At 44.4% G+C, this 57671-nt stretch carries 55 protein-coding genes (2 of these 55 only partly in view); 29 read left to right on the top strand and 26 right to left on the bottom strand.

Features of this window, described 5'->3' with window-relative positions; all coding sequences use genetic code 11:
- From VME0621_RS16765 to VME0621_RS16735, 7 genes are all read right to left on the bottom strand, one after another.
- Nucleotides 1–577, bottom strand: the 5' portion of a protein-coding gene (locus VME0621_RS16765; protein ID WP_062463458.1) for a hypothetical protein. It extends 167 nt beyond the left edge of the window; 577 of the gene's 744 nt are visible here — the first part of the coding sequence; it begins with the start codon at nt 575–577; the stop codon falls past the left edge of the window.
- Nucleotides 578–614: 37 nt separating this feature from the next.
- Nucleotides 615–962, bottom strand: coding sequence for a hypothetical protein (locus VME0621_RS16760; RefSeq protein ID WP_143696309.1), 348 nt, complete (start codon nt 960–962; stop codon nt 615–617).
- Nucleotides 963–1062: 100 nt separating this feature from the next.
- Nucleotides 1063–1767, bottom strand: coding sequence for a Crp/Fnr family transcriptional regulator (locus tag VME0621_RS16755; protein ID WP_062463462.1), 705 nt, complete (start codon nt 1765–1767; stop codon nt 1063–1065).
- Between the two features lie 216 nt (nt 1768–1983).
- Complete coding sequence (locus VME0621_RS16750; RefSeq protein WP_062463464.1) at nt 1984–2586, bottom strand: 2OG-Fe(II) oxygenase; 603 nt, start codon at nt 2584–2586, stop codon at nt 1984–1986.
- Between the two features lie 142 nt (nt 2587–2728).
- Entirely contained in the window at nt 2729–4522 is a 1794-nt protein-coding gene (locus VME0621_RS16745; RefSeq protein ID WP_062463466.1) for a choice-of-anchor I family protein, read from the bottom strand.
- A gap of 169 nt (nt 4523–4691) precedes the next feature.
- Entirely contained in the window at nt 4692–5861 is a 1170-nt protein-coding gene (gene dpaL / locus VME0621_RS16740; protein WP_006070087.1) for a diaminopropionate ammonia-lyase, read from the bottom strand.
- A 69-nt stretch (nt 5862–5930) separates the two neighbouring features.
- Complete coding sequence (locus VME0621_RS16735) at nt 5931–6317, bottom strand: RidA family protein (protein ID WP_038230756.1); 387 nt, start codon at nt 6315–6317, stop codon at nt 5931–5933.
- A 390-nt stretch (nt 6318–6707) separates the two neighbouring features.
- Here VME0621_RS16735 and VME0621_RS16730 point away from each other — a divergent pair, with 390 nt between their 5' ends.
- The 4 genes from VME0621_RS16730 to VME0621_RS16715 all read left to right on the top strand — a co-directional run bounded on the left by VME0621_RS16730 (nt 6708) and on the right by VME0621_RS16715 (nt 10635).
- Nucleotides 6708–7874 carry a M24 family metallopeptidase gene (locus tag VME0621_RS16730; protein ID WP_065311707.1) on the top strand — a complete coding sequence of 389 codons (1167 nt, stop codon included), beginning with the start codon at nt 6708–6710 and terminating at the stop codon, nt 7872–7874.
- Nucleotides 7875–7936: 62 nt separating this feature from the next.
- The gene (locus VME0621_RS16725; protein WP_062463906.1) at nt 7937–8707 is read left to right on the top strand and encodes a maleate cis-trans isomerase family protein; all 771 of its coding nucleotides are present in this window, start codon (nt 7937–7939) and stop codon (nt 8705–8707) included.
- Between the two features lie 9 nt (nt 8708–8716).
- A complete protein-coding gene (locus VME0621_RS16720) occupies nt 8717–9676 on the top strand; it encodes a DMT family transporter (protein ID WP_062463904.1) in 960 nt (319 codons plus the stop codon).
- Between the two features lie 2 nt (nt 9677–9678).
- Nucleotides 9679–10635 (top strand): DMT family transporter, encoded by a 957-nt coding sequence (locus VME0621_RS16715; RefSeq protein ID WP_062463902.1) that lies wholly within the window; start codon nt 9679–9681, stop codon nt 10633–10635.
- A gap of 55 nt (nt 10636–10690) precedes the next feature.
- Here VME0621_RS16715 and VME0621_RS16710 read toward each other — a convergent pair whose 3' ends face one another.
- Nucleotides 10691–11368, bottom strand: coding sequence for a helix-turn-helix transcriptional regulator (locus VME0621_RS16710; protein ID WP_006070081.1), 678 nt, complete (start codon nt 11366–11368; stop codon nt 10691–10693).
- Nucleotides 11369–11697: 329 nt separating this feature from the next.
- On the opposite strand from VME0621_RS16710, the gene VME0621_RS16705 reads away from it, so the two are divergent.
- From VME0621_RS16705 to VME0621_RS16695, 3 genes are all read left to right on the top strand, one after another.
- Entirely contained in the window at nt 11698–12864 is a 1167-nt protein-coding gene (locus VME0621_RS16705; RefSeq protein ID WP_006070080.1) for a M24 family metallopeptidase, read from the top strand.
- 75 nt (nt 12865–12939) lie between these two features.
- Complete coding sequence (locus tag VME0621_RS16700) at nt 12940–13917, top strand: DMT family transporter (RefSeq protein ID WP_062458747.1); 978 nt, start codon at nt 12940–12942, stop codon at nt 13915–13917.
- Nucleotides 13918–13982: 65 nt separating this feature from the next.
- The gene (locus VME0621_RS16695; RefSeq protein WP_006070078.1) at nt 13983–15134 is read left to right on the top strand and encodes a M20 aminoacylase family protein; all 1152 of its coding nucleotides are present in this window, start codon (nt 13983–13985) and stop codon (nt 15132–15134) included.
- 62 nt (nt 15135–15196) lie between these two features.
- Here VME0621_RS16695 and VME0621_RS16690 read toward each other — a convergent pair whose 3' ends face one another.
- Complete coding sequence (locus VME0621_RS16690; RefSeq protein ID WP_062458744.1) at nt 15197–17008, bottom strand: trans-sulfuration enzyme family protein; 1812 nt, start codon at nt 17006–17008, stop codon at nt 15197–15199.
- A gap of 132 nt (nt 17009–17140) precedes the next feature.
- Between VME0621_RS16690 and VME0621_RS16685 the strand changes: the two genes are divergently transcribed.
- The gene (locus tag VME0621_RS16685) at nt 17141–17596 is read left to right on the top strand and encodes an Lrp/AsnC family transcriptional regulator (protein WP_062458741.1); all 456 of its coding nucleotides are present in this window, start codon (nt 17141–17143) and stop codon (nt 17594–17596) included.
- Between the two features lie 10 nt (nt 17597–17606).
- Here the strand turns inward: VME0621_RS16685 and VME0621_RS26910 are convergent, their stop codons facing one another.
- The 3 genes from VME0621_RS26910 to VME0621_RS16675 are packed head-to-tail and all read right to left on the bottom strand — an operon-like array spanning nt 17607 to nt 22280.
- Nucleotides 17607–19739, bottom strand: a complete 2133-nt coding sequence (locus VME0621_RS26910) for a response regulator (RefSeq protein WP_231892957.1) — start codon at nt 19737–19739, stop codon at nt 17607–17609.
- A gap of 29 nt (nt 19740–19768) precedes the next feature.
- Nucleotides 19769–21223, bottom strand: a complete 1455-nt coding sequence (locus VME0621_RS26905) for a hypothetical protein (protein ID WP_231892956.1) — start codon at nt 21221–21223, stop codon at nt 19769–19771.
- Between the two features lie 25 nt (nt 21224–21248).
- Nucleotides 21249–22280 carry a response regulator gene (locus VME0621_RS16675; protein WP_006070074.1) on the bottom strand — a complete coding sequence of 344 codons (1032 nt, stop codon included), beginning with the start codon at nt 22278–22280 and terminating at the stop codon, nt 21249–21251.
- 251 nt (nt 22281–22531) lie between these two features.
- On the opposite strand from VME0621_RS16675, the gene VME0621_RS16670 reads away from it, so the two are divergent.
- Genes VME0621_RS16670 through VME0621_RS16660 form a run of 3 tightly spaced genes read left to right on the top strand, consistent with a single transcriptional unit; the run spans nt 22532 to nt 25731 of the window.
- A complete protein-coding gene (locus tag VME0621_RS16670; protein WP_006070073.1) occupies nt 22532–23869 on the top strand; it encodes an aspartate aminotransferase family protein in 1338 nt (445 codons plus the stop codon).
- Nucleotides 23866–24708 carry a beta-keto acid cleavage family enzyme gene (locus VME0621_RS16665; RefSeq protein ID WP_062458739.1) on the top strand — a complete coding sequence of 281 codons (843 nt, stop codon included), beginning with the start codon at nt 23866–23868 and terminating at the stop codon, nt 24706–24708. The genes VME0621_RS16670 and VME0621_RS16665 overlap by 4 nt, the downstream gene beginning before the upstream one ends.
- Before the next feature lie 48 nt (nt 24709–24756).
- Complete coding sequence (locus VME0621_RS16660) at nt 24757–25731, top strand: TAXI family TRAP transporter solute-binding subunit (RefSeq protein WP_062458737.1); 975 nt, start codon at nt 24757–24759, stop codon at nt 25729–25731.
- A gap of 82 nt (nt 25732–25813) precedes the next feature.
- Here VME0621_RS16660 and VME0621_RS16655 read toward each other — a convergent pair whose 3' ends face one another.
- Nucleotides 25814–26707: a LysR substrate-binding domain-containing protein gene (locus tag VME0621_RS16655; protein ID WP_062458734.1), complete on the bottom strand. Its 894-nt coding sequence runs from the start codon at nt 26705–26707 to the stop codon at nt 25814–25816.
- 19 nt (nt 26708–26726) lie between these two features.
- Nucleotides 26727–27698, bottom strand: a complete 972-nt coding sequence (locus VME0621_RS16650; protein WP_062458731.1) for a KpsF/GutQ family sugar-phosphate isomerase — start codon at nt 27696–27698, stop codon at nt 26727–26729.
- A gap of 405 nt (nt 27699–28103) precedes the next feature.
- Here VME0621_RS16650 and srlA (VME0621_RS16645) point away from each other — a divergent pair, with 405 nt between their 5' ends.
- The 9 genes from srlA (VME0621_RS16645) (at nt 28104) to VME0621_RS16605 (ending at nt 34380) form a co-directional block, all read left to right on the top strand.
- The gene (gene srlA / locus VME0621_RS16645; RefSeq protein ID WP_038230885.1) at nt 28104–28655 is read left to right on the top strand and encodes a PTS glucitol/sorbitol transporter subunit IIC; all 552 of its coding nucleotides are present in this window, start codon (nt 28104–28106) and stop codon (nt 28653–28655) included.
- A gap of 12 nt (nt 28656–28667) precedes the next feature.
- Nucleotides 28668–29645 carry a PTS glucitol/sorbitol transporter subunit IIB gene (gene srlE / locus VME0621_RS16640; RefSeq protein ID WP_062458728.1) on the top strand — a complete coding sequence of 326 codons (978 nt, stop codon included), beginning with the start codon at nt 28668–28670 and terminating at the stop codon, nt 29643–29645.
- A 31-nt stretch (nt 29646–29676) separates the two neighbouring features.
- The gene (locus VME0621_RS16635; RefSeq protein ID WP_062458726.1) at nt 29677–30033 is read left to right on the top strand and encodes a PTS glucitol/sorbitol transporter subunit IIA; all 357 of its coding nucleotides are present in this window, start codon (nt 29677–29679) and stop codon (nt 30031–30033) included.
- A gap of 118 nt (nt 30034–30151) precedes the next feature.
- The gene (srlD, locus tag VME0621_RS16630) at nt 30152–30931 is read left to right on the top strand and encodes a sorbitol-6-phosphate dehydrogenase (protein WP_062458724.1); all 780 of its coding nucleotides are present in this window, start codon (nt 30152–30154) and stop codon (nt 30929–30931) included.
- A 100-nt stretch (nt 30932–31031) separates the two neighbouring features.
- Complete coding sequence (locus tag VME0621_RS16625) at nt 31032–31385, top strand: transcriptional regulator GutM (RefSeq protein WP_006075326.1); 354 nt, start codon at nt 31032–31034, stop codon at nt 31383–31385.
- 100 nt (nt 31386–31485) lie between these two features.
- Nucleotides 31486–32265 (top strand): glucitol operon DNA-binding transcriptional repressor SrlR, encoded by a 780-nt coding sequence (srlR, locus tag VME0621_RS16620; protein ID WP_038230883.1) that lies wholly within the window; start codon nt 31486–31488, stop codon nt 32263–32265.
- Between the two features lie 211 nt (nt 32266–32476).
- Nucleotides 32477–33037, top strand: a complete 561-nt coding sequence (gene srlA / locus VME0621_RS16615; RefSeq protein ID WP_306305461.1) for a PTS glucitol/sorbitol transporter subunit IIC — start codon at nt 32477–32479, stop codon at nt 33035–33037.
- Entirely contained in the window at nt 33034–34011 is a 978-nt protein-coding gene (gene srlE / locus VME0621_RS16610) for a PTS glucitol/sorbitol transporter subunit IIB (protein ID WP_038230741.1), read from the top strand. The genes srlA (VME0621_RS16615) and srlE (VME0621_RS16610) overlap by 4 nt, the downstream gene beginning before the upstream one ends.
- 9 nt (nt 34012–34020) lie before the next feature.
- Nucleotides 34021–34380 carry a PTS glucitol/sorbitol transporter subunit IIA gene (locus tag VME0621_RS16605; protein WP_062458721.1) on the top strand — a complete coding sequence of 120 codons (360 nt, stop codon included), beginning with the start codon at nt 34021–34023 and terminating at the stop codon, nt 34378–34380.
- Nucleotides 34381–34401: 21 nt separating this feature from the next.
- Here the strand turns inward: VME0621_RS16605 and VME0621_RS16600 are convergent, their stop codons facing one another.
- Nucleotides 34402–34677 (bottom strand): hypothetical protein, encoded by a 276-nt coding sequence (locus VME0621_RS16600; protein WP_143696308.1) that lies wholly within the window; start codon nt 34675–34677, stop codon nt 34402–34404.
- Between the two features lie 266 nt (nt 34678–34943).
- Between VME0621_RS16600 and VME0621_RS16595 the strand changes: the two genes are divergently transcribed.
- Nucleotides 34944–35345, top strand: a complete 402-nt coding sequence (locus VME0621_RS16595) for a hypothetical protein (RefSeq protein ID WP_062458715.1) — start codon at nt 34944–34946, stop codon at nt 35343–35345.
- Nucleotides 35346–35424: 79 nt separating this feature from the next.
- Here the strand turns inward: VME0621_RS16595 and VME0621_RS16590 are convergent, their stop codons facing one another.
- From VME0621_RS16590 to VME0621_RS16555, 8 genes are all read right to left on the bottom strand, one after another.
- Nucleotides 35425–36756, bottom strand: a complete 1332-nt coding sequence (locus VME0621_RS16590; RefSeq protein ID WP_062458712.1) for an anaerobic C4-dicarboxylate transporter — start codon at nt 36754–36756, stop codon at nt 35425–35427.
- 380 nt (nt 36757–37136) lie between these two features.
- Nucleotides 37137–38192: a YjhT family mutarotase gene (locus VME0621_RS16585; protein WP_062458709.1), complete on the bottom strand. Its 1056-nt coding sequence runs from the start codon at nt 38190–38192 to the stop codon at nt 37137–37139.
- Between the two features lie 13 nt (nt 38193–38205).
- Nucleotides 38206–39357, bottom strand: a complete 1152-nt coding sequence (locus tag VME0621_RS16580) for an N-acetylneuraminate epimerase (RefSeq protein ID WP_062458706.1) — start codon at nt 39355–39357, stop codon at nt 38206–38208.
- A gap of 188 nt (nt 39358–39545) precedes the next feature.
- The gene (locus VME0621_RS16575) at nt 39546–40379 is read right to left on the bottom strand and encodes a MurR/RpiR family transcriptional regulator (protein WP_031493297.1); all 834 of its coding nucleotides are present in this window, start codon (nt 40377–40379) and stop codon (nt 39546–39548) included.
- Between the two features lie 160 nt (nt 40380–40539).
- Nucleotides 40540–41427, bottom strand: a complete 888-nt coding sequence (locus VME0621_RS16570) for a dihydrodipicolinate synthase family protein (protein ID WP_062458701.1) — start codon at nt 41425–41427, stop codon at nt 40540–40542.
- Nucleotides 41428–41482: 55 nt separating this feature from the next.
- Nucleotides 41483–42766 (bottom strand): sialic acid TRAP transporter large permease SiaM, encoded by a 1284-nt coding sequence (siaM, locus tag VME0621_RS16565; RefSeq protein ID WP_062458699.1) that lies wholly within the window; start codon nt 42764–42766, stop codon nt 41483–41485.
- A gap of 9 nt (nt 42767–42775) precedes the next feature.
- Nucleotides 42776–43285, bottom strand: a complete 510-nt coding sequence (locus tag VME0621_RS16560; RefSeq protein WP_062458696.1) for a TRAP transporter small permease — start codon at nt 43283–43285, stop codon at nt 42776–42778.
- Between the two features lie 79 nt (nt 43286–43364).
- The gene (locus VME0621_RS16555; RefSeq protein WP_006075310.1) at nt 43365–44330 is read right to left on the bottom strand and encodes a sialic acid TRAP transporter substrate-binding protein SiaP; all 966 of its coding nucleotides are present in this window, start codon (nt 44328–44330) and stop codon (nt 43365–43367) included.
- A gap of 248 nt (nt 44331–44578) precedes the next feature.
- On the opposite strand from VME0621_RS16555, the gene VME0621_RS16550 reads away from it, so the two are divergent.
- The 3 genes from VME0621_RS16550 (at nt 44579) to nagA (ending at nt 47338) form a co-directional block, all read left to right on the top strand.
- Entirely contained in the window at nt 44579–45295 is a 717-nt protein-coding gene (locus VME0621_RS16550; protein ID WP_062458694.1) for a putative N-acetylmannosamine-6-phosphate 2-epimerase, read from the top strand.
- Complete coding sequence (locus VME0621_RS16545) at nt 45276–46136, top strand: N-acetylmannosamine kinase (protein WP_062458692.1); 861 nt, start codon at nt 45276–45278, stop codon at nt 46134–46136. The genes VME0621_RS16550 and VME0621_RS16545 overlap by 20 nt, the downstream gene beginning before the upstream one ends.
- Nucleotides 46137–46201: 65 nt before the next feature.
- Complete coding sequence (gene nagA / locus VME0621_RS16540; protein WP_062458689.1) at nt 46202–47338, top strand: N-acetylglucosamine-6-phosphate deacetylase; 1137 nt, start codon at nt 46202–46204, stop codon at nt 47336–47338.
- Nucleotides 47339–47353: 15 nt separating this feature from the next.
- On the opposite strand, the gene VME0621_RS16535 is transcribed toward nagA, so the two are convergent.
- Nucleotides 47354–47827: a DM13 domain-containing protein gene (locus tag VME0621_RS16535; protein WP_062458686.1), complete on the bottom strand. Its 474-nt coding sequence runs from the start codon at nt 47825–47827 to the stop codon at nt 47354–47356.
- A 60-nt stretch (nt 47828–47887) separates the two neighbouring features.
- Nucleotides 47888–48733: a LysR family transcriptional regulator gene (locus VME0621_RS16530; protein WP_082795506.1), complete on the bottom strand. Its 846-nt coding sequence runs from the start codon at nt 48731–48733 to the stop codon at nt 47888–47890.
- Nucleotides 48734–49145: 412 nt separating this feature from the next.
- On the opposite strand from VME0621_RS16530, the gene gntH reads away from it, so the two are divergent.
- The 5 genes from gntH (at nt 49146) to VME0621_RS16505 (ending at nt 55045) form a co-directional block, all read left to right on the top strand.
- The gene (gntH, locus tag VME0621_RS16525) at nt 49146–50774 is read left to right on the top strand and encodes a guanitoxin biosynthesis MBL fold metallo-hydrolase GntH (protein ID WP_062458683.1); all 1629 of its coding nucleotides are present in this window, start codon (nt 49146–49148) and stop codon (nt 50772–50774) included.
- 80 nt (nt 50775–50854) lie between these two features.
- On the top strand, nt 50855–51226 hold the full coding sequence (locus VME0621_RS16520; RefSeq protein ID WP_062458680.1) for a hypothetical protein: 372 nt from the start codon (nt 50855–50857) through the stop codon (nt 51224–51226).
- Nucleotides 51223–51651 (top strand): hypothetical protein, encoded by a 429-nt coding sequence (locus tag VME0621_RS16515; protein WP_031494541.1) that lies wholly within the window; start codon nt 51223–51225, stop codon nt 51649–51651. Before VME0621_RS16520 ends, VME0621_RS16515 begins: the two co-directional genes overlap by 4 nt.
- Nucleotides 51652–51825: 174 nt before the next feature.
- On the top strand, nt 51826–54009 hold the full coding sequence (locus VME0621_RS16510; RefSeq protein WP_062458677.1) for a TonB-dependent receptor domain-containing protein: 2184 nt from the start codon (nt 51826–51828) through the stop codon (nt 54007–54009).
- A gap of 151 nt (nt 54010–54160) precedes the next feature.
- Nucleotides 54161–55045: a DMT family transporter gene (locus VME0621_RS16505; protein WP_062458674.1), complete on the top strand. Its 885-nt coding sequence runs from the start codon at nt 54161–54163 to the stop codon at nt 55043–55045.
- 41 nt (nt 55046–55086) lie between these two features.
- Here VME0621_RS16505 and VME0621_RS16500 read toward each other — a convergent pair whose 3' ends face one another.
- Nucleotides 55087–57671: the 3' portion of an efflux RND transporter permease subunit gene (locus VME0621_RS16500; protein ID WP_062458671.1), read on the bottom strand. Its footprint extends 466 nt past the window's final position; only the last 2585 of its 3051 coding nucleotides appear in the window; the start codon falls outside the window, past its right edge; it ends in the stop codon at nt 55087–55089.

Raw genomic sequence — 57671 nt, 5'->3', positions numbered from 1 at the left:
TTATTTGTTTGAAGTCACCGAGTGACGAGATATCAATTGGTGGCGATTGTTGACCTATGTGAACTGCAGTTTTATCTATATGCTTGTGAACATCAAGATCTAGGATAAAAACGGGAACTGTCCCGTCCACGGTTTGAACCTTGGGTTGGTGTAGAGCTAATAGTTGATAGTCATCGGTGTCGGTATTACCTAGACTAAAAACCCAATAGCGAGCTTTATCTACCAGTTTAATTTGAGTGTTAGCTAGCGCCAGTTGTTCATTTTGACTAATAAGCTCAATGTTTAGTAAGTCAACGAAATCAGCAGTATCGCGAAATTGTACGATCTTCGAATAACCGATACGGCGAGAGTACTGGTCTTTCAGTAACTCATGCTTCTCTCCGTTTAGAGACGTGGCTATCACGTCAGTCTCAATGGACTCAATGGGACTAACAATAAAGTCAAATGTACGAACAATCATACTTTGAGGTTGCGTTAGGGTTGCTTCTGGATTAGTTGGACTGCTTCCTCCGCACCCAAGCAACGTGCTGGCGGTTAACAGGAAAGCAAAACATGACAACGAGCGTAGTACATTCATAGAGTTTCTCTTAATTGAAAGTGGAGTTAAAGTTTACTCAGGCGATGAAATCCAGACTCTTGATATACAGAGCCATTTTGGGGCATCGAAAAGGTTGGCTGATATTAATCCAGCTTGGCTTCCTATCTTCTACTGAAACGGAATAGTGTGCTTCCATAAACTGCAGTGTTTCTTCGATAACAGTATTCCAGCGTTGATCCTGTCTAACGATAAGTTGGCTAGACTTTGGGTAAAATTTCCATTTAGTCGTACTTAACTGAGGGCAGATATAAACCTGACCTAAATGGTCAACGATTACTTCACCTTCAAGTTTGTTAGCACGAAACTTCTTATTTACGTCATCCTTGGTATCAGTGTGAATTTTAATGGCATAGATAAACGGCATATATAACCTACAGCTGTGTTTATTCCTCAGGAGAACCTGATAAAGTTGTTTAAGCATGTTCCAACAATGTAGTCACATTATTGGATAGAATTGGTAATGACTAAATATACAGTCTTGGATCGCGGATGCTTAGATCAATGTCGTCCATATAAGCAGCTAGCCTCTGTGGCGAATCGATGCGAACCTTGCCTCTATTTAAAGTAACAAGCTGATTTCTTTCTAGTTCTTTCATTACTTCGTTTACCCGTTGGCGTGCGATACCTGTCATGTCACTTAACTGTTGCTGTGACACTGAAATTTCGACCATCGATTCGTTGGTGTTCATATGAGCCAATATATCAATCAACTGATAAACAATCCGCTCTGTGATATTCGCACTATATATTAACTGGCTTTGTAGCCACTTCTCTTTTGACTCAAACGTTAATGAATAAAACCATTTGTAGATTTCAGCATTCTTTTCACATATTGGACGCAAGCGTTGGTTACTAAAATGAATAATGCTACAAGGTTCTATTTCAATAAATATAAAAGGCAATAAAGAGGCATTAGGGTCAATATAATTTCCGAACCAGCCATCTTGACCCACTAATAGGCAATTTGCAGTTTTTAAATTTGGTGTTTGTATACAAATCGCTAATGTTCCACGTTCTATAAAGTTGATGCCTCTATTTATGAGACTCGGACTTGTCAACGCAGGGTCTTCGATTGAAATTCGCTGAGCCACAGAAACCAGTTCTTGTGACAACTCTGGCGACAACGACGTCGTCCATCTCAATTGTTCAACCGCTATCGTCTTTGTCATAACCGCCTCTTTTAATATCTTCTTATAGATTATAGAGGCTTACGGATATTATGAATGCGTTTCTTGCCGTCGTTGAGGGAGAGTGTATAGGGGAATGCAGAGAAGAAGTATCCGATGGCGGACACTTCTCGCAATTAATTTAATAAAAGTGGTGGACTGTGTTCGAAAACAACGATGGTGTGCTTAATGAAATAGCACCCCTGCAGGGGATGATGGCTACTGAGCTATATCCAATATGTTGTCTTTTACACCATTGGTTCTGAACCAACCTGCGATGCTAAAACGCTCGCGGTGAGTTGGCAGTACTTCGTGAGGGAACTGCTCTGAGAAAAACACAAATAATCGGCCTGATTTTGGTTTGATTCGCGTCAACTCATTGTCATCTAAGTCGTAGACAACTAAATCACCACCATCTTGCTCTGTCCATTCATCGTTCATGTAGAACACTGTCGTCAAACGGCGATTCTCGTTACCGCGGAAGCAATCTAGGTGTTTCTGGTAGAAATCACCCTTTTCATATTTTGCAAAGTGCGCTTCATATTCAAATAGGCCCAAGAAAAAATTCTGGTTTGCGGCTTGGCGAATGATCTCCATCTTACTAAGAAATTGTTGAACTGGTTCACCAAGATCGCTCGATAGCCAGCAGATTTTGTCACTGCGAATTGCGCTTTCACGCATGACTTCGTCGTTGCGACCAATACACGCTTTTTTCCAGTTCTCTGGCAGACACTCTTTGAGCGCATCAACTTGATCGGGAGACAGAAAATCGTCCCAAATGTAATAGCCTTGAGAGAATAAAGAATCGATGAGCTTTTGCATGATAAGCGCCGCCGTGGTTGTAAGAAACAGGAGGCGCTTTATAGATAATTAATTCGTTGTCATCAAATCGGTCTTTTTGTCGTGACGATTAACACTGTTGCATTTTAGGCTCTGACAAAAACGGTCAGAGCCTAAAGCGTGATTAAAGATCGATTCTAAAGACAGATGTCGTCCCACTGACTTCGTTACCGACGGCAATAAAGTGGTTGCCCTGACGAGTGAAGTACTCAATGGATTCAGGTCCAAGATCGCCTGCCTTTGGGTTGTATTGGGCATTATCGCAATCGCCATCATCTACTTGAGTGCAAACTGGCTGGGAGAAGTCACGGTTATTAACGTAGGTGATAAACAGGGCTTGTGCAGGTTCTGTAACATCATAGACCATAATGCCGCCATGACGTTCTAAGCCAATGAACGCGTAGTGACGACCATTAATATGTGCAACTTCAATGGCCTCTGGCTCGACACCTTTATCATCACTGCGGTCATCTGCGGAGCCGTTATTATCATTAGTGCTATTGAAGTACTTCGCTTCCTTCATGAATACAATGTTGGCAAATTCATCGCCACTGTCATAAACCCGTTCACCCGTTTCATTCCAGATAGAGAAGGAGCGAGCGCCAAAGGCTTGCACTTTTTCATCTGCTGCCAATGTTTGGTTTGGCTTGATCACTTTAAGGCGTGCTAATTGTGCGTTGTCTTTTAGAGCGACTGCCAGAGGATGATTCGGATCCACTTTGAGCTTCTTTCCACGAACCTCATCAACGTAAGCGATACAGAAGTCTTGCTTGTTAGCGTAGTCCTCAGCATTTTGCTGTTCGTCACCGTCCCACTTGAAACCTTGTTTATCACATTGTTGTTGTGTGGTGTTGAAACCATACTCACGGCCATCACCTTCATTCGCGGTCACTACATAAGTTTCGCCATTTATGCTATAGCTAGCTATGCTGTCGGGCATATACAGGCCTTCTAACATTGGGTAGCTCTTCAAATTGCCCACAATGTTGTCTTTATTAGAGGCATCAAGTTTCGCTGTTTGCCAAGATTTGCCTCCCAAGCCAACGATACTTTTAACACTCGCTGAAGCAACATCAATCGTCGCCATCGCATTGTTTTCTTGAAGGGCTACATAGAGCGAGCCTTTCTCATCAAACGTTAAATATTCCGGCTCTAAGTCTTGAGCAACAGTCGCGTTAGGATGAGAGATGCGAACTTTAGAACTAAGTTCTGAGTGACGAGATTGGCCCTGATTAAACTCGCGAAAGTCAATCTGAGTCACTACTGCTTTTTGAGGTCCATTGTTTAGGTCGACCAAAGTGACAGATCCTTCTGGGTCGACAGAGTAGTCTGCGTTGGGTTCACCTTCGTTTGCACTAGCAAGGTAACGGCCGTCTTTGGAGAAGCTGACCATGTCTGGCAGTGAGCCTGCTTGGTAGGTGGTAATGAGCGCTAAGGTATCGGAGCGATACAAGGCAATAATGCCTTTGTCTTGCTTATTACTATTCTCGATAGCAACAGCGACCAGTCCTTCATGAGCCGATACACTATTCGCTGCGCCAATTTTAATGCCGGATTGCTGTGCTGCGGATACTAGATCAATCTGACCTGTCGAACTTGGCTTACCTTGTTTATCAAGCGAAAGTACATCGACTTTCTTTGCTTGTGCATTGACCACATATAGCTTGTCGGTGCAGCTATCGTAACTGACAATCTCTGCAGCAGATGTACCAAACGGGGCATCTGCGATGGATGTGCCGACCAAGGTAAGACCGGAAATTGACATTTCTGAAGGTTCAGGGACAACTGATGTTTTACATTGAATATTAAACGTCTCAACGGCATTGAAAGCTGTCTTTGAAGAAGAGTTTGATGCACATCCAGATAGTGCGATGCTTGCTACGATAACCGAAGCAAAAGTGGTTCTAAGCGAGTTCATATTTCCTCCTTGAATGATTAACTCGCCGAGGATAAATATATTTTGTTACGTTTGTGTGTAGCTAAATAAATAATCCATGTGAAGTATTTAAATTTATTTCTCGTAACCGAGTGATAAAAAAGCCGCTGTTAAACAGCGGCATTGGAAAGGGGGATAAAATAAAGTGATACTATTCACTTGTTGAGAAAGCACCTTCCCAAACGATTCGGCGGTAGCGCTCAGGGTTTGTGTCACCTTCCGTACTGAAGAGTAGGACTACCGATTCTTCATTAAGGCCAACATTACCGTCGTGTTTCACAATTTCGTTTAGTGCCCCGAGAGTAATCGCACCAGACTCACCGCTGGTAATCGCTTGATCGCCTGCGAGTGGGTTACCATACATGCGCATTCCCGTTGCTGAGACCTTATCCTCAACGGCGATAAAATAGCGGCTGCAATCTCTTAAAATAGGCCATGTAACAGGATTTGGTTCACCACAAGCTAAACCTGCCATGATAGAGCTAAGATCGCCAGTAACATTAACCATATTACCTGCTTCGCTTGTACCAGAGCGATAGATACAATCTGCGGCTTTTGGCTCTGCAATGATAGTGTCAAACTTAGTTGGGTCCAATCTATCTGCTAGGTAACCTAGTACTCCACCGGCCATCGCTCCTACACCCGCTTGGAGAATAACATGGCTAGGTGCTTCAAAACCAAGTTGCTCGATTTGATCCACGGCTTCATCAGCCATTGTCATATAACCTTGTGAAATCCAAGTTGGAATTTCTTCATAGCCATCCCAAGCTGTGTCTTGAACCAACATCCAACCATTGGCCTGAGCCGTGTCATTCGCAAGTCTAACGGTATCGTCGTAGTTAACTTCAGTAACAATACATTCTGCACCAAGGCCACGAATACGGTCGACACTTGCTTGTGGAGAGCCTTTCGGCATATATACAACCGCTTGCTGCCCCATTTCACGAGCGGCCCATGCAACGCCAGTACCATGGTTACCTGCGGTCGCGGTTGCAAAGGTTAGTGGTGCTTCCAGTTTGGAGGAAACCGTTTTTAGGTCGATCTCTGCAATATCAACATTAAGGTGTTTTGCTAATTGACGTCCCAGAGCGTATGAGCCACCCAAGACTTTGAAAGCGTTAAGCCCAAAACGCTTAGATTCGTCTTTCACAAGTATGGCTTTGACACCTAGTTGCTGTGCTAGTGCTGGTAAAGAAACGAGAGGTGTTGGTTGGTAGCCGTCGATCTGAGAATGAAAGGCTCGGGCTTGTTTGGCTTGCTCAACACTAAAGAGTTCGCTTTTATTTCCTGAAAAGAATGAGTTTTTAGATAGATTTAGCATAGGGCACACTTAATGGATAAAGTTGAGAGAAAAAAGGTCATCGAGAGGGTATGACCTTTTCGTAGTATTTTATTTGATGACGTAAGCGATCGCTTCTACTTCAACAAGCGCATCTTTTGGCAATCTTGCAGCCTCTACGCATGAGCGAGAAGGGGCATTTTCTGTACCAAATACTTCTGTGTACACTTCGTTAAAGGCAGCGAAGTCTTCCATGTTAGATAGAAAACATGTTGTTTTAACAACTGTCTCCATTGAAGCGCCAGCCTCTTCCAGTACTGCTTTTAGATTTGCAAGTGACATGCGTGATTGCTCTGTAATGCCGCCCTCGACAAAAGCCATTGTTTTTGGATCAAGTGGAAGTTGACCAGATGTAAACACTAAATCTTGGAAAACAGTGCCTTGAACATAAGGGCCAATAGCTGCTGGTGCGTTGTCAGTATGTACTTTAGTTTTCATTTTTAATCTCTTGCCTCTTTAACTTCTAACATCGGAAGTGAATGTTAGCAAACTTCATTTCCGATTAGGTAACTTTAGTTAACTTTATTGACGTATGTCATTTTGAGAGTGGCTTTTTTATTCAAGATAAAATCAACTCTTGGTAACTATATGACTACTTTTATTCCGATTGGTCAATGGTAAAGTTAACTATATGTCACTTTTGTGAGGTTTGGATCACGATTTTACCTCTAAATAACGCCATTCAGTGAACTATAGTTAACCTTGTGTCTGTGGTCACATTATTTAACTTAAATGTTAGTAAACTGCCCTCATACCGTTCACAAATATTAACTATAAGACTTAATTGCTCCACAGCTAAGTCTAATAAGAACAAGCAAAGAGGCTCCAATGAACAATTTTCTGAATCGTGGGTTTGACCAATCTGAATTTGAACACCGTACCCAGCGTGCTCAAAAAGTCATGCATGACAAGAAGCTGGATGCAATGATTTTTACCACCGAGCCAAATGTTCGTTACTTTACTGGTTTTCATACTCAGTTCTGGCACAGCCCAACTCGCCCATGGTTTGTAATCGTGCCAGCGGAAGGCAAACCAATCGCGATTATTCCAGAAATCGGCGCCAGTGGTATGGCAGGTACTTGGATTGACAACATCATTACTTGGCCATCGCCTCGACCAGAGGATGACGGCATTAGTTTGGTAGCGAGTGCGTTGAACTCATTGCCGTGTCGTCATGGCCGAGTTGGTGCGACATTGGGTATTGAATCCCACTTACGTATGCCAGTGAATAACTACTTACAACTGACCACCATGGTTAAGAAAGACTTTGTTGATGTGTCTTTAGAGATGCACGAGCTTCGTCAAATAAAGTCTCAAGCAGAGATCGAAAAAACACGAGAAATTTGCCGCATCACCAATGTTGGTTTCAAGAAGGTGCCGGAATATGCAAAAGCAGGGATGACAGAGCGTGAGATTTGTAAACAGTTCCGAATTGACATGCTGTTAGAAGGTGCCGATGAGTGCCCGTATATTATTGCAGGCTCAGGGCCGGACGGTTACGACAGCATCATTATGGGCCCAACAGACCGCATTATTGAGCCGGGCGATGTGTTGATCATTGATACCGGTGCCGTTCGCGATGGGTACTTCTCTGACTTTGACCGTAACTGGGCATTTGGACATGCGAGTGAGCAGACAAAAGCGGCATACCGAGCGACTTATGAAGCGACGACAAAAGGTTTTGAAGCCGCGAAGCCAGGCGCGACAACGACTGATATCTATAACGCGATGTGGAAAGTACTAGAAGCAAACGGTGCACTAGGTAATGACGTGGGTCGTCTGGGTCATGGTTTAGGCATGGAGCTGACAGAGCGTCCATCAAACACTGCGACAGACAATACTGTGTTGAAGCCAGGCATGGTGATGACGCTAGAGCCAGGCATGGTTTACGCACCGGGCAAATCTATGGTTCACGAAGAAAACATCGTCATTACCGAAGATGGTGCGGAGTGGCTATCTGAGCGTGCGGAACCTGAACTGATCATTATCGATTAATCCCCCCAAAGTGCTTCTCTGTCTGCCTGATATTCAGGGAAGCACCTAGACGAGAAAACAATATGGAAACCTTACAAGAGTTTAAAGATTGGGAAATTACCCTGTCGCATACACAAGCCCCTCGGATTGATCGGGTGCATATCGGGTTAGTTCAACTCAGCACTGACCATTCGCTAGAAATGGATTGGGCAAAGTTATTGGGAACGCAGGCGGGCGTATTTAGTTCTCGTGTTTATTACAGCAGTGAAATGACGCCGGAAGCGCTGGATCAAATTGCCACGGGTATCAGTGAAGCATCGGATCTGATAGCAACGGGTTTACCAATGGATGTGATGGCCTTTGGCTGTACCTCTGCCTCAATCATTATTGGGGAAGAAAAGGTTGGACAGCTGCTCACGAAAAACCGTGGGGATATCCCAGCTACTAATCCATGGACTGCTGCTCAAGCTGCATTTAGGCACTTAGGCGCACGCAAGATCGCCGTATTTTCTCCTTATCCAACAGAGGTGAACTTCCCTCTCTACAACCAATTGACGGCTGCTGGGTTTGAGGTATGCATTTTAGGCTCATTGGGGATCGAGAAGGATACCGACATTACCAAGATCTCCAAAGCATCCATGTTGGAGGCATTAGAAACTATCTTACCTGAATCGGGCGCAGACCTTGTGTTTATGTCCTGCACCAACCTTCGAGTTCTAGATCATATCCAAGAAATTGAAGACAAGTTCAACATCCCGGTTGTTTGTAGCAACTCGGCTATGTTTTGGCATGCCATGCACCTAGTTGGTAAGAAAGCTCAATGTCCAGGTTACGGAAAATTACTAAATCTATAGGAAAGAACAATGAGTAATACAGTAAAAGGCTGGATCGCAGCCATATTTATCGGTTTGTTATGGGGTATTCCATGGATTGTCGGTACGCCAATCTTAGAAGTTATGGACGCTCAAGTGCTAGTTTGGGTTCGTTATACTGTTGCTTTCATGACCCTTTTTGTCATTATCAAGGTGAGCAACGCGATTGGTAAGCCACAGAAAAAAGTCGACTTTAAACTTAATTGGGAAAATCGCCATGATATCTTTTGGGCTGCTTCTTGTGGGATTATTGGTCAGGGCGCATTTAGTTTCCTGTCGTTTCTTTCTTTGGACTATATCACTGCATCTGAAAATGGCGTTATACAGGGGTTAATCCCAATTATCATCCTTTGCGTGGGCTTTCTGCGCCACGGCGAGAGATTTACCGTACTGCAAATTGTAGCGGCGGTAGGCGCATTTGCAGGTGTGGCGATTCTAGTCATGGACCCATCTGTCGAAGGCAGCGGTTTTAACATTGGTCACTTAATCTGTTTTGCCAGTGCAGCGAGTTTCTCAACAATGGCTTATGCACGGGCTAAGCTTGCAGAGAAATACGGTTCAGTTGCGACCATGTATCATCAGTTCGTATTCGCAGCGATTGGCTTCGGGATCTACTTACTATTTGTTGGTGCGGACTTCTCTTCTGCTCTAGGTATTTTCTCTTCGCCATTGCGTATTATTTGCATCACTATTTTGGGTGTCGGTATTTCTGGTATCAGTTACCTAATTTATATCTATGCAATGGAAAGAGTAGGTGTAGACGGGACAGGTATGGCGCTGAACTTAATGCCATTATCTTCGTTCGTGCTTGCCGTTTTCGCTCTCGGTGAAGCGGTGACGCCAATGAGATTGATAGCCATTGCTGTCGTTATTGGCTCCATGATGATGTTTATGAAATTTGCTCACAAAAAAGAGCCAGAAGTTGAAGCAAAACTGGCTGAGAGTAATTAACCATGACAAACACTGCTAAGGGATGGATTGCAGCGATTTCAGTTGCGTTGTTGTGGGGTACCGAGGGCTCTTTAGCAACCTTGCCTCTCAGCGTCATTGATGCGAAGGTCCTGGTATGGCTACGCTACGTGATTGCTTTTGCTGTATTATTCATCGTCTTGGCAGTGTCTCTTTTCTTTGGACAGTCGCCAACAAAATCAAGGCAAGTTTTTCGGTTTAGTTGGCAGAATCGTAGAGATGTTTTGAAACTATTTTTATGTGGTGTCGTTGGCCAAGGATTATTTAGCTTTTTCTCTTTTCTTTCCCTTGATTACATTACTATTTCTGAAAATGGAGTTATTCAAGGGCTAGTCCCTATTGCCATTCTATTGATGGGTACGCTGTTCTATAGCGAGCGGTTTACCTTGACTCAGATGGGGGCTGCGTTTATTGCTCTTGTTGGGGTGACGTTATTGGTCTTCTCACCTTCAAGTTCGCAACAAGGATTGAATATTGGTCATTTCATTTGCTTGTTGAGCGTGGTGAGTTTTGCTTCGGTGACTCACCTACGGGCACAATTGGCTCAGAAGTACGGTGGGGCTCAGACAATGTTTTACCAATTCGGTTTTGCTGCTCTGGGGTTCTTCTTTTACCTACTCTTCGACGGAGTAAATTTTAGCGGTATCCAGTTATTACTTACCCCTTCTTATAAACTGCTCTGCGTAATGATATTAGGAACTTGTGTATCCGGTTTAGGCTATCTGGTATACATCTATGGTATTGAGAGGGTTGGAGTTGATGGGAGCAGTATGGCTTTAAACTTAATTCCAGTATCTGCCTTCTTAATTGGAACTTTTGTTTTTAATGAAGAGCTGACAATACTTAGAGTGGTTGCAATGGGACTAATTGTTGGCGGTATGGTTATTTTTGTTAGGCCTTCGTCCAAGAAGCATCAAGTGGCTTTAAGCGTCAACAATTGAAAATTAAGCCTCACTTATTGTGAGGCTTAATTTTAGGATCCGGGGTAAACGCCCGTTAGGCTTTGAACTCTCGAATGTACTTATAGATTGCATGGCGTGTAATACCCAAACGTTCAGAAGCTAACCCAGTAGCCTCTTTTAGTTCGAAAATACCATTATCAAATAGGACCTTAGTGATCGCCTTATTCTTGCTTTTTAGATTGATCGAAGCGTCGTTCTGCACTTCTTCAATCGCATGTTCAAGGGCTTGCTCAATAACATCAGTAGCCGAAGAGCTAAAGTTTTCATGTACACCAACATGAGGTAATGAAGCATCTGGCATTAAAGTTTTGATAATTTCAGGGAAAGGGTGTGATAAGTTCATATTAATACAGAACAGCCCAATGGGTTTGCCATTTTCTCCTGCAAGCACACATGTTGTTGATTTTAATAGTGAGCCGTCTTTACTGTTAGTAAAGTAGCTTTTAGGAGTTACTTCCCCTGTCCTTTCGAATGCGCTTAGCATTCGCAATCCCATATCTGTGATTGGTGACCCCACTTCACGACCGGTGTGATGTCCGTTGACGATCTTCACTACGGACTTTTCAAAGCTCTCAAACGAGTGAATGACCACTTCACAGTGCGGACCGATAAAGTCTGCAATGGTTTCCGCTAGTCGAAAATTGGACTCAAGATATTGTCGATCAATTTCAGTGAACTTGACGTTAAATGACTTATAAGCTGATGCATTCATTATAGACCACTACTGTTAACTTTAACTTGAGATTCATTGTCCCTTGATGTTGGCTGGAAATCAACCCACGCATTAACTAAATGTAACCAATCTCATCTTATTTCGAATGTCTCTTAACCTTTTAGTTCACTAAAGGAAACTAAACTTGATGAAAATCAAAGTTAAAAGGGATTTTCAGTCTCAATAGTGAACAATAGTTAACTGTAGGATCCGGGTCACATTATTTAACTCAAATATCAGTAAACTGCCCTCATACCGTTCACAAATATTAACTATAAGACTTAATTGCTCCACAGCTAAGTCTAATAAGAACAAGCAAAGAGGCTCCAATGAACAATTTTCTGAATCGTGGGTTTGACCAATCTGAATTTGAACACCGTACCCAGCGTGCTCAAAAAGTCATGCATGACAAGAAGCTGGATGCAATGATTTTTACCACCGAGCCAAATGTTCGTTACTTTACTGGTTTTCATACTCAGTTCTGGCACAGCCCAACTCGCCCATGGTTTGTAATCGTGCCAGCGGAAGGCAAACCAATCGCGATTATTCCAGAAATCGGTGCCAGTGGTATGGCAGGTACTTGGATTGACAACATCATTACTTGGCCATCGCCTCGACCAGAAGATGACGGCATTAGTCTGGTAGCGAGTGCCTTGAACTCCTTGCCGTGTCGTCATGGCCGAGTTGGTGCGACATTGGGTATTGAATCCCACTTACGTATGCCGGTGAATAACTACCTACAACTGACCACCATGGTTAAGAAAGACTTTGTTGATGTGTCTTTAGAGATGCATGAGCTTCGTCAAATAAAGTCTCAAGCAGAGATCGAAAAAACACGAGAAATCTGCCGCATCACCAATGTTGGTTTCAAAAAGGTGCCGGAATATGCAAAAGCAGGGATGACGGAGCGTGAGATTTGCAAACAGTTCCGTATTGACATGCTGTTAGAAGGTGCCGATGAGTGCCCGTACATTATTGCAGGCTCAGGGCCGGACGGTTACGACAGCATCATTATGGGCCCAACAGACCGCATTATTGAGCCGGGCGATGTGTTGATCATTGATACCGGTGCCGTTCGCGATGGTTACTTCTCTGACTTTGACCGTAACTGGGCGTTCGGACATGCGAGTGAGCAGACAAAAGCGGCATACCGAGCGACTTATGAAGCGACGACAAAAGGTTTTGAAGCAGCGAAGCCAGGCGCGACAACGACTGATATCTATAACGCGATGTGGAAAGTACTAGAAGCAAACGGTGCACTAGGTAATGACGTAGGTCGTCTGGGTCATGGCTTAGGCATGGAGCTGACTGAGCGTCCATCAAATACGGCGACGGATAACACCATTTTGAAGCCAGGTATGGTGATGACGCTAGAGCCAGGCATGGTTTACGCACCGGGCAAATCTATGGTTCACGAAGAAAACATCGTCATTACTGAAGATGGTGCAGAATGGCTATCAGAGCGAGCTGAACCTGAACTGATCATTATCGATTAATCAATTATTTATAACGATAAGCCAACGCACGAAATTCGTGACGTTGGCGACAATATGAAACATAAAGGACTCAAAATGAACACAACAAATAAAGATACATTTTTAGGGTGGGTTGCCGCGATAGCAGTAGCATGTATTTGGGGCGTGACTGGTGTGGTCTCTAAACCCCTCTCTATGGCGGTAGATCCAATGACACTGGTATTCTTCCGTTATGTGACGGCGGTGATTGGGCTATCTATTATTTTCTTTTTCACGTCTCGCAGTAAAAGTTTAAGCGTTGATTTGGGGTCATCACTTAAAATCGACAAGAAAGATATTGGTCGAATCGCACTATGTGGCATTGTAGGGCAAGGGGTTTTCTCACTCTTTAATTTCCTTTCACTTGCTCATATCGGTGCCACAGAGAACGGTGTTATTCAGGGAATGCAACCTTTTGCAACGGTCTTCTTTGGCATGATGTTTATGAACTTCCGCATGAATAAAATCCAGTGGGGTGCGTTCATTGCATCGGCCATATGTATTTATGCGATGAGTGTTGGCCCAACAAACACGATTGAAGGTGGTACTCCGTTACTAGGTTATGTATATGTGACCTGCTCGATGCTAGCACTTGCTTGGACTGCACACCTTCGTGCTAGCTTAGCAGACAAGTACGGTTCTGTTGTTTCAATGCTTTACCAATACATTTCTGTAGCAGTGATGGGTATCTTCGTCGTATTCGCAATGGGTCTAGATCTATCTCAAATTTACATTATCTCCTCTAGTCCATTACTGATTGCACTGCTGATTTTCTTGGGTACTGGCATTTCAGGTGGTAGTTACCTCATTCAACTTTACTCTTTCAAACGTATTGGCGTTGAAAAATCAACAATGGCTCTAAACCTAATGCCACTTGTTGGTTACCTTGTTGCGGTACTGACGCTGGGTGAACAAATGGCAATGGGCAAGACCATTATCGTCTCTCTAATTGTTGTCGCACTTTATGTCTTTACCAAATATGAGACTAAAGAAGAGCCAAAATCAGAAGAAAATTTGAAAGCTCAAGAAGCTTAAACTGAATCAAAAAATAATAATATGGGAAGCTATCTTGGGAGATAGCTTCTTTTCTGGAGAAAGATATGACCACAGAAACATCTGCAATTGAATGGCGTAGACACCTTCACCAATACCCTGAGTTTGGTACTGAAGAGTTTAAAACGTCTGAGTTTGTTGCTAACAAATTGGAAGAGTTTGGACTTGAAGTTCACCGTGGAATCGGTGGAACTGGGGTCGTAGGCATTCTTCGTCAAGGTACTAGTGATCGCAGTATTGGTCTTAGAGCAGATATGGACGCTTTAAGAATTAAAGAAGAAAACACGTTTTGTCACGCATCTAAACACGAAGGTGCCATGCACGCATGCGGACATGATGGTCATACTGCGATGCTACTTGGAGCTGCATGTGAATTGGCTCAAAGTAAGAACTTCGATGGTGTCGTGTATTTCATCTTCCAACCGGATGAAGAACGAGGCACTGGTGCAAAAGCTATGATTGCCGATGGCCTATTTACTCGTTGGAACATAGACGCGATATATGCAATGCATAATTTGCCTGGTATCCCAGCAGGTAAGTTTGTAACTCGTCCAAGTTCAGTTATGGCTAGCGAAAGTAGTTTTGAAATTGTTATCAACGCTACTGGTGGTCATGCAGCATTACCCCACATGGGAACCGATCCTATTGTGGTTGGCGCACAGGTTGTTACAGCGTTGCAGACTATTGTTTCTCGTAATTTAAGCGCTATCAACGAAACTGCGGTCATTTCAGTTACAAACTTTGAGACAAATGGCACGGTGAATGTTATTCCATCGCAAGTGACGATCACTGGTGATACGCGAAGTTTTACAGATGAAGCTCTGCACAAAATCGAGAAAGGGATTGAGCGTGTCGTGGCAGGTCAATGTATGTCTGCTGGCGTTGATTACCAATATCACTTTAACAATAGTTTTCTTTCAACGATTAATACTGCAGAGGAAACAGAACATGCGATTAAAGCTGCAGAAACTGTTGTAGGAAAAGACAATGTTATTGGCAATTGTGAGCCATTTACCATTAGTGAGGACTTCTCCTTCATGCTACGCGAGGTAAAAGGTTGCTATATCTTAGTTGGTAATGGCGTCGGTGAATGTGGTGGAACCGCACTTCACAATCCACTTTATGATTTTAATGACGATATCTTGGGAACAGGTATGCGTTATTGGCAAACGTTAGTGGAACAGCAATTAGCTAAGTAATCGAATACAAAAAAGAGGAGCATTAGCTCCTCTTTTCTTATATATCGACGGTCAACAGATAACTAAGCGGACAGCTGACTAAACCTCGGCAAACTCTTAGCAAACCTCTGGTGCACATCCATATAAGTTTGCATGTAGATCTCATCGATACTGTCAGCGCAAGGGAAGCTGGATGAGAAGTCGACATGTTTACGATCGATGGACAATTTGGCTGCCTCGATAATATGAGCGACAAACATTCGAGGATCTTCCAAACCGATGGAGATCCGCATTGTGGTTGGCTTGATACCAGCTTCATTTAGCGCTTCGTCGCTAAGTTCGGAGTGGGTCGTTAAGGCAGGGCAAAGCGCAACGGTGTTGGTTTGTCCCAGACTTACCTGCATACCGATAGCTGGCTCAAGCATGTCAAAGAACTGTTTGAACCCAGCACGATTGATTGGTGCACGATTGCCATTGCCTTCCATATCGATGGTAAACAGAGCCGCAGGCAAGCCCAAGTGCATGTTGTTCTGGCAGTGTTCGTAGTTATCACTGTCAGGCAGAGCCGGGCATGACACGTTGATGTCTGGGTGAGCATCGAAGATCTTCGCCAAGGTGAGAGTATTGATGGTTTTCTGCACCACACGCATTTCGTAAGTTTTCATACCATTGAGTACTTCAAATGCTTTGTCGGCGTCTAAGAATGCACCTTTAATGTAATACACATTCCAAAAGAGCGTTTCGTTCCATGGAATGATGACCTCATCGCCGTTAGGTTTGGTGAAGGTGACTTCTTCTCCTTTTGGTACAAACATGGCTTCGTTACGGCCGATGACGACCCCAGCGGTTGTGGTCCCTGAACCAGCTAGCTCTTTGGTGTAGGAATGAACTACGAAATCAGGTCGTTCCATCACGTCATCGCGTTTTAGTACTGGGTGCAGGAGTGGGGTACCAACCGTTGAGTCAACGATAATGTCCCAACCACGAAGGTGAGCCGCTTTACTGATGCTAGCAACATCTAAGACGTATCCATGTGGATTACAAGGTGATTCTAGATAAACGTATATTTTCTTACCAGCGGCAAGGCGGTCGGCGTATTTATCGGCAACCTCATCAAGACGAGCCGCAAACTCATCTCCGGAGTAACCATCGACCCATTCGACCGCTACATTCAAGTTTGAGGGTTTTCCAAACCAATCTTCTAATAGCTGATAAGACCCACCGTAGATGTTGCGTGATGCCAGCACAATATCTTCATGCCCAAGTAAGTGGCTCAACAACCCATCAATTGCCGCCATGCCAGAGTTAAAGTTCCATGCAAGGTACTCATTAGCTCTTGAGCCTGCCTCTAGGTCAACCATGTGGTTAGCCAGTGAGATTGATGTTGGGTTGAGCAGTCGAGAGTAAATATCGTGAAGCGGCTCTTTACCGTTAAATGCATCTTCAATCCATTCGGTACACGCAAACAAATATGTTGCGGTACGCGTAATCACAGGACTGGCTGAGAATATAGCGGCAACATTGTCGAAGATAGGGTAGGCACCCTTAGAGGCAAAATGACCATTATTGGTGGCAATGGATTGGTAAGTAGTGCGCATGGGGTTTTGCAGGTTGTCGAGGATCTTCGCGATCTGAAATGACAAAAATCGCTTGGCGTTAAACCAGGCGATTCGGTCACTTTTGTCGAGCTCTGAAAGTCCATCAACGGTCAATGCCCATAGGTCGTGTGTTTTCGTGTTGGCTTTGTATAGTGTGGTCGCTAGTTCAACCAGCGTGGTGCCGTATTCACTATTTGGGTCGATGCCAAAGTGTTTTGCTTGCTCAATGGCAAGAGCTTCTGCTTGTTCGTGTTTGGTTGTTTTACGCAGCGGGCTAAGTTGAGTTGAGGTATTCATAGTTCCATCCTTTATTGTACCTCTTATAATTTTAGTGTTATAAAAATGTTAAAGATTGCGATTTAAGAAGTAACTCACCAACTTTGAGCAATTATATTGCGCATATTGGTTATAAATTGATGGAAAATGCTAATGGATGAGATCGACAAAAGAATACTGGCTGAGTTGCAAAGCAACGCTCGGCTAACTAATCAAGAGTTGGCAGATCGGGTTGCTCTGTCGCCGTCCCCCTGTTTGCGCCGAGTTCGGTCCTTGGAGAAGCAAGGAGTCATTCGAGGTTATCATGCCAGTGTTGACCAAGAAGCGTGCGGGCTGCCTATTAATGTCTTTGTATTGGTGAAACTCGAAAAGCCGACAGAAGAGAACATGCGAGACTTTGAACATCACATTGAAATGATTGATGAAGTGTTGGAGTGCTTTTTGATGACGGGCAACCACGACTACTTGTTGCATGTAGTCAGTGAGTCGCTAAAAAGCTACGAGCAGTTTATCCGCAAGCAATTAACTCGCCTGCCAAATATCGCCTCCATCGAATCGAGCTTCGCCTTTGGTCAAGTAAAAGTAAAGACGAAGCTGCCAGTGAGATAAGTAAGTCCAATTAGTGTTTAGATTTAATGAGTGCTAAAGCTTTATCAAAATCGAATTCTTGTAGAGCGCCATTAAGTTGCTTTAGTTGATTTTGGGTAAGCCCCAGTAATTGGCTTTGCTCTATGTTTTGCACTATCTCAAGTGCATCGGTATCGTTCTGTTCAATAGCGTTCTGTAATCTTTCATAGAGCGTTGGGTCAAAGCTCGCTGTGTGCTCAGGGTTATCGTTAGCCGCTATATGAGAGAGTAAAATGCCACTCTCTCTTATTGCCTCAGTGGTTTGATACAGAGCATTGAGTAGCTTCTTTTGAAGTTGTTCATTGTTGATATCAGATTCTAATGCACTACAGAGCTCAAATAACTCGTTCGCACCTATATTTCCTGAGACGCCTTTTAAGCTATGGATGTAGCGTTTTAAATCGGAGGACGCTGCATTAGCGAGTTGTTCTCTAACTTGAGATAAATCAGAGTAGTGCTCATAAAAGCGTTGCAACAGTCGGCGATATAGCTGGTGGTTGTTATTCGCACGAGCAAGACCTTGGGACAAGGTGATGGTGTTAATGTCATGAAGTTTCACTGGTTGAGTATTAACATTAGAGTCGGAGCTGGAAATGCTTATTTCTGACCCAATTTCGCGGTGAGGCGAGGTGATCCATCGAGCAAGGGTGCTGAACATGATGCCTACATCGATTGGTTTAGCTATGATGTCGTTCATCCCTGACTGGTAGGCGCGTTCTCTATCACGCTCCATCACGTCGGCGGTCATGGCAATGATAGGGATAGCTCGGTCATTGAGTGTGTTTCTTATTATCTCTGTTGCGCTGTAGCCATCGAGTACAGGCATTTGGCAGTCCATAAGAATGCCATCGAACGTCATTTGTTTATACAAGTCGATCGCGACTTGCCCATTTTGAGCTACGGTGACTTGGATGTTTTGGCTTTCCAAAAGTTCTACCGCTAATTCTTGGTTAATTTCGTTGTCTTCAACGAGTAATAGATGAGCTCCTGCTAGGTGTTGGACATTAGCCAAATGGGTTTGCTGCTCAAGCTCGTCACGGCTGGTATGGTGGTTTTCTATATCATATAAGCCAACTATCGCATCGAACAAGTGAGAGGCAGTTACTGGCTTATCGAGAATACTTGGTACGATAAGGCCACGCTCTTGAACTGAGTCAGCCAGAAGCTGGCGATCATAGGCTGTGAGCATCAAGATTTTAGGATTGAGGGATTCAGATTGCTGGATAGCATGAATGAGTTCAACGCCATCTTTACCGGGCATCTGCCAATCCGTAATAACCACATCAAATGCCGAATCTGATTGTGCAGCGTGATTGAGTGCGTCGATTGCGCTATCAACTCCATTAGCGCTTCGAACATTAAAGTTGAGTGATTGCAGAATATCTTCAACGATAAGGCGCGCACTGGCGTTGTCATCCACAATCAGGATGTTGAGGTGGTTCAATGATGTTGGCACGACAATCGGTTTGGTTTCTAGCACTTGGCTGCGCTTCATGTTAATTGTGAACTCAAAGGTTGAGCCTTCGCCAAATTGACTCCTAACCTCAATGTCTCCGCCCATCAACAAACAAAGCTCCTTACTGATGGCTAAGCCTAATCCGGTTCCCCCATACTTGCGTGTGGTGGAACTGTCGGCCTGGGTGAACTTATTGAAGAGCTTTTGAGTTTGTTCTGGTGTCATTCCAATGCCAGTGTCAGAGACCGCAAATCTTAACGTGACATCGTCATTCTCTAAGTTGTCTGCGGTGATAGTGATTTTGACTTCGCCTTGTTCGGTAAACTTCACAGCGTTATTGGCAAGATTGGTCAAGATTTGCCCCAATCTTAATGGGTCACCGTAAAGTGCTGTTGGTACGTCTTTTGAAGTATGAATAAGCAGCTCTAAACCCTGCTCCGACGCCTTAAGCCCAACCAAATTAGAAATATTGTCCAAGACGTTTTCGAGTCTAAAATCTACGTGCTCAATGTCGAGTTTACCCGCTTCGATTTTTGAGAAATCGAGAATGTCGTTGATAAGTCCTAGTAAGGTATCAGCCGACAGCTTTACTTTTTGAATATAGTTGCGTTGTGCCTTAGTTAAATCTGTTTTTAAAGCGAGGTAACTCATGCCTATGATGGCGTTCATTGGGGTTCTGATCTCATGGCTCATGTTCGCTAAAAATCCGATTTAGCTTGGTTTGCGTAGTCTGCTTCATCTCTGGCAATAGCGAGCTTATCGGCAGACTTTTCAAGCGCAGCGTGGGATTTGTTGGCGAGCAAAACAATAAAAACTATGGTGCTCATGAAAATGATGCCGCCGATGGCAAGATAGAAAGAGATTTGAGATGAGTTCTCTACAATGTTTTGCTGGTGTTCAAAATCAGGTTCAATAACTTTGAAGGCTTTCAGATAGGCATTATCAAGCGCCGATGATTGTTGGGCGATAGCTTGTTTCTGCGTAAATAACTGTTCGAATAAAGCGAGATATTGCGTCAACTGCCCCTTAATTTTCCCAAGCGTTTGTTGTTGGGTCGCATCTGAAATATGCGGTATCAAATCTGCCAATCGTTGTTGGCTCTCTTTGATAGTTCCTTCAATTTGCTCGGCAATATCTTGCTGTTCGTTGAGTGTTTGTACCAAGGAGAAGTCGCGTTCGTACTGAGTGGTATCGCTAAATAGGGAACGTAATGTCAGCAATTGAGCGGTAGTGGAGAGTTTGACGTTGGTTTGTTGTTGTATGTCGTTTAGTTCTTGTTGATAGGCGGCTAACTCTTTTTGTAAGCTCGTTCTCAGCACTACACTCGCTCGTGTAAACTCTTCCCCCGCCGAATCGATCTGGGCGGCGATGTGCTGCTGCATTGGAGCGGTAACTAGTTTGAGGTTTCTGAGCTGAATTACCGCAGTTAAATACCGATTTCGAGCGTTATCAACCAGTGTCAGTTTGTCCTTAGCAGCCTGCGTAACCATCTTTGGTTGCAGAGCTCTAATTTGGTTACGCACTTCATTGAGGCCAAATTGCAGTTGTTTGTAATCTTCATTATTCGGTTCGAGGATAAAAGACTTTTCATGACTTCGAATTGTAGAAATACGACTTGCTAAATGATGGCTTTCAATAGCGATTTGAGCACTAGCATCAATGTGTTGACGCATGCTTTCGACTAACGCGACCTGTTTTTCTATCGAGACTTTAAGATCGACCTGCATCTCTTCTACATCATAAATAGACGTGTCCGAATTTGAGGTAAGAGCAACGCGGGTGGTTCTTTCTTGGTCGTTAAGTTCTACGTATTCGGTAAAAGTCGCCTTGTAATCTTGAAGTAGCGCCTTTACTTCTTGATTGACCTGCTCGGAAAGCTGGGAATCGGCAAGCAGGTAGGCCATATCAATATGTTCAAAGGTTTGTTCAGCCTGCGGATGGGTGGGCGATAGTGCGTAATTGCGCTCATGCAGCTTAATGCTATCTATGGCGGCACGAAGTTGAGCGCTTTGAGCGTAATTGTCGACAGTTTCAAAACGAAGATTGAGTTTTGACCAACCTATTGACCCGGCTATCACCAATAATGTCACTGCGATGAAAAAGCCAATAAGAATGCGTTTTGAGTCGAGATTTTGTCCGATAGGAAAATTCATGGAAATCCTTTAAACCAATGTAGTTCTAGTCTTTAAAAGCATCTCGAATGGCGAGAATATCATCCAATTTGCTGATGAAAATTGGTACTAAACTTGGATCGAAGTGAGTTCCTGCATCGCGCTCTAGTAATGCGAGCGTTTCCTCAATGGACCAAGCCTTTTTATAGGGACGCACACTGGTCAGTGCGTCAAACACATCGGCTATTGCGACGATTCTTGCACTAAGCGGGATTTGCTCTCCTTTCAATTGGTTGGGGTAGCCACTGCCGTCCCATTTTTCATGATGGTTTAACGCAATTTCTTGCGCCATTTGTAATAGCAGCGAATCGCTGTCACCAATAATGTCACCGCCAATTTCGACATGCTTCTGCATGACGGCCCATTCGTCGGCATCGAGTTTACCTGGCTTTCTTAACACGTTATCTGGAATACCAATTTTGCCGATGTCGTGCATTGGTGCGGCTTGAAATACCAGCTCAACCCAGCGCTTACTAACGTTTAGTTGTGAGGCGAGAATGCGTGAGTAGTGGCTCATCCGCACTACGTGCATACCAGTCTCGTTATCTTTGTACTCTGCTGCTCGTCCCAAGCGTTGGATGACTTCCAAACGGCTTTGTTCAAGCTGAGCCGTTCTTTCACGTACTTTGATAGCAAGTTCGAGATTTTGATCGTACAGCGCAATATGTGTCTTCACTCGAGCTAACACAATGGGTGGACTAATGGGTTTGGTAATATAGTCCACCGCGCCCAACTCAAAGCCTTTCTGCTCGTCGACCACTTCACTTTTCGCGGTGACAAAAATAATAGGAATATCAGCGGTTAGTGGATTGGCTTTTAGTGTCTCGCAAACCTCATAACCGTCCATTTCGGGCATCATGATATCGAGCAATATCATATGAGGTTTAGGTGTGGAGAGGGCGATTTGTATAGCTTTCGCGCCGCTTGTCGCCGCTTTCACTTTGTAATGTTCATTCAAAGAGCCAGCAATGGCATGGATATTATCGGGAATGTCATCAACGACAAGCACCACAGGTTTTTCTTGGTTGTCTGTATGCATAAGTACGAGTCCTTGTACCGAAAATGCAGAGATAAGGCTTTTAAGAATAGACAAGGTTTCGTATGTGTTACAAACAATTAGCTCACTATGAGAATAATATCGCACCAAGATTTGCTTTAACGATTAGGGGAAGCTTCATGACGCAGCCATTCCATTTTCTCATAGAGGTTGATGATTATTCGTTTGTAAAAATGCCATGTTAGAACAAAAATTAACCAATAAAGGATAAGTGGTTAACTGAGGGCGGCTGCGTGGGTAGTGTATTTCACCGACATTGTTCAGATACTTTGCCAAAAGTGAGCTTTGGCGAAGGCGTGTATTTGATTGATTCAGAAGGTCGATATTATTTAGATGGATGCGGAGGGGCGGCGGTCTCCAACCTTGGTCACAACCATCAGCGAGTAAAGGCGGCGATTCAAGCTCAATTAGAGACTATTCCATATGCTCATACAGGGTTCTTTACCAGTGAAAGCAGTGAGAAATTAGCGCAGCGAATCGTGTCGTTAGCCCCAGAATCTTTGCAGCATGTGTACTTTGTTAGTGGTGGTTCAGAAGCGGTGGAGTCAGCGCTTAAAATGGCACGCCAGTATTACGTAGAGCGCGGTATGGTGTCCAAAACTCAATTTATCGCAAGGCGACAAAGTTACCATGGCAATACATTAGGGGCGCTCTCTGTTGGAGGCAATGAGTGGCGACGAGAACCGTTTCGTCCTCTGCTTTCCTCTGCTCACCATATTGCGCCTTGTTATGCCTATCGTGACCAATTGGCGTCAGAAACTGAAGACCAATACAGTCAGCGTATTGCCAATGAACTTGAAGCGAAGATACTCGAACTTGGGGCGGAAAATGTGATGGCATTTATCGCCGAACCCGTCGTAGGGGCAACTGCGGGGGCAGTACCTGCGACTCAGGGCTATCTGCAGCGTATAAGAGAGATTTGTGACCAATATGATGTATTGCTGATTTTAGATGAAGTGATGTGTGGAGTCGGCCGAACGGGGTCTTTCTTCGCATTTGAGCAAGACGAAGTAGTACCCGATATTGTGACCATGGCGAAAGGTCTGGGAGCTGGATATCAGCCCATTGGCGCTGTACTTGTTCACGAAAAAATCTATCAGGAAATAGCCAATGGTTCCGGGTTTTTTCAGCATGGTCATACCTTTATGGGACACCCAATGGCGTGTGCGGCGGCACTCGCGACTGTGGAAATCATCATAGAAGATGACTTACTAGCTCAGGTGGTTTCTAAAGGGGAAATGCTTAAGCAAAAGCTTTTCGAAGCGTTGGGGAATCTCGATATGATTGGTGATATTCGAGGTAGAGGATTGTTTATCGGCATTGAATTGGTTTCTGACAAACATTCAAAATCCCCGCTTGCTATCCAAACTCAAGCGCACAAATGGATTAAATCGTTGGCGATGGAGAATGGTTTAATGTGTTACCCAATGGCTGGGACGATCGACGGTACACACGGTCACCATATTTTACTTGCGCCTCCGTTTATTATTAGTGAGATCGAAATGGATGAACTGGTGACCAAGCTGAAAAAAACGCTACTTTTAGCAGAAGAAAAGTGGGCCCGCTTATGAGTAACCTAACAATGCCATCGCAGTCGGCTATTATCGTTGCGCCTAATGGCGCAAGAAAAACGCAGAAAGATCATCCTGCACTGCCCGTCACTCGTGGAGAGATTATCCAAGATGTTATTGCTTGCCGAAGTGCAGGTGCCGCAATGGTACATCTGCATGCTCGCAATGAAAAAGGGCTGCACTCGTTAGACGTTGCAGACAACCTCCCGCTGTATAACGAACTAAAAGATGCTGTTGGAGACAGCATTATGGTGCAATTAACAACAGAAGCGGTGGGCCAATATCAACCTGAGCAACAAAAGCAATTGATCAAAGCCGTCAAACCAGAAGCGGCGTCATTTGCGTTAAGTGAGTTGATTCCAAATGATGAACACTTGAGCGAGTCGGCCGAGTTTTTTCATTGGGTTGCACAGCAAGGCATTATTGCTCAATACATTCTTTACAGTGCTGACGATCTTGATCGTTATTTTCGACTGATTGATCAAAAGGTCTTGCCTGATCACGACCATCACCTATTACTTGTTCTCGGACGCTATAAGCAAGGACAAGTAGCAACACCTCAAGATCTTGTGCCATTTCTTAGTTGTCGATTATTTGAACTGTGTCACCGTTGGGCGGTCTGTGCGTTTGGTCAATTTGAACACAATTGTTTAACGGCTGCTATGCTTATGGGGGCTGACGTTAGAGTTGGGTTTGAAAATAATCATTATGACAATCAAGGTGCTATTGCTACAAACAATGCATCTTTAGTGAACCAGCTTTGTAAGACGTCAGCGGCGCTTAATATAGAGTTACTGAGCGCTACTGAATTTAGAAACAGTCTTGCCATTCGCCAGTAATTAAGGAGTTTACTGGTTTCTGAACCCTACGACAGGAAAGGAATAACTATGACCAAATTAAAAACCATGTTGACCGTGTCTGCTGCATGTATTGCCATGGGAGGAGCAACTCTCGCACAGGCAGAAGACCGATTTGTAACTATCGGAACCGGTGGCGTAACAGGGGTTTACTATCCAACAGGTGGTGCTATTTGTCGTCTTGTAAATAAAAACCGAGCTGAATTCGGTGTGCGTTGTTCGGTAGAAAGTACCGGCGGTTCGATATACAACATCAATACCATTCGAGCTGGCGAATTGGATTTAGGTATAGCCCAGTCAGACTGGCAATATCATGCATACAATGGCACCAGTAAGTTTGCGGAAGCTGGTCCATATAAAGATCTTAGAGCGGTATTCTCTGTTCACGCTGAACCATTCACTGTGGTGGCGCGTGCGGATTCTGGTGTTGAAAGCTTCGAAGATCTTAAAGGTAAGCGAGTCAATATAGGTAACCCTGGTTCCGGTCAGCGCGGGACTATGGAAGTCTTGATGCAAGGTTACGGTTGGGACAAAGATGTATTCAAACTGACTTCAGAGCTAAAAGCATCTGAGCAGTCTAAAGCATTGTGTGACAACAAAATCGACGCAATGATCTACACCGTAGGCCACCCAAGTGGTGCGATTAAGGAAGCGACAACGTCTTGTGATAGCCGCATTGTATCGGTAACTGGACCAGTGGTAGATAAGTTGGTTGAAGACAATAGCTTCTACCGTAAAGCGACTGTTCCGGGTGGTATGTATAACGGTAATCCAGACGATGTGATGACGTTTGGTGTGGGTGCAACATTCGTTACGTCTACTGCTGTGCCTGATGATGTGGTTTATGCCATCGTTAAGTCTGTATTTGAAAACTTTGATGATTTCAAACGTCTTCACCCTGCTTTCGCTAACCTGAAGAAAGAAGAAATGATCAAAGATGGTTTGTCAGCACCATTGCATCCAGGTGCCGTGAAGTACTACAAAGAAGCGGGTTTGATGGACTAACAAACTCTTTTAATGCAACGCTCTTCAAAGCCCAGCGATGTAATGCTGGGCTTTTTTATTAATGGTCGTGGGATCACTGTGACTAGCCACGAAACTGATCTTCTAGCCATTGGTTGAACAGATAGACCAGCTTGTTGTCGCGACGATGATTTGGGGTGATGGCATAGTAACCGTACTGACTCACTAAACTAAGAGCGAGAGGGTTACTTAACTGTTTTGCTCCAATTAAAGGGTCGACCATAAAATCAGGAAGCAGAGCGAGCCCACAGTTTGCCTTTACAGCCTCCAAAGACATAAAGAAATGCTCGAATCCGACGCCATAAAAATTCATCGGTGTATCAGGGCAAAATTGATTTCGAAACTTCTCCCATAGTTGTGGTCGAGTAATATGGGGGATAAATTGGTGAACTTCCAAATCTTGGTGGCTACAAATAGGATGACGCTCGATAAGATCTGTTGAGCCGACTAAGCGCAGCGTCTCTTTGTGTAGCAGAGTGGCATTTTCGTAATGGGTAGCGATTGGTAAACAGCGGATTATGACGTCACTTCGCGCGTTCAAGCCTTTAATGGGACCATCACCTGTTTTTAGGTTGATTCGTATACTGGAGTTTTGCGACCGAAAGTCTTGCAACGCGTTGATCAACCATAAGCTGGCAAAAGATGGCGTGACATCAAGGTTTAATACCGCCTCGTTGTTTTCAGACTGTTTGAGCCTTGCCGTTGCGGATTGAACACTTTCCAAGGCTTCGATAATACTAGGCAAATATTGCTCACCAATAGATGTAAGTCGAATCCCATCAATGTGTCGCTCAAACAGTGCTTGACCAAGTTGCTGCTCTAGTGCCGCGACTTGTTTACTGACGGCTCCTTGAGTCACACACAGCTCCTGTGCAGCCTTTGAAAAACTGAGGTTGTGCGCCACTGCAACGAAGGTTTTGAGCGCTTTGATAGAAGGTAAGCCTGAGCTGCTACTCATAGTGTTTTCCCGAACTCTTCTACTTGATACCTCGACGGTGAATATCCGAGATGCTAATTACGCCAACACACTCATCGCGTTCATTGACAACAGGTAGTGCTGAAATGGCATTATCAAGCATTAAGTTCAACGCATCGTACGCTTTTACTCGCGCACTTGTTTGTTTGCCATTGGTGGTCATATGCTGTTCAATTTTGTCTTCTAGAACGGCGCCATTGGCGAGCGCTCGCCTTAAATCTCCGTCCGTGAAGACACCTACAAGCATCGTTTGACGACAAATGGCGATAAGCCCTTTACCACTCTCACATAGTACGCTGATCGCTTCTGCTAAGCTTTGTTCTGGTTGGCAAATGGCATTATGTTCAAACTCGGAGATTACGTTGCCGACTGTCGTAAGTAGTTTCGCTCCGAGAGCACCAGCAGGGTGAGACTGTGCAAAATCAATACTGTCGAATTTGCGAATTTTCATTGCAGTAATCGCTAAAGCATCACCCATGATTAATGTGTTGACTGCGCTGGATGTTGGAGCGAGTCCGAGTGGACATGCTTCGCTGTCTATGGCGATGTTGACCACACAATCACTGTTCTGCGCCAAATGAGATGACGTGTTGCCAGTCATACCGATGATAGAAATCCCGCGCTCTTTTAATATCGGTAGCATAGTCTTAAATTCGGCAGATTCGCCTGAGTTTGAAATCAAGATCACTAAGTCTCCTTTAGTGATCATCCCTAGGTCTCCGTGAAGTGCTTCCGCCGGATGAACGAAAAAGGCAGGTGAACCCGTTGAAGCCAGTGTTGCGGCCATCTTCTTGCCAATGTGCCCAGACTTGCCTATTCCAGACACAATTATCTTGCTTTGACAGTTAACGATGTGCGACACCGCTTGCGCAAAATTGTCCTCCAATCGTCCCAATAGCTTCTGAGCTTCTGCTATCTCGGCATTAATGACTTGTGTGGCGTATTCGATGACTTCTGTCTTGACGACTTGCATGGCGATGTGTCCTACGAGCTGAACGATATAGATATTGCTGCCTAGTGTTTCACACCTCTGGTAAAGAGCAAGTTGTAATTTTCATTATTTTCATTATTGGGATCTCTCTCAATTTTGGTGTCTAGTTGAAAGTTAAGATTTTCATTTCATGGAAAGGAATGCAGAACGATTGGCTGTTATTGAAATCTGATTCAATGGGGATGTTTGTATATATCTGATTTTTAAAGGTATATTCTCTCTCGCACTCAATTCCATCTCTTTTGTTTCTTTCATTGTTTTTATTTTTGCTTTCATTTATTTTGTGATTTGAATCAATAAATGAAAAATATTAACTTTCAAAATGAAAATAATAATGAAAAAGTAAAAAGGCAATCAGCACTTATCCTTGAAACAAAAGAGGTCAACATGGACTTTATAATTCACTCAGCGGAATGGTTTATCGGGCTATTCCAACAAGGCGGAGAGGTCTTTACCGGAATGGTAACAGGCATACTTCCTCTCTTAATTTCATTACTTGTCGCCATGAACGCATTGATACGTCTCGTTGGACAAGACAAAGTAGAAAAACTGGCACAGCGTAGTGCTGGCAACCCTGTATCGCGTTATCTGGTTCTGCCTGTTGTCGGTACCTTCATTTTCTGTAACCCAATGACGTTGAGCTTGGGTCGTTTTCTTCCTGAGAGATACAAACCTTCTTACTACGCGGCTTCTTCGTACAGTTGCCACTCCATGAATGGCCTGTTCCCTCACATTAACCCTGGTGAATTGTTTGTTTACCTTGGTATCGCTAACGGTATTACTCAGCTGGGTCTACCACTAGGTCCTCTAGCTGTGAGCTATCTACTAGTCGGCATGGTAACTAACTTCTTTAGAGGTTGGGTGACTGACTTTACTACTGCAATGGTAGAGCGTCAGCAAGGTGTTCAACTAGAACGTACTGTTCACTTCCAATCATAAGAGGCCTGTGTCATGTCAAACTCACTAATTATTAATAAAGGTAATGGCGGCTGGGGTGGTCCTCTATGTTTGCCAATCGAAGCAGGCAAGAAAATTGTCTACATCACTGGTGGTACTCGACCAGATATCGTTGACCGTATTGCCGAACTGACGGGTTATGAAGCAGTAGATGGTTTCAAAACTTCAGTACCAGATGAAGAGGTTGCTGTCGCGATTATTGACTGTGGTGGGACGTTACGTTGTGGTTTATATCCGAAGAAACGTATTCCAACAGTAAACATTCACTCGACAGGGCAAAGTGGTCCTCTAGCGCAATACATCAAAGAAGATATCTACGTCTCTGGTGTGAAACCGGAGAATATTCAGCTTTCTGATGCGCAGCCAACAGTGACCCTAACTCCGGAGCCAGCAGCAAACGAGTCAGCTCGTTTTTCGACGGACAAAAAACTGACTGAACAAAGCGATAGCCTGTTGGCACGTATCGGTATTGGTATGGGCTCGGTCATGTCGACGTTTTTCCAAGCTGGCCGTGACACGATTGATACTGTATTGAAAACCATTCTGCCATTCATGGCGTTTGTATCCATGCTTATCGGCGTAATCATGGCTTCAGGCTTCGGTGATTTGATCGCGTCAGCGCTGACACCATTAGCACAAAGTCCATTTGGTCTCGTTACTCTAGCTCTGATCTGTTCTTTCCCGCTGCTATCACCGTTCTTAGGCCCTGGTGCAGTAATCGCACAGGTTATCGGTGTGCTTGTCGGAGTACAAATCGGTGCAGGCAATATCCCTCCGCACTTAGCGTTACCAGCATTATTTGCGATTAACGCACAAGCGGCGTGTGACTTTATCCCTGTTGGTCTTGGCTTAGCAGAAGCAAAACCGCGAACTGTCGAAATTGGCGTTCCATCAGTACTTTACTCGCGATTCTTAACTGGTGCTCCAACCGTATTAGTCGCTTGGTTTGTATCAATGTTCATCTATCAATAAGTAAAACAGTAACTCCCAAAGGAATCTAAAAATGACCAAATTATACCAATCAACCATCAAGCATGTCGGTGAACTCGCAGAAGAAGCGTTGGCAGACAACATGATGATTCTATTCGGTGAAATGGCACCGGCAGATGCCGCTGAGTACTGCTTTATTCACTCTCACGATAGCTTGAAAGGCAATATTAATGTGGGCGGAACGTTACGGCTAGGTTTGAATGAATACCCTATCACTGCGGTTGGTGAGGTGGTGAATAAGAACCTTTCAGAACTCGGTCACATCACGATTCGGTTCGATAGCTTGAACGAAGCGGAATATCCAGGGTGTTTGCATGTGAGCGGATCTGTTCCTCACTGCAACATCGGAGAAACCATCTCTTTCTCATAAGGTTTAACTAGATTCCAATCGGTATTTTGGCCTCTGCAGATGCTTTGAAACACTCTCCCAAAGTGGAATGTAGAGGCCCTTTTTAAAGAATTAAATTTGTAAGAATGTCGGAGTATTTATGTGTAAAACAGCGTTAGTAGTCGGTGGCGGACAAACATTGGGTGCCTTTTTATGTGAAGGCTTGGCAGCAGATGGCTACCGCGTAGCCGTAGCAGACTTAAACGGTGATAATGCTCAGCAGATTGCTGACAAGATTAATCAAACTTATGGCGAAGGCATGGCGTTTGGTATTGCCGCTGATGCGACCGATGAGATGTCGGTTATCAATATGACCAAAAGTGTGGACGAGGTGTTTGGTAGAATCGATTTGATGGTTTACAGTGCAGGCACTGCTACCGCCGCCAAAATTGACACCTTTCCTATGGATGCATGGCAACGCTCATTAAGCGTTAACCTAACAGGTTACTTCCTGTGTGCACGTGAAGCGTCAAAAATAATGATTCGTGAAAATCGTGGTGGACGCATTATTCAAATTAACTCTAAATCAGGCAAAGTTGGGTCGAAACACAACAGTGGTTATTCGGCGGCTAAATTTGGTGGCGTTGGCTTGACGCAATCTTTAGCTCTTGATTTGGCTGAGCACAAAATTACCGTGCATTCATTAATGCTAGGTAACTTGCTACAGAGCCCTATGTTCCAATCACTGAAGCCTCAATATGCGAAAAAACTGGGTGTCAGTGAAGAGGAAGTTGAGCAAATTTATATTGATAAAGTGCCGCTAAAAGCAGGCTGCGACTATCAAGATGTATTGAACGTACTGAAGTTTTACGCGAGTGAACAAGCCGCGTACTGTACAGGACAATCGATTAATATCACTGGCGGACAGGTGATGTTCTAGTTCCCCTACTAGGTGATGTCTTGTGCTCCTGATGCTACGTTAGGTAGCGATTTCAAGGGCAGAATATCTGCCCTTATTTAAACAGTTAGAGAGGTGTTTTGTGGACTCAACAACTACATTAATTCTAGTGGCCATTGTGGCTTGGATTGGTCAAATTGCTTTGGGATTTTTTCAAATCCGCTCTTTCAATCGAATGGTTCAATCTATGTCACAGAAAGGGCATGTAAAGATCGGCAGAACTAAAAGTCGTTGGAAGGCGAGAACGCTCATTGTGGTTGCTGAGAATGACCAACAAACCATAGTGGATGCCAAAGTCCTAAATGGAATCTCTGTTTTTGCTAGACCTAAGACTTTGGACAAAATTGTTGGGCTAAGTTACCCATTATCCGCTGCGGTAATGAATGAACTAGCGAAAGGGACGCAAGAAGCCATCTCTGTTGCCTACGAAGGTTAACTAGGTCGCAGAATGTACCAAGAAATATAAACTTAGGTTTCTTCCTTTCACAGTGAAAGGGAAATTGTGTATAGTTTAAAAAAAATTAGTGATGGTGCATATGAACATTGAAAATAGACGTCAGAAGTTGGTGAACTATCTGAAACACGAGGGTAAGACCTCGGTAAATGATTTGGCAAACATTTTTGAAACATCAGGAGCGACCATTCGTACGGATTTGCGGACATTGGAAGAGGAAGGGTTGGTTGTAAGACGCTATGGGAGCGCAGAAGCTTGTGGTGCAAGTAAGATTGGTCAAGCCTCAATCGAGGATCGGTCAATGGATGAGAAGCAAACCTTGAATCTCGACCTCAAATCCGCCATTGCAAAGAAAGCGTGTGAGCTTATACGTGATGGTGATTCTATAATACTCGACTGCGGTAGTACTACATTACAAATGGTTCCTCATTTGGAAGATAAACTAGCGCTCACTCTAATGACCAATAGCATGCACATTGTAAACGCGATGGCACAATTAGAGCGCGAGCATACCGTGATTATTCCAGGCGGTACCTATCGTCGTATCTCTGCTTCATTTCATGGCAAATTGGCTGAACAAGCTTTTAGTCAGTTCACTTTTGACAAGCTATTTATCGGTGCTGATGGTTTTGATCTTAACAGTGGAACGACCACATACAATGAAGCTTATCAAGTGAGCCAAGCAATGTACGAGGCGGCCAACGAAGTGATTGTCGTTTTAGATAGCAACAAATTTGGTCGTCGTAGCCCTAATGTTGTTGTGCCTTTGAAAGACATCGATGCCGTTATTACCGATAGTAATATTTCTCCAGAACATCTAGCAGAGCTAGAATCAAACAATATCAAAGTTTATCTCGTCTAATGTACTTCCCCCAGTGATACTGTAGGAATCTTGCCTACAGTATCTCCGTCGCAAAACTCTTCCTTGTTTACGCATTTACTTTTACATTAAGTGATATATTTTTTCACATAAAAAGTTAATTGGTGACTCCCTTCACGTTGCGAAAGTATATCTCTTTCATTTTGATAATGATAAGAGGAACAATATGGTTCAAAGTGTAAGGAGGATAACTTTGGACTACATGATTCTAGGCGCAGAATGGTTTATTGGACTATTCGAAAAAGGGGGCGAGGTTCTTTCTGATATGGTTACTGGCATCTTGCCGTTATTGGTCTGTCTGCTTGTCGCCATGAATGCACTTATTCGTTTTATTGGTCAACATCGAATTGAAAGGTTAGCGACAAAGTGTGCAGGCAATCCAGTATCTCGTTATTTGGTTTTACCTTTTATTGGGACTTTCATTTTTTGTAATCCAATGACACTAAGTCTTGGACGTTTTCTTCCTGAAAAGTACAAACCCTCTTATTACGCGGCTGCATCTTACAGTTGTCACTCCATGAACGGCATGTTCCCTCACGTCAATCCGGGGGAGTTGTTTATCTATCTAGGTATTGCTGCCGGAATCACTCAGCTTAATCTGCCGTTGGCCCCGCTTGCTGTCAGCTATTTGTTTGTTGGTTTAGTGACTAACTTTTTTCGAGGTTGGATCACTGATTTGACGACAAGCATCATCTGCAAACAACAAGGCAGGGCGCTATCTGACAAGGTCGAAATTTCTAAGGAGGGCTCATGAGCATGATGTTAAAAGTCTCTGCGGGAAATGGAGGCTGGGGTGGTCCACTGTTTGTGCCTATTATTGCCGGAAAGAAAATTCTCTACGTGACCGGAGGAACCAAACCTGATTTGGTTACTGCCTTAGAAAATCTAACGGGATTGGAGAGTGTCGACGGTTTTAGACAGGTGCTTGAAGATGAGGATGTTGCATTAGCGGTTGTCGACTGCGGAGGAACGTTGCGATGTGGGCTGTATCCTAAAAAAGGCATCCCGACATTAAACATCCACGCGACAGGGCAAAGTGGTCCTCTTGCTCAATTCATCAAAGCAGATATCTATGCCTCTTCGGTAACTCCTCAGTGTATCGAATTGGTTGAAGGTGAATCCAATAGCCACGCTGAGCCGGTTAGCCAATCTGAGACGCCTCCTCAATACGATACGTCTCAGAAGTTAAGCGCCCAGTCGGATGGGCTGATCGCTAAGGTCGGGGTTGGCATGGGCTCGGTCATGTCGGTTTTTTATCAAGCTGGCCGCGACACTATCGACACGGTGCTTAAAACTATTCTGCCCTTTATGGCATTTGTTTCAATGCTGATTGGCGTCATCATGGCATCGGGGATTGGTGATGTGATTGCCAACCTGCTGTCGCCGTTGGCACAGAATCCTTTAGGACTGGTGACGTTGGCATTGATCTGCTCTTTTCCGTTACTTTCACCATTTTTAGGCCCTGGCGCAGTGATCGCTCAAGTCATTGGTGTGTTAGTTGGGGTACAAATTGGTGCGGGACATATTCCGCCTCATTTGGCGCTTCCAGCTCTGTTTGCAATTAACGCTCAAGCTGCGTGTGATTTTATACCTGTAGGACTTGGACTGGCAGAAGCTAAGCAAGAAACGGTAGAAATTGGCGTGCCTTCGGTGCTTTATTCTCGCTTCCTGACGGGGGCTCCAACAGTCCTGTTTGCTTGGTTCGTCTCAATGTTTATTTATCAATAAGGGATGATGATGGGTTATCAATTTCGAGCCAATATTGTGAGCGTCGGAGAGTTTGCACAAGAGGCGCTTCAAGATGATATGTTGATACTGTTTAATGATTCTGCGCCAGAAGATGTGGCTGACTACTGCTTTATTCATGATCAAGCGGAGTACTCTGGCGAACTGTCTACTGAAAGCACCTTATTGATTGATGATGAACCCTATGTGGTGACCTCTGTAGGTAGTGCGGCAAATATCAACCTGAAAAACCTAGGTCATATCACTATTAAGTTTGACGGAAACCTCACTCCAGACCTCGCAGGTACGGTCCATGTACTTGGAAGGAAAAAACCGCAGCTGGAATCGGGTGTGTCGTTGATTTTTGGTTAGTGTGTTAATTGGAACGACGCGTTACTTCTCTGGCGTAATTGCATAGTACCTAAGAAACATCAAATCGGCGGGAGTGGTGTCAGCGAGGTGATGAATAGTTGCTGGTGTAAGGCCATGATCGAGTAGGGCTTCCCAGCTTTGGCACGCTTTGTTTATCTTTTCTTTGTTTTGTCCTTGCTTCTGTTCGACTCCCTGTCTAATGAGGCGTATCTGTTCTCCAATCCAGTCCTCGGATAGGCTGGTGATTCCCATAGTCCTTGATGGCAAACCGCTAGAGTTGTGGTTGGTCGTTATCATTGGCTATCTCTCGTTGCTTCATTAGATGGGCAGTGTAATGAAAGTGGTTTGGCAAATGTATGAGCCGAGCTAGGGTTGAGATATTAATGAGTTTTATAGATCTAGGAATAGATAGCGCGCACTTTCTGAACCGCGTGGCACAAAATGGTAAGTCGCTATGAGTCGTTTGAATAGAATACCTGCATCAAACGACATTACTCGATTTTGAGTAGATTCATAAACTCAAGGAATACATTGCTCAGGATGGCCTTACTGAGGTTACAACATTGAAAAACACACTTATCAAACACGCTCTAGTTGCAATAACCGGTATTTTGGCGCTAACGGCGACCACTGCACAGGCTTTCGAGCTAGGCGCTGATACCAAACGTGGTATTACGTTCCAGTTTGATAACATTATCATTGGTGTTAACGATAACTACGTAAACGGTGGTATGGCGTTTTTGCAGAAGCCACTGTCGCAAGAGCACAATATCAGCTGGTTCGTGGAGGGGGGTGTGGGTTATAACTGGAATAGTGAGCGTGTCGACGTGCATGCGCCTGTGGGACTCCGTTGGGAGCCAGTTAAAAACCTTGACGTTGACTTATTTGCTACGCCAGAAGTCAAATTTAAAGATGGCGTTGATGTTGGTGTGGGTGTTGACTTGGGTGTGTCCTGGAAATTCTAGGTCCCAACGAGAATACTAAACGGTGACCGTATCAAGGTCACCGTTTTTGCTTTTTAGTGAGATGAGTTAGGTAGCAAGATTAGTATCCAATAACCATTTGACCGAGAATGTAACCCGCGCAACAGGCGGCGACGACGCCTATCAAACCGACACTCATAAAGGAATGGTTGAAGTACCATTTACCGATCTTAGTGGTACCGGAAGAATCGAAATTCACGGTTGCGATATCTGATGGATAGTTTGGAATGAAGAAATACCCATAGACCGCTGGCATTAAACCAATGAGCAGTGCTGGATCCAACCCCAGTCCTAAACCCACAGGAAGCATCATTCGAGCAGTGGCTGCTTGCGAATTAACAACAACCGATACAATGAATAGTGCCAATGCAAACGTCCAAGGGTAATCCGTTACCATTTCGACGATTCCTGATTTAAATTGTGGCATTGCATATTGGAAATAAGTGTCTGACATCCAAGCGATACCAAAGATCGCAATGGCAGCGACCATTCCTGATTTGAAGACCACACCATTCGGCACATGGCGTGGATCTGTTTTGGTTGCGAGCAAAATGATACCGCCGAAGCAGAGCATCATCATTTGAATAATAACGGCCATACTGATCGGTTTTGCTGCGTCACCAATGGTTCTCACTTCAGGAACCATTGCAATAATAACGATGACGACGATAGACAGTAAAAACAGTAAGACTGAGTTACGTGCTGATGCAGGTAGAACTTCGTCTAACGACGTCGCCGTTGTGTTCAAAATGCGCTCGCGCCATTCAGGGTCTTTTAAGCGAGCTTGATATTCAGGATCGTCCTCTAATTCCTTACCTCGTTTCATACTATAAAGTGACATCAAAAGTGTGCCGAATAAAGTAGCGGGAACGGTGACCATGAGTATGGACAGCAAGGTAATATCTGGTCGTAGATCCGATAATTGTGCGAGGTAATACACGACAGCGGCAGAAATAGGTGAAGCGGTAATGGCAATTTGCGAAGCTACCGACGCTGCAGCCATCGGGCGTTCTGGACGAATACCGTTCTTTAACGCAACATCACCGATAATCGGCATGATGGAGTAGACTGCGTGACCAGTTCCTAGCAAGAAGGTCATACTGTAAGTCACAAAAGGTGCTATGAGCGTCACGCGTTTCGGATTCTTACGCAGCAAGCGTTCTGCTACTTGCAGCATAAACTTGAGTCCGCCAGCAGCTTCTAAGATAGATGCGCACGTGACAACCGCCAGAATGATCAACATGACCGTGACCGGAGGAGAGGTTGGCGGCATCTTAAAGATAAAGACTTCAATGGTGAGACCGATGCCGGAGACTACACCTAATCCGATTCCCCCTTTTCTTGACCCGATATAGAGCATCAAGAGCAGGAACATAAATTCAAAATAGAGCATTAATATTTCCCATTTACAATTTGTAACACTCTCAATATTATCCATGTAAAAGTTGTAGCTATTTGACATAAAGATCACACAACGTATTGAATAAAAAATGGAAAGCTGATTTTATAAGTTCGGTCACGTTATAGAGAGAGGAAGTAAATAGGGTGTAATCTAGGTGTATTTACTGGGTATTTGATTGGTTGCACAACTGAAAAATAAGAGGCAGTACAAGGGGGAGCGTACTGCCTCTGTGTCTATGCGCAAATGCGCCAACTAGGTGTTTAAGGCTCAAACACTATGCGAATAGAAACGGTTTTCTCTGTCAATTTATTGTTAGTGTGCATCGGACATTTGGTTATTAATTTCCTAATTGGAATTAGCATCACAGCTTTCTAATTACTCATGATAAAACAGTCAGTTATGGATTCTCCCTGTTGGTTTTCTCCTCCTAGTATGGCGATACCATTATCAATGGGTACACTCACTCCGTACGCCTGTCCGTCACTAAGGTTTCCAACTTTATTCCATTGAGGGCCATTGAGTTGCCAAATGGCATTGCCATAGTGTTTTACCAGCCCTTGATGGCTGAATAAGTGCCCTTGTTGAAAGCGTTGTTGGCTACCAACAAAAAAAGCGCCTCCTGCGATAGTGGGTATGTTGTCGATGAGTCCTACAAAACCCCCTGCTATCCCCTCATGTTTTGGTTCATTTTGGACAATGGTGGGCAGTAAATCACATTCAACGGATCCGTTAGTCTTAATTTGGAATCGTTTGGTTTCCAAACTTCTTAGACCCGGTTTAACCTCACCTTCAATGAGCAGAATTTGTTGATCTTTCACTATCAGTCCTGCGCCACAATTAGGCAAATAGGGGTTATCTGCTAGCTTTGACCAACGGAGTGTCCGAGTATCGAACATCCATATATGCGGATTCCAACCGTAGGCCTCGATGGGTTGAGACATAAATGAGTCTAATATTGAGCGCTCATCAGTGGCAGAGCTGACCTTAGAGAGTCTAGCGAACAACGAATCGAACGTTTCTTTGCAATATCCTCCAATGAAAATGAGCTGGTGGTCTGAAATCGAAGTGGCACTGGCACCGAGTAATCCTACCGGTATGGTAGTATCGAGCTTTGACCACGTTTGCGTCTCTCTAGAGAAAAAATAACTATCTGTCAGCACGCGGACGTGAGGGTCTGTGTCCATTTTACCTGCGCCTGAGAACACATAGATCCCTGTGTCTGTTGTTACGCTAGCGGCATCGTTGCGATCGCATCCTGGAAAGGGCTGAGCGAGTTGCCAACCAAGCTCAACGTCATCCATATCCAAATAATAAAAACGCTTCCCTGCGCTGCCTAGGCCAGTAAAGAGGCGGCGGCCAAGCAGTCCTCCAATACCGTTTTTCATTGAGATAGGTAGGGGTGGTAATGCGGTCAAACAGATAGTCATTTTGGGTTATTTCCTAATCTTGAATATCAACAGATTTGCCATTCCAGCTCAGCAGATACACTTTTTTGCTTGCTGAGCGGTCAGCCATTTCACCGCCTGCGATCAGTACACCCTTTGGTGTGGTAAATGATGCGCCGTAGGCGGAGCCTCCAGGGAGGTTGTTTGCTTGCTGCCATAAATTGTCTTTCAGGACATAAATCTCAGGATTGAATGCTTTACTAAAACCGTTATGAGCAAACAGTTTGCCTTGTTCAAAGGCGTGTTTAGCGCCGTGGAAGTTGGCACCACCTGCGACCAAAACCACGCCGTTTGATTCGCCACTAAAAGCACCCGCTACACCTTCTTGTACATTTGAAGATTGAGGTGCAGGAAGAGAGTGAAGACTTTTCCACGGTTGCGCTGCGCCAAAGTTAAACTGTTTTACTTCTGCGGTTCTAAGTCCTGGCTTGATTTCACCGCTGACCAGCGTGGCAGTATTGCCATTGGATACTAACGCGCTGCCACAGTTCGGCAGATAAGGCGAAACAATTAGGGTATTCCATTGATTCGTTTTCGGGTCGTAGCTAACGACTTTATCGTTCCATTTGTAATCTCGAGGTGCCATGCCCATGTAGTTGTCGACAATGGATTGCCATTTGTCTGGCTGCGCTTTCTTATCGGTGGTGTTGATGTCGTAAAGATACTGATCGAAATAGGCTTTGTTATAGCCGCCGAAGAAAACAATCTGACTACCGTTAGGAGAATACGAAGCGGCGCCAAGTAAACCAACTGGGCTGGTACTTTTTACTTGAGACCAGGTGTCGTTCGTGGTGTCGAATTGATAAACCGTGTCGAACAAAATAGGAGAGGTGGCATCAGCCTGCTCTTTTCCTGCGCCTCCAAAAATATAGATCTTGTCGTTAACCGCGGTTGCCGTCGCGCCATTTCTTGCCGGACCGATAAAGTCAGCTTGCTTTTGCCATCCTTTGTCGATATTAGCGAGGTCGAGTAAATAGAATGCGCTGCCAGAGGAACCAAGACCGGCATACACTTTGTCGCCTATCTGTGCACTGACGCCACTTTTGATGCCTTCGGGTAAATCTGGCCATGACTCAGATGCGAGAGTGTTGCCAGTGACAATCAATGATGAAAGAGCGAGTGCAAAAAGCGAGTTCCTTGTCTTCATGATATTTCCTTATCGATAGGTGATGACCTGTTTGGCCAAAATGTATACACATTATCGATCTTTGAAGAAAATATTCTTTGATCAAGTTAACAATAAAAATAATTTTTATCTAATTATGGTTGGGAAGATTTTTTATGCAACAAAAAGCCCATCAAAAGATGGGCTTAAAAGTGGAGATTTGCTAGCGTTTATGACATGAGTGGTACCACAACTTCGGCGGTTTCCATAACAGAGTCACTGTATTCGGGGTACTTGTCCAAAAGTGAATTGACGAGGACATCCACCAATAATAACGCGCCTACTTTGGAAGCAAATGCCCCACCGGTTAAGGGGCCTTCGGGTCTAGCGGCTACTAACATTTCAGTTGAAATTGCCGAGAGCGGACTGTGATTAATGTTAGTTAGTGCAACCACAGGGACATTTTTACTGAACGCCTGCTTTGCTGCATGAACGACTTCTTTGGTGGAGCCTGAACTTGATACAGAAAACCACAAGTCGCCTTGTGTAGAGCGGCTAGCATTCATGGCTGCCAAGTGAGTGTCTTCGTACATAATCGCTTTCTTACCGATTCGGATAAGTCGGTAAGCTAGGTATCGACCCACGATGCTTGATGCGCCTACACCGACACAACCAATAAAGTCGGCGGAATGTACCAAAGTACAAATCCTATCCAGGGCCTTTCTGTCAATCAGCTTTGCGGTATCTTGGAGACTATCAACCGCACTGCTTGCCGAAATATCGCAGATGTCACCATCTTTAACAGGAGCAGACTTACTGGCGTTTTGGCTTAGGTCGACTGCTAAGGCCATACGGAAGTCGGAATAACCTTTGTAACCCATATCGCGGCAAAGACGTACTACAGTCGCTTCACTGGTTTGGGTATTTCGAGCAAGATCTGTGATGGTCTGGAACTGCACTTCATGAGCATTCTCAAGAATGTAGTCCGCGACTTGTCTTAATTTCTTACTGAGTGGTTCCATGTTGGAGCGCAAACGAACCAGCAGATTGTTCGGTGATCCCACGGTATCCCCTTAATTCTTGTACCTAGATTAAAAATATCAGACTCCCTAACGGTTTAACACCAACAATTAATATAATTCGCGGCATTTCATAGAGAAATGATATACGGTTTGCCTGAAAGCCTAAAAAGGAGGCAACTGCCTCCTTTTGTGCGCGTAGGCTTTAAAAGCCGATGTCTCGCATTTTCGCTACCACATCCGCTTTTTGAGCCGCGGTCAATGCTCGAATTGGTGAGCGCGGGTCACCAGCATCGATACCATGAATTTCCATTGCTGCCTTACCAGCGGCAACGCCGCCATACTCTACAAGAATACGAATAATAGCAATGACTTTATCCATGAGTGCCGTTACACGTGGCTGATCGCCTTGATTGAAAGCTTCAATAATCTCCAAATAAAGTGGAGCAGCGTAGTTGTAGGTACTGCCCACTGCACCAACGGCGCCCACGGCAAGACCTGCTGGTAAGAACTCATCTACGCCAAACGGGATATCAAATTTTCCATCAGCAACTCGCATGCAGCGTTGATATTCGTAAAGATCCATGTGATTAAATTTTGCACCTAGAAGGTTTGGAATTTTCTTATCACCTTGGATTAGGAACTGCTCAAGATCTAAATTGACCCCTGACATTCCTGAATGATAGTAGTAGAAGCCTTTTGAAGGTGCAGCGGCCGCTATTTGGGCGCAGTAGTCCACTAAGTCTTCAACTGAACCAGGTTTAAAGAAGCATGGACCAATGGCAGATGTTGCCATAATGTCGAGGGTCTCTGCGTGCTTGGTTAGCTCCAAGGAATCTACAATACTCAATGCGCCAGTATGAACAATCAGGTCTAACTGACCTTTTGATGCTGTTACCCAGCGCTCAGCAATGGCTTTACGTTCTTCAACGGAGCAGTGAATACCTTCACCAGTTGTGCCACAAACGTATGCGCCTGTTACACCTTGCTCTATAAGCAGTTCTGCGATTTGGTCAATCGCAGCAAAGTTCACTCGATTACTTGCATCAAAAGGAGTGTGTGGTGCTGCGATAAGTCCTTGTAGTTTTCTCATTTTATTGGCCTTCAAATTGCTATTAATGGCAGGCCAATGCTGGCCTGCGTAATTGTTATTGTCCGTATCCTAAGAACAGCTCTGGTAAGAAAAGCGTCACTTGAGGGAAGATTGCTACCAATGCCAGTACGATGAACAGTGGCACTAGAAGAGGGATAACGCCTCGGGTTAATACATGGAATGGAATGTCACCAACGCGAGATACAACATACAGCGCCATACCCATTGGTGGTGTCAAAATACCAATCATAAGGTTAAGAATAGCCATCACACCGAAGTGAACAGGATCGATCCCAACAGCCGCCGCAACCGGTACGAGGAATGGTACCAACAACAGCAGTAACGCTAGTGATTCGATAAAGGTTCCTAGGAACAACAGTAATAGGTTAATCAGTAGAAGCAGTACCAGTGGGTTATCACTGATGGTTAGGAAATAGTCTGCGAGCATTTGCGGCAATTGTTCACGAGCGACAATCCAACCGAAGACGGTGACGCCCATAACCATAAGCGCAACAACAGCCGTGGTATTGACAGTTTCTTTTAGAATGTCGACGAAACCTGCGAATGTGAGCTGCTTGTATACCACCGTACCCAAAAACAGAGCGTAAAGAGAGGATACGACCGCTGCTTCTGTTGGTGTGAATTTACCTGAGAAAATACCACCGATGATGATCACTGGTGTAAGCAGGGATAAAAAGGCTTCTTTTAGCGACTTAAACTGCTCTTTGCGAGATGCTTTTGGCAGCGTCATGTAACCGCGTTTTTTACAAATGAAGTAGCTCATCACCATTAATGCACCACAACATAGGATGCCGGGAACTGCGCCCGCCAAGAACAGCGCACCAATAGAGGTATTGGAAACTACACCATAAATAACAAGTGGCACAGACGGCGGTACTAGCGGCCCGATGATACAAGATGCTGCGGTTAAACCACCTGCAAAGTCATCATGATACTTCGCGTCGCGCATGGATTTGATTTCAAGCTGACCTAAGCCGCCGGCATCCGCGAGAGCAGAGCCAGACATACCAGAGAACAGCAAGCTTGCCATGATGTTTACATGCCCTAAGCTACCGGTCACGTGGCCGACCATAGATTTAGCAAAGTTGAAAATACGTTCGGTTATTCCCGCGCTGTTCATCAAGTGTCCAGTGAGAACAAAGAACGGTACTGCGAGTAAGGTAAAGTTATCAATGCCGCCAAGCATTTGCTGAGCTGCAAAGTTGATTCCAGTACTGTTGGTTAATACCAAGAATACTAAAGCAACAAATATCAGTGAGAAGCCAACGGGCATACCTGCAAATAACAGCGCTAGCCAGCCGAAAATTGAACCTGCCATGAGAACTCCTTACCTCTGGGCAACTTGCGATGAGCTAGAAGCGTCTTCGCTTTTAGCTTGTTTAAACTCAGCTCCAATCGAGAAGATCTTTTGTAACTGTCGGACGACCATGAACACGCCACCAAGAGGTAGGCTGTAGTTCATCCATTTACTAGAAATGCCTAAGGTGATGAGTTCAAAGAAAGCAGTACGTTGTACGTGCTGATACCCGAGGTAAATGATGGCGAAAATGGACACCAACACAGCGAGTTCGAGTGCGATTATTAATGAATAACGGATATTTTGTGGAAGCTTATCCGAAAAAAAGGTGATGTTGACGTGGGTGCCTCGTTTGATGGCCATCGCGCAACCGATGAGTGACATATACATAAACAGCACACGAGCTAATTCCTCACTCCACAAAGAAGGATCGTTCAGCAACCAGCGTGTTCCTATTTGCCAAGTCAGCACCACTAACAGGGCTGCCATCAGCGGCACTGTTATGATTTCTTCAATATTATCAAATATTTTGCGTATCATTTTAGGCTCCAAGGCTGACCAAATCGGCCAGCCGAGATTACAACTTCAATTCAAGCGAACGTCGAATTGATTGCGGCAATTACATTGCAGCAAGTTTCTTAACGATAGGCTCGCCAATCTTCTCTTCGAATTCCGTATATAGAGGCTGCATTGCTTCACGGAATGGTGCGAGATCAGGGTAAGTGACTTTCACGCCTTCAGATTCAAAGAAAGAGATAAGCTCTGCTTCTTGTTTCTTAACCGATGCAGTATGAGCGGCTCCCGCTTTTGCTACTGCGTCAGTAATAATTTTCTTATCGGCATCAGACAGTTTTTGCCATGTTGACTCAGAGATAATCACCATTTGGTCGTTAACAATGTGGTTAGTAATGGCTAGGTTGTCCTGAACTTCGTAGAACTTCATTGTCTTAATGGTTGGCAATGGGTTTTCTTGACCGTCAACCGCGTTGGTTTGCAGTGCTAGATACACTTCTGAGAACGCCATTGGTGTTGGTGAAGCACCAGAAAGTTTTGCGTAGTTTAGGTTCGGTTTAGCGTTAGGAACGCGTAGCTTCAGGCCTTTGAAATCTTCAATCGTGTTTAGAGGACGGTTAGAGGTGGTTTCACGGGTACCGTTGTACCAAGTATCCAAAGCACGCCAGTTGAATTTAGTCAGCATTTCTTCACGCACGCCTTGACCAAAGTCTGAATCAAACATGCGACGTAGGTGTTCGTAATCTTTGGCAACGTAAGGTAGGGTTACTGCTTCTGCTCGTGGGATCCATAGACCCATACGGCCAAATTCAGCGTAAGTAATATCGAGATCGCCAAGGGTTAATTGCTGAAGCATAGCGCGGTCATCACCAAGTTGCGCGCTAGGGTATAAAGCAATTTTAATGTCGCCGTTACTCATCTCTTCTACTGTATCGGCAAGAAGTTTCGCAGAGGTATATTCCACAGATCCAACAGAGGCTTGCATGCCCATCTTAAGTGTTGTCGCCGCTTGTACTGAAACTGCACATCCTAATGTCAGCATAGCGATAGTAATTTTATTTATAGCTTTCATGTTCTTCCCTTTTGTCCATTGTTTGGCGAGATTCGCGAGTTTCAAAAAAAAATTTTATTTTGTTTGAAAAAAATCTTCGTTATGGATTATTATGGTCGTGAAGATTATTTTCAAATCAACTTTTCACAAACTGTGATCACGGACAAAATTTAGCCTAACTTATCTGTTTAAAGACTCGTTAAGCGGTTTTGGGACAAGGAAGCATGTCCAATATTTCGTTGACGCCAACATAAGACGAGAGGCTCGAAGTGAGAGATAAAAGTCTAAAAATCAGAGAATTAAAAGAGCAATTGCGTGGGCAAACGGTAGTATCTATTCAGCCAGTTGTCGGAAGTCCACTCGAGAAAACCGAATTTATTGTTGCCATGGCTCTAGCTGCGCAGCAAGCGGGTGCCAAAGCTTTACGTATCGAAGGTGTTAAAAATGTTGCGGCTGTAGCAGCTAATGTGACTATACCAATTATCGGTATCGTGAAACGTGACCTTATTGACAGTCCAGTTAGAATTACTCCTTATGTTGAGGATGTGGAAGCGCTAGCAGCCGCGGGCGCAACAATTATTGCGTTTGATGCAACCAGTCGAGTTCGTCCTGAATCTAGAGCGGTGATTGTAGACGCCATTCAACGCACGCCTTGTTTTGGTATGGCGGATTGTTCATGTTTTGAGGATGGCACTTGGGCTTATGAGCAAGGTGTGGAAATCATTGGTTCGACATTGTCAGGCTATGTGGGTGGCGAAGAGCCTACCGAGCCCGATCTAAATCTAGTTCGAAGATTTGCAGCCGAAGGCTTCTTTACCATGGCAGAAGGGCGATACAATACGCCGGAGTTAGCAGCAAAAGCGATTGCCAATGGTGCGATAGCCGTTACAGTAGGCTCTGCACTGACAAGATTAGAAGTGGTGACTCAATGGTTCAATGCGGCAACTCAAGCAGAGGTGAAACAGTATGAGCACGTTAGCTATTGATATTGGTGGTACTAAAGTTGCTCTAGGATTGGTTCAAAATGGTGAACTGATAGAGCGTGCTCAGCTAGCGACGCCTGAGACGACATGTGTACAAGAGTTTGCTAGTCAAATTCTTATAAAGTGTCGGTCATGGATGCACCAAGTCACACAGATTGGCATTTCTACTACGGGATGGGTGAAACCAGAAGGCATTACTTCTATTAATCCCGATACTCTTGCCTTCCCTCAGCCGTTCCCTTTACATAAAGAGATAGAAGCACAAACGGATAAGCCTGTTGCTATTCTCAATGATGCTCAAGCGGCAGCTTGGTATGAATATCGCTCTCTCAAAACCCCCGTAAACAATATGGCTTACATAACGGTATCAACTGGTGTAGGTGGTGGTTTGGTTCTTAACGGGAAACTGTATAAAGGGAGTCAGCATCTCGCTGGACATATCGGCCATACCAGTATTGATATCAATGGTCCCGTCTGTGGTTGTGGGCAACGTGGTTGTGTTGAAAGCATTGCCTCTGGAACAGCAATTAACCGAGTTGCTCGTCAAGCTATTCACCCGACAATCTCGAATATTGAGTTGTTTGAACTCGCCAGCAACAATGCGCAAGCAATGGACATCATCAAAAAGAGTGCGTATGCGGTTGCTCAGCTGTGTTGCAATTTGAAAGCTACACTAGACTTAGATCTTGTTTGTCTAGGTGGAGGAATAGGGCTGACAGAGGTGTACATCCCATTAGTTCTGGACTATATCGAAACAATGCCAGCAGCATTTCGAGTAGATGTCGTTAAGGCAACCGGTGATTATGATGCATGTTTATTGGGTGCTGCAGCCCAATTCTCATAGCGAAATGGGTAAAAATTAGTGTTTCACAGCCTCATAGGTTGTTGATGGAAGGAATAGATAGACAAATGACGATACGAGCAATCACAGCCAAGACGATTTTCGATGGCGAGCAGTACCATTCCGACTCTGCATTGGTTTGGAAAGGAGACCGGATTGTAGACATAGTCCCCACGTCTACATTGCCTAGCTCAGTCATTGTTACTGATGTTGGCGACAAAATTGTTGCGCCGGGATTTATCGATATTCAAGTGAATGGCGGCGGCGATGTCATGTTTAACTCTGATACAACTGTTGACGGTATAGACACTATTTGTCGAGCCCATCGTCAACACGGTACAGCCTATCTATTACCAACCTTGATCAGCGCAACGCCAGAGGAAATGAAAACGGCGTTGATTGCTGCGGAGAGTGCGATCGAGCAGGGTGTGGCAGGTGTATTAGGTGTTCACCTAGAAGGCCCTTGGCTTAATAAAGACAAGAAAGGTGCGCACGATGCCAGTAAGTTTTATAGCCCAACGATTGAACAGTTAGAAGCTTTTCCGTGGTTAGAGCGAGGGGTTAGCTTGGTCACGTTAGCGGCAGAGAATGTCGATACGCAGGCACTAAATTGGTTGCAGCAGCATCACGTTGTGGTGTCTTGTGGGCACAGTAACGCAGCTCAGCATCAGTTAACGGCAGAAAAACTTGCTTCAGTAAATGGTTTTACGCATTTGTTTAATGCGATGTCGCCGCTTGAAGGGCGTGAGCCTGGTACTGTTGGCACGGCATTGATGACCGACCATGCTTGGTGTTCAATTATTGTCGACGGTATTCATGTTGCAACGCAAAACGTTTTGATGGCTCATAAGCTTAAGCCAGAAGGGAAGCTGCTTATTGTGACCGATGCGATGGCGAGTGTCGGCAGTAGAACCAATCGCTTTGTCTTAGATGGTGAAGAAATTTCGGTACAAGATGGAAAATTGGTGAACTCAAGTGGATCTCTAGCTGGTGCGCATATTGGCATGGACCAGTCTGTCGCTAATGCCATTGCCTGGGGACTGAATGAGGCTGAGGTATTGAGAATGGCTTCAACCTATCCAGCCGAGGCGCTTAATCTGGACGACGTGGGTATTTTGAAGCCGGGTTACCGAGCCGCTGCAACCATACTTAATTCTGATTACAGCTCCTATGCGGTATTAGTTGATGGTACGCTAAATCCTTAGCTTCTGTTTATGAAGTTAGTTTGCTTGTAATTTCGCTGAGGTAATAAACTCGCCAAAGCTTTCACACCAAATGATCGCTGCCGTGTATTGGCTTAAATCTGTGCCTTCTGGCAGCGATAGCAAGAATCTATCGAAGGTTTTCACATCTCCCACCTGTAACATGTTGGCTTTGTTAGTATTAAAATCCGCTTCTGTTTCCACATATATTGGAGATAGGTACAGTTTGTAGTCAGGCCCCGGAGCAAGTTCGCCAATAAACATAGCGCTGTCATTGGTAAAACTGATATCGCCTTCACCCCAATGAAAAAGATCGCTGTCTTGTCGGTCTTTATCGAATGTCCCTTTGACGACGATTTGATTGACATCCGCAGTGACGCTTGCGATTGAGGGGGAATCAGGCTGAGTAAGAATCGGCAGGACATAAATACCCAACATAAACCCAAAGAATAAGGCTGCAAGGTGGCTAAAAAGTAACAGAACTCGCTTCATGTTCACTCCTTGAACAAATAATTTTATCTTAATTTACTTAAACATAGTTCAAGCAATACGTCATTGGAACTGATGATTTTGGATCGTTGATATGATTTTTTCTCGCGTCGCTTTATGGTCCTCATCATTGACGAATCGACGGTGATAGATCATGCGATATTGCACATTGCGAATATCAAGGGGAATGGGCATGACTTTGAGACCCAGCATGGGCGCGAGGTGATTCGCTAAGGACAAGGTTGATGCGCCCAGCAGATCCGTTGTCGCTGCGAGTGCTAGCATACTTGAAACGGACCCTGTTTCAGCCTTTATCGTTCTTATAGGCATTGGTTTTTCTGCTAAAAAATCCATCATGTTAACGTTGTTACGACGTATTTTTAGCGCAATATGTTGTTGTTCGAGGTACTGTTCCGTTGTTAGTGATGTGCCAATATTCGGATGGTCTTTTCGGCAAACACACACCGCAGGCTCATCAAAAATGTCTTCAACGATATGTGATTGGCTTTTGCTAGTGGCAATGTCGATTGCGAGATGGACTTTCTGCGAATCGATGTCAGCGAGAAGTTGCTGCTCGCTGAGCGGGGTTTCGATAAACGACAACCCCGGCAAATCACAAAGCAGGTGCATCAGGCTTTCGTTGCAATAGACTCGAGTGACTTCCTGTTTTTTCTCAACGGTCTCTAGAATGGCAAGGGGCGTCTCAATCTTATCTGCCAACGCAACGGCCGCTCCTGTTGGTGCAATTCCACGTCCAGAACGGACAAATAGCGTTTTCCCCACCACGACTTCTAATCGTTTTAATGCCGCACTTACTGCTGGCTGAGTCAGTTCCAACTCTTCTGCTGCCATTGTTATAGAGCGATGACGATAAACCGCGCCAAAAGTTGTAAGTAGATTTAAGTCCATAACGACCTGATTTAGTGAGTGTTATTTCTTATCCTAGCAGAGCAAAGGTGACTGTCAATTGACCTTAGTTGGAGTGCGCTAATTCGAATTTAGACTAAAACGCATAAATTAAATTTATGTATAAAGCTAAATTGGCTCTATTTTTCGTGTCTTTGGTTATGTTTAAGATAGTGAACATAGACACATGGATGTGATTTTTCCATTCAATCAAGAGATTTCGAGAAAATGAAAAATGTCCGTATTGTCTCAATTATGGCTTTAATCGCACTCATCTTTAGTGGTTTCGCCTACTCCCAAAACTGCAACGTTGAACCGTTAGAAGCAACAGAATATTCGTTGCTCAGTAACAACTGATTTCTCTCATTTATATTCATTTATTACTTTTCCCTGTTATGGGAGAGGAGGAATTATTATGCCAAAAATCCATAAAATGACTGCTGTTGCTGGCTCGATTCTTCTATCGGCGTCAGTTTTAGCTCAAACCCCTTTTGAACATTACCAGTCTGAAAATTCAGCTAGTTTCTCAGGTTACAAGCACTATAACTACGAACAAAACGTCAATACCGAAGAGTTGATGAAACAGGGTGGGAAAATCTATTCTTCACCAGAGGAAATACATGCCATTTTGCAAGGAGGGCTCAAAACAGATATCCAGACTGGCGAAGAACTCTGGAAAGAAGGTCTAATGTTTGATGGCATTGAACCAATGGATCATATGGTTACTGCCGCCAATTGGTACCCAAGGACGGAAGAGCTGTTAACCAACGAAATGCGTGTGACCTTCATGGGGACATCCCCTATGATTCGCCCTGGTCAAGCTAATACCTCCATATACGTAGAGTTAGGCAACGGTGACAATTTCGTGTTCGATATTGGTGAGGCGTCAATTGCTAACTATATTGGGGCTGGTGTTGCGCTAAACGAACTGGACAAAATTTTCATAACTCATTTGCATGTAGACCATTTTGGCTCTCTTCCTTATTTGTACCAATTTGGAGGTTGGAATGGACGGTGGGAAAAACCACTAACGATTTATGGTCCATCAGGTCGCAACCCGGAAGATGGGACGCGACATATGGTAGAAGGCATGCTGCAAATGCTTTCTTGGCATCAAGACGCGTTTGATGTTTTCCCATCAGGTAATGATATAGAAGTCGTCGAGTTCGACTTCAAAGACGATGGCGGCATTATCTATGATGTTGATGGCGTCAAAGTATCACATTGGAGACGTTCTCACGCAAAAGATGGTGCCTCAGCGTATCGCCTTGATTGGACAATCAATGACGAAGAGTCGCTCTGTTTTGTCTGGACTGGGGATGGTCGACCTACCGAACTTGATATTCAGTATGCCAAAGGTTGCGATTTGTTCGTAACCGAGGTTCAGACTGAGCTCGTCGGATTAGCGTCCATCGTTCAAGGAGTGCCTGCTTTTCTAACACGCTATACCATTGATACTCATCATACGTCAGGTTATGCGGCGGGATGGCTAGCAGATCAAATACAACCACGTTTGTTTATGACTACTCATATGGAGTTTGACCCTTATTACAATAACGAAACTGTGGCTCAGGTACGTGAGCATTGGAAAGGTCCATATCACTTTGGTGCCCCCGATATGATAGTCGCGAACATTACACCGGACAAAGCATGGGTTCGAGAGGGGATTATTCCAGATTTTCCAAATAACCGAGCTCCCCAGTTTAATCTCAATGATGGTGAAGTTTTTCGTGTTCCAATGCCGAAAAATTCACGAGCCGATATTCAAGAGCAAGAGATTCGTGATTTAGAAATTGATGAAGCACTGTATTACCCCGAAGGTTACCACCCTCAACTATTGAAAGAATGGCCGTTGGATCGTGACCTGATCGTGCCAACGGAAGTATTGCCAGAAAGCATGAAGCAAGGGATGGGCGAGAAGCAGCGAATGGTTGATAAAATGCGCGAAGCTCATGGACTGGAACCTCGTTCCGTGCATCGTAAAGATTCAGCAGACCCATATCGCGAAACTCGTGAAGGCAATACCAAACAAGAACAAGAGTAGTGACTTTGTTTGTGGGCATAGAGCTCCTGTGCTCACAAACTCAAACTCCTTCCCAAACTTCAACAACGAGTAACCTATTTATGCGACGACTTACGATTGTAGTAACAGCGCTATATCTATGCACGTTTAAAGCAATGGCAGCGCAACACTCTCACGACACGTTATTTAGCCGAGACAACGCAATAATGGCTGCGGCCGCAGTGGAAACCGTTAATGTGTATTGTGTTGGAACTGGCTCTATGACCTTAGAGTATACCGAACACAACTCGAAAATAGTCCGTGAAACAATAGAAGGACTTTCTGAAGATGTGCTTAACGAACCTTACGTATTTAATGAGGAAGATCCTCTGTACCTTCAAGGTGTTGCTTTAGGTGAGCAACTCATTCAAGAAGCAGAACAGAAAGGTCACGTTAGTCAAATGTGTACACAGCCAGAGGAACAAAAACGATGAAAAAGACCACGATGATTTTAGCCACCTTCATTCCTTCATTAGCTATTGCTTGCGGTGCACATGTTCATAATACGTTGCCCCACTATGAAAATTATACCGAGTCGTTGGTGGCGATGTCTGTTTGCAAGGTAAATGAGCATATTTCAGAGCAACAATCTGCAGTGTGGTTTAAAAAATTAGCATGGGTAGCGAATGGCACTGACGAAGAATTGTTTGAGCATTATGCACATTTTGCCGCAGAACACGTGAGTAACATTGCTAATGATCCCGATATGTTACCTAAGTGGAATGCGAGTTATTGTAAGGATCAATTCTTTGATGTGATGGAAATGGATCAAGTCGTTTTGGAAGACCTTTACGATGAGCAAGAACTCGCTGATCGAGAGTTTAACCGGCAAATAAAAGAAAGTGGCCTGTCGGGTTGATAGGTTTCACTGCGTTGGTGCCCACTCTGTTGTATTCATAGATTGGGCATTTTAATTTCATAACGTCATTGTTTGTAGAGTTGAGTATAGATATTGTAATGATAATGATTATCATTTTGATCTATAAGTGGAGTAAATGTACTATTCGCGACTCCTGATAACTACATAAATATAATGATGAATGTAACTCTTAGAAAAGCGATTTTGCTTGCTTTTGCTCTTCCTCAAGTGACGTTTTTTGCGGTGGCAGAGAGCTCAACAAATGATGATACCGAAGTCATGGATGTCTACGGGACAGGCTACACGAGGCCGTTAACGATTGATAAACCGGGTGAAACCTTGGTGACTCAAGAAAAGATTGAAATTGAACAGCCAACAAACATAGCAGAGCTGTTTGAAGACATCCCAGGAGTCTCTTTTGACGGTGGTGCTCGTGCTGGTGGCGAACGCATTAGCATTTGGGGTTTTTCTGACCCTAGTGATCTTGGCGTGTATGTTGATGGTGCACCTATTGGTTTTGAGCAATATCGATATGGTTCGTTCTTTTTTGACCCGTACTTAATTGGTGAAGCTGAAGTCACCAAAGGCGCTCACGATGTTCAAGCGGGTAGTAAATTTGGTGGTACTATCCGGATTAGAACAAAGTCGGTAGATGAACTGCTAAAAGCGGGCCGTAAAGTCGGTGCTCGAGTTCATTTAGGTTACAACGATAACGATGACCAGACCCATATCGGTGTCACGGCGTTCGGTAAAGCGGACAATGGAATTTACGCACTCGCTTCTGGGACGTGGAAAGACGCTAATGATATTCGAGTTGGTGGAGGAGACTCGCTTGAATACTCCGCATATAACCAAAACAATGGTCTATTTAAAATCGGATACGAGAATGCAGTCCATCTTTTTGAAATCAGCCATACCTTTTATAACGATGAGGGGCGACAACCTTGGGCGACCCGCCGTGGAGTCTTTGCCAAGATAAGTGACTACAATATCCGCAAATACGGCTCATTAGAAGCGGCAAAATACGCCTACACAGTACAAAACGAATACAAAGATAAAACCACATCGGCCCGATACTCATATAACCCAAGCTCACCTTTAGTGAACCTAAAAATCACAGCGGCACACAGTGACAATGAGAGGCACTGGCGTCGTCCTGATGTTGCTTGGAAGAAGATGTTCGTCTCCATTGGTGCGTACGGTCATGAATCATGGGCATCGTATCAGCGAGATTATGTCGACATTAACAACGAAATGAAAATTGGTCGCCAGACCATTACTGCTGGCCTGCAATATGAGAGAAACAATAGAGATACGCTCGTTCATAATGCTACCAAGATCTATAATAAGCCGAAGAAAAACTACGGTATCTTCATCCCTTATTACGATCCATCGGGTACGCAAACGATGTATTCCGCTTACTTGGCTGATAAAATTGAAGTCACAGATCGTTTTCGTGTAACCCCATCTTTACGCTATGACTATGTAAAGTCTAAAGGCAAAGAAAACCCTGCGCCGGACTACAATGACCCGGCTGCAGGGCATGACTACAGTAAAGTGTCGCATGCCGGATTCAGCCCAAGGATTCAATTGGATTATGATCTTACGGATCAAACGTTATTGAACTTTGCCTATGCCTATCAAATGAAAGCCCCTTCAGTTGATGATATCTACGCGGTGCAATATGCGCGTGCCAAAGCCTCTGCGACAGCAAGAGAATTGGAAGCACAGCGCATTCATGCCTATCGTGCATCTATGATCAACAGCCTGTCTGGTCTGTTTGCTAACAAAGATATGTTATCGACGGAAATCACTGGCTTCTATAACGATGTCACCAACAATGTAATGAACCGAACTGGGGTGAATCTGGACAGTGATCCGAATACGTTGCAGAGCTGGAAAGTGAATTTGGATGGCTATCGTAACTATGGTGTTGATGTGCAAGCACAGTATCGTGTTGCCGCATTTTTCGCCGATATCAGTGCAAGCTACATCGCAGGCAAACACAAGGGCTCATTGACAGACTCTAGTGGCGAAGATCAATATATGTACGGCATTCCACCGATGAGTGTAAAACTTGGCTTGGGCTATGAGTGGATTAAAGGGCTCACTACAGGCTATAAATTGCGTTGGTATGATGCACAAGAAAATGTTGAAGATTCCATCTACTTTGCCCAAGCGAGTGAACAATACACTCTTCAGGATATTTATGTCAGTTGGCAGCCTCAAGCGCACAAGGATCTTATGCTAAGAGCTACCGTGAAGAATATCGCAGATGTGTATTACGAACCTTATCTTTCAAATGGCGTTCCAGGGCCTGGTCGTGAGGTCAGGTTGAGTATGACTTACGATTTCTAACGCGCACTTCAGTGGCGAACAGATGGTGTTCTCGACATCATCTATTCGCCATTTTCGGTAGTGTAAGCGGAATAAGCCTTTGGTAGGGGTTGTGGTTTTTCTAACCATCACGCAAAGTAAGGACAACGATTATCAGACATAAGTAACAACCATGAATTTGGCAAGTTTTTTAAGACTCGTACTATTGGCATCAATATGGGGTGGATCTTTTCTCTTCATGCGTATTGCCGCCAATGTCATGGGGCCTGCTGTGCTTATTGAGGCGCGGGTCTTCTTTGCTGCCCTTGCGCTTCTTATCATCAGTGTTTATTTAAAAAAGAAACTTGAGTTTACCAAGCACACTAAACACTTTTTTATTATCGGGCTGTTTAATACGGCATTGCCTTTCTTGTTATTTGCTTATGCCGCGCAAACACTCAACGCATCCACTCTTTCTATACTCAACTCTACCGCAGCGATCTGGGGGGCAGTTATTGGTGTATTTTGGACCAAAACACCGCTAACTAAGCGCGGTGCACTTGGTTTATTGGTTGGGATTGTTGGAGTTGCGGTATTGGTTGGCTGGGATGCAGTTCGTATTGGTGAGCAAGCGACATTGCCGATAATTGCTGGCGTGATGGCGGCCTGTTGTTATGGCATCGCAACCAATTATGCGAAAAATGCACCGTCTGTTCCTGCATTTAATAATGCACACGGTAGTATGTGGGCTGCTTGTCTTATCGTGTTGCCGTTGATTCCATTTGTGCCAATGCGAGAAACACCTACTCAAGAAGTTTGGGTCTCGGTAGTTTTACTTGGTGTTGTATGCACTGGCGCAGCCTATCTGTTGTATTTCCGGTTAGTTAACGACATTGGTCCGTCTTCGGCTTTATCAGTAACGTTCCTTATCCCAATGTTTGGTATTTTATGGGGAAATCTATTCTTAGGAGAGCCAATAGGTGTGAATACCATTGTTGGAACGGTTCTGGTTATTAGTGGCACAATGCTGGTTACTGGCTTCTCGTTGTCATCGCTTCGCCGAGCGCCTCAGGTGTAGCATTACATTCGCAGAGCCTGAAGTAGGCTCTGCGCATTTGGTTAAACGGAAATAGGTTTAAATCGTTCTCGTATTTGCTGGATTAGTACAAAGAAGACACTTGCCATAATACAGCCGATGAACGTTGCCGACACAATACCGCCAAATGATGCCCAACCCAGAGCTTGTTGCCCCCCTGAGCCAACGGTGTTAGCTAACATAAGTGGAATCAGTCCAACGCCAAAGGAAAATGCCGTCATAAACACTGCGCGCGCGCGAAGCTGCAGCGCTTGTACCGCTGCTTCTTTGATGGTTAAGCTATTGTTGTCTCGAAGAGTCTTAGCAAACTCTACAATAAGAATCGCATTTCTGACCGTCATTCCAATTAGCAAGATTGCTGCAAGTTGAGTGAGTATGTTGATATTGCCTTGGATGTGAATAATGCCCTCTACGATACCAATAATGGCTGTTGGTACGGTGAGCATAATCGCCAATGGAATTAGCCATGATTCATATTGGGCAACAAGGACAAGAAACGTAACTAACATTGCAAGCCCCATCACAATAGCCACGGTATTTCCGGCGGAAACTTCTTCTTTTGCTGCGCCGGTAAACTCTACTTTATAGCCTAACTCATCTGCCAACTCTTGAATTGCGGTAATTGCCTGACCAGTAGAAACGGTTGGAATGACGTCAATAAATACTCCTTGCTCTGCGTTGTAGCGAGTGATGAAGTTTGGCACTTTGATTTCTTCAAAGTCAAAGAACTTGTCATACGTAATTCGCGTACCGTTAGGTTTGGAAAGTCCAGTTTTCTTTAATGCCTCAGGATCTAATCGAAACTTAGGATCATTTTGTACCATGACTTTGTAGTTACGCCCTTCCATGTTAAAGGTATTGATATACATCCCTCCAAAGTGGGTTTGCATTCCTTGCACTACGTCCGAAAACGTTGCTCCGTATTTTAGTAAGTCCTTTCTTTTGATATTCAGTTTTATGGAGGGTTTTGTTACTTCAAACTGCCCCATTGCTAGTCCGATACGTGCGTCGTCCATTAAGCGAGAATTGAATTCTAGAGTTAATTCATACAATTCTGTTGGGGTAAGATTAGGTGCGAGAAGAGCGAAATTGACGCCATCAACCATGCCAAGTTCAGGGATTACTGGTGGTTTGAAGGCGAAGGCTTGAATATCGGGATTCTCGGCCAAAACATGGTTAACTTGTTCGGTTAACTCTGTATCGCTCGCTTGACGCTCTTGCATATCGTCAAGAGAGAGCAACATCATAAAGCTGCTCATCTCTGCGGTATTGGTCAGTAGATTAAAACCGGAGGCTTCAACACTGGTTGATATGCCCGGGAGCTCATTCAGCTGTTTTGTTAACGTAGCTAAATATTGGTCTGTTGTTGCCAAAGCTGTACCTTGAGGGAAGCTACCTACGACAAAAATGGCACTAGTATCTTCTTCTGGAAGTAAGCCTGTAGGTAAGTTAGAACCTCGATCGATTGAGAGATACAGACCTCCGCCTAATAGTAAGATGGTGAGCAGAGGTAAACGGGTTGCTGTCCATGCTAAACCAGTGAAGGCTCGAATCTTTTGCGTAATCACCCATTCAACGGATTTAGCAATAGCGTTTTTTCTAGGTGGCTTCATGAATAACGAACAAAGCGCGGGGGTTAGGGTTAGGGCGACCAAAGTTGACACGACGACGGATGCACACAAGACGATACCAAACTCTGAATAAATCGTCCCAGCCATTCCGGGAATAAACAGTGACGGAGTGAAAACTGCGAGTAGTACTAGCATTGAAGCGATAATGGGTGAGAAAGTGATATCCAATGCTTTTGACACTGCCTGTTTTACCGTCAGGTTGGGATATTCATGAAGTTGATGCTCTGCGTTTTCAATAACAATAATAGCTGCATCTACGACAATACCTATTGCCATCACTAAACCAAACATTGAAATAATGTTAACTTGAATGCCTAATGCACTCATGACTGCAAATGTCCCGATCAAAGAAACTGGGATGGCAGTGACAGTAATTAGCGTTAGTCTGAAGTTTTGCATAAAGACTAGAGTTACTAATGAGACGATGGCAATGGCCAGTACTAACGTCTCCAGTACGCTATAGATGGCGCCATCGATAAAGGTGGTCGCATCATAAACTACTTTAATCTGGTACTGATTAGGTTGATCTAGTAGGGCTTTAATCTCCTTGGCGACATTCATCGCGTTAGCTTCGGGAGTTTTGTAAATGAACAAGACGGCCCCGTTTGAATTTTCCCCATAAGCGTTCGCAGTATAAATCTCACTACCGAGTTCGATGCTAGCAACGTCTTTCAAATAAATGGTCTTACCCAGTTCGTCAGAACGAACCACAATATCGCCGAACTCTTCTGGTGTAGAAAGACCGCCGTTTACCGTAATGGGGTACTCTAGCTTGTCATCAACTAGACTGCCTGCTGAAGCAATTTTATTTTGTGTGGCAATCGCATCATTAACGTCGTCAACGTTGATGGAGTAATACTTCATTTTATCTGGATTGAGCCATACGCGAATGGAGTATTTTTTCTCTCCCAGGACGTCCACTTTTGATACGCCATTGACGCGTTGGATCTTCTCTTTTAATGGACCTCCAGAGAAGG

This window comes from Vibrio mediterranei (assembly GCF_900088415.1).
Taxonomy (GTDB): domain Bacteria; phylum Pseudomonadota; class Gammaproteobacteria; order Enterobacterales; family Vibrionaceae; genus Vibrio; species Vibrio mediterranei.
The sequence above is the reverse complement of the archived record's forward strand: the minus strand, read 5'-3'. Positions and strand labels throughout refer to the sequence as shown.

What these genes read in the sequence shown, in the direction of transcription:
- VME0621_RS16715 (WP_062463902.1), top strand. Translation starts at nt 9,679, where the DNA reads ATGACAAACACTGCTAAGGGATGGATTGCAGCGATTTCAGTTGCGTTG.
- VME0621_RS16530 (WP_082795506.1), bottom strand. Translation starts at nt 48,733, where the DNA reads ATGGACTTAAATCTACTTACAACTTTTGGCGCGGTTTATCGTCATCGC.
- VME0621_RS16730 (WP_065311707.1), top strand. Translation starts at nt 6,708, where the DNA reads ATGAACAATTTTCTGAATCGTGGGTTTGACCAATCTGAATTTGAACAC.
- VME0621_RS16665 (WP_062458739.1), top strand. Translation starts at nt 23,866, where the DNA reads ATGAGTAACCTAACAATGCCATCGCAGTCGGCTATTATCGTTGCGCCT.
- VME0621_RS16520 (WP_062458680.1), top strand. Translation starts at nt 50,855, where the DNA reads ATGCGACGACTTACGATTGTAGTAACAGCGCTATATCTATGCACGTTT.
- VME0621_RS16700 (WP_062458747.1), top strand. Translation starts at nt 12,940, where the DNA reads ATGAACACAACAAATAAAGATACATTTTTAGGGTGGGTTGCCGCGATA.
- VME0621_RS16585 (WP_062458709.1), bottom strand. Translation starts at nt 38,192, where the DNA reads ATGACTATCTGTTTGACCGCATTACCACCCCTACCTATCTCAATGAAA.
- VME0621_RS16705 (WP_006070080.1), top strand. Translation starts at nt 11,698, where the DNA reads ATGAACAATTTTCTGAATCGTGGGTTTGACCAATCTGAATTTGAACAC.
- VME0621_RS16505 (WP_062458674.1), top strand. Translation starts at nt 54,161, where the DNA reads ATGAATTTGGCAAGTTTTTTAAGACTCGTACTATTGGCATCAATATGG.
- VME0621_RS16535 (WP_062458686.1), bottom strand. Translation starts at nt 47,827, where the DNA reads ATGAAGCGAGTTCTGTTACTTTTTAGCCACCTTGCAGCCTTATTCTTT.
- VME0621_RS16690 (WP_062458744.1), bottom strand. Translation starts at nt 17,008, where the DNA reads ATGAATACCTCAACTCAACTTAGCCCGCTGCGTAAAACAACCAAACAC.
- srlA (WP_038230885.1), top strand. Translation starts at nt 28,104, where the DNA reads ATGGACTTTATAATTCACTCAGCGGAATGGTTTATCGGGCTATTCCAA.
- VME0621_RS16560 (WP_062458696.1), bottom strand. Translation starts at nt 43,285, where the DNA reads ATGATACGCAAAATATTTGATAATATTGAAGAAATCATAACAGTGCCG.
- VME0621_RS26905 (WP_231892956.1), bottom strand. Translation starts at nt 21,223, where the DNA reads ATGAATTTTCCTATCGGACAAAATCTCGACTCAAAACGCATTCTTATT.
- gntH (WP_062458683.1), top strand. Translation starts at nt 49,146, where the DNA reads ATGCCAAAAATCCATAAAATGACTGCTGTTGCTGGCTCGATTCTTCTA.
- VME0621_RS16750 (WP_062463464.1), bottom strand. Translation starts at nt 2,586, where the DNA reads ATGCAAAAGCTCATCGATTCTTTATTCTCTCAAGGCTATTACATTTGG.
- VME0621_RS16650 (WP_062458731.1), bottom strand. Translation starts at nt 27,698, where the DNA reads ATGCAAGTCGTCAAGACAGAAGTCATCGAATACGCCACACAAGTCATT.
- VME0621_RS16735 (WP_038230756.1), bottom strand. Translation starts at nt 6,317, where the DNA reads ATGAAAACTAAAGTACATACTGACAACGCACCAGCAGCTATTGGCCCT.
- VME0621_RS26910 (WP_231892957.1), bottom strand. Translation starts at nt 19,739, where the DNA reads ATGAACGCCATCATAGGCATGAGTTACCTCGCTTTAAAAACAGATTTA.
- srlE (WP_062458728.1), top strand. Translation starts at nt 28,668, where the DNA reads ATGTCAAACTCACTAATTATTAATAAAGGTAATGGCGGCTGGGGTGGT.
- VME0621_RS16725 (WP_062463906.1), top strand. Translation starts at nt 7,937, where the DNA reads ATGGAAACCTTACAAGAGTTTAAAGATTGGGAAATTACCCTGTCGCAT.
- VME0621_RS16590 (WP_062458712.1), bottom strand. Translation starts at nt 36,756, where the DNA reads ATGCTCTATTTTGAATTTATGTTCCTGCTCTTGATGCTCTATATCGGG.
- nagA (WP_062458689.1), top strand. Translation starts at nt 46,202, where the DNA reads ATGACGATACGAGCAATCACAGCCAAGACGATTTTCGATGGCGAGCAG.
- VME0621_RS16510 (WP_062458677.1), top strand. Translation starts at nt 51,826, where the DNA reads ATGATGAATGTAACTCTTAGAAAAGCGATTTTGCTTGCTTTTGCTCTT.
- VME0621_RS16720 (WP_062463904.1), top strand. Translation starts at nt 8,717, where the DNA reads ATGAGTAATACAGTAAAAGGCTGGATCGCAGCCATATTTATCGGTTTG.
- VME0621_RS16555 (WP_006075310.1), bottom strand. Translation starts at nt 44,330, where the DNA reads ATGAAAGCTATAAATAAAATTACTATCGCTATGCTGACATTAGGATGT.
- VME0621_RS16515 (WP_031494541.1), top strand. Translation starts at nt 51,223, where the DNA reads ATGAAAAAGACCACGATGATTTTAGCCACCTTCATTCCTTCATTAGCT.
- VME0621_RS16545 (WP_062458692.1), top strand. Translation starts at nt 45,276, where the DNA reads ATGAGCACGTTAGCTATTGATATTGGTGGTACTAAAGTTGCTCTAGGA.
- VME0621_RS16660 (WP_062458737.1), top strand. Translation starts at nt 24,757, where the DNA reads ATGACCAAATTAAAAACCATGTTGACCGTGTCTGCTGCATGTATTGCC.
- dpaL (WP_006070087.1), bottom strand. Translation starts at nt 5,861, where the DNA reads ATGCTAAATCTATCTAAAAACTCATTCTTTTCAGGAAATAAAAGCGAA.
- srlD (WP_062458724.1), top strand. Translation starts at nt 30,152, where the DNA reads ATGTGTAAAACAGCGTTAGTAGTCGGTGGCGGACAAACATTGGGTGCC.
- VME0621_RS16600 (WP_143696308.1), bottom strand. Translation starts at nt 34,677, where the DNA reads ATGATAACGACCAACCACAACTCTAGCGGTTTGCCATCAAGGACTATG.
- VME0621_RS16760 (WP_143696309.1), bottom strand. Translation starts at nt 962, where the DNA reads ATGCCGTTTATCTATGCCATTAAAATTCACACTGATACCAAGGATGAC.
- siaM (WP_062458699.1), bottom strand. Translation starts at nt 42,766, where the DNA reads ATGGCAGGTTCAATTTTCGGCTGGCTAGCGCTGTTATTTGCAGGTATG.
- VME0621_RS16685 (WP_062458741.1), top strand. Translation starts at nt 17,141, where the DNA reads ATGGATGAGATCGACAAAAGAATACTGGCTGAGTTGCAAAGCAACGCT.
- VME0621_RS16695 (WP_006070078.1), top strand. Translation starts at nt 13,983, where the DNA reads ATGACCACAGAAACATCTGCAATTGAATGGCGTAGACACCTTCACCAA.
- VME0621_RS16605 (WP_062458721.1), top strand. Translation starts at nt 34,021, where the DNA reads ATGGGTTATCAATTTCGAGCCAATATTGTGAGCGTCGGAGAGTTTGCA.
- VME0621_RS16755 (WP_062463462.1), bottom strand. Translation starts at nt 1,767, where the DNA reads ATGACAAAGACGATAGCGGTTGAACAATTGAGATGGACGACGTCGTTG.
- VME0621_RS16580 (WP_062458706.1), bottom strand. Translation starts at nt 39,357, where the DNA reads ATGAAGACAAGGAACTCGCTTTTTGCACTCGCTCTTTCATCATTGATT.
- VME0621_RS16710 (WP_006070081.1), bottom strand. Translation starts at nt 11,368, where the DNA reads ATGAATGCATCAGCTTATAAGTCATTTAACGTCAAGTTCACTGAAATT.
- VME0621_RS16635 (WP_062458726.1), top strand. Translation starts at nt 29,677, where the DNA reads ATGACCAAATTATACCAATCAACCATCAAGCATGTCGGTGAACTCGCA.
- srlR (WP_038230883.1), top strand. Translation starts at nt 31,486, where the DNA reads ATGAACATTGAAAATAGACGTCAGAAGTTGGTGAACTATCTGAAACAC.
- VME0621_RS16570 (WP_062458701.1), bottom strand. Translation starts at nt 41,427, where the DNA reads ATGAGAAAACTACAAGGACTTATCGCAGCACCACACACTCCTTTTGAT.
- srlE (WP_038230741.1), top strand. Translation starts at nt 33,034, where the DNA reads ATGAGCATGATGTTAAAAGTCTCTGCGGGAAATGGAGGCTGGGGTGGT.
- VME0621_RS16675 (WP_006070074.1), bottom strand. Translation starts at nt 22,280, where the DNA reads ATGCATACAGACAACCAAGAAAAACCTGTGGTGCTTGTCGTTGATGAC.
- VME0621_RS16745 (WP_062463466.1), bottom strand. Translation starts at nt 4,522, where the DNA reads ATGAACTCGCTTAGAACCACTTTTGCTTCGGTTATCGTAGCAAGCATC.
- VME0621_RS16655 (WP_062458734.1), bottom strand. Translation starts at nt 26,707, where the DNA reads ATGAGTAGCAGCTCAGGCTTACCTTCTATCAAAGCGCTCAAAACCTTC.